This is a genomic window from Lysinibacillus sp. HST-98, assembly GCF_016757845.1.
GTDB lineage: Bacteria > Bacillota > Bacilli > Bacillales_A > Planococcaceae > Lysinibacillus > Lysinibacillus capsici.
Genome location: NZ_JAENHX010000002.1, coordinates 173,015 through 230,685 on the forward strand (window position 1 = coordinate 173,015; position 57,671 = coordinate 230,685).

At 36.2% G+C, this 57,671-nt stretch carries 62 protein-coding genes and 2 pseudogenes (2 of these 64 running past the window's edge); 20 read left to right on the forward strand and 44 right to left on the reverse strand.

The window, feature by feature from the left end; translation table 11 throughout:
* The 3 genes in view from JIN86_RS06360 to JIN86_RS06370 are tightly spaced (at most 57 nt apart) and all read right to left on the reverse strand, a layout consistent with a single transcriptional unit that may run on beyond the window.
* Nucleotides 1–454, reverse strand: the start of a protein-coding gene (locus tag JIN86_RS06360) for an ABC transporter permease (RefSeq protein ID WP_202341488.1). The gene continues 1,208 nt to the left of window position 1, outside the view; the window shows 454 of its 1,662 coding nt (coding positions 1–454); its start codon is at nt 452–454; the stop codon falls past the left edge of the window.
* A gap of 57 nt (nt 455–511) precedes the next feature.
* Entirely contained in the window at nt 512–1,537 is a 1,026-nt protein-coding gene (locus JIN86_RS06365; RefSeq protein ID WP_004232499.1) for an ABC transporter substrate-binding protein, read from the reverse strand.
* The gene (locus JIN86_RS06370; protein WP_009370782.1) at nt 1,534–2,499 is read right to left on the reverse strand and encodes an ABC transporter ATP-binding protein; all 966 of its coding nucleotides are present in this window, start codon (nt 2,497–2,499) and stop codon (nt 1,534–1,536) included. Before JIN86_RS06370 ends, JIN86_RS06365 begins: the two co-directional genes overlap by 4 nt.
* Nucleotides 2,500–2,637: 138 nt before the next feature.
* Between JIN86_RS06370 and JIN86_RS06375 the strand changes: the two genes are divergently transcribed.
* The 8 genes from JIN86_RS06375 to JIN86_RS06410 all read left to right on the forward strand — a co-directional run bounded on the left by JIN86_RS06375 (nt 2,638) and on the right by JIN86_RS06410 (nt 10,960).
* Nucleotides 2,638–3,549 (forward strand): LysR family transcriptional regulator, encoded by a 912-nt coding sequence (locus JIN86_RS06375; RefSeq protein WP_202341489.1) that lies wholly within the window; start codon nt 2,638–2,640, stop codon nt 3,547–3,549.
* 61 nt (nt 3,550–3,610) lie between these two features.
* The gene (locus tag JIN86_RS06380) at nt 3,611–4,069 is read left to right on the forward strand and encodes a PTS sugar transporter subunit IIA (RefSeq protein WP_009370780.1); all 459 of its coding nucleotides are present in this window, start codon (nt 3,611–3,613) and stop codon (nt 4,067–4,069) included.
* Nucleotides 4,066–4,329, forward strand: coding sequence for a PTS sugar transporter subunit IIB (locus JIN86_RS06385; protein ID WP_004232490.1), 264 nt, complete (start codon nt 4,066–4,068; stop codon nt 4,327–4,329). Before JIN86_RS06380 ends, JIN86_RS06385 begins: the two co-directional genes overlap by 4 nt.
* 33 nt (nt 4,330–4,362) lie before the next feature.
* Nucleotides 4,363–5,631: a PTS ascorbate transporter subunit IIC gene (locus JIN86_RS06390; RefSeq protein WP_004232488.1), complete on the forward strand. Its 1,269-nt coding sequence runs from the start codon at nt 4,363–4,365 to the stop codon at nt 5,629–5,631.
* A gap of 242 nt (nt 5,632–5,873) precedes the next feature.
* The gene (locus tag JIN86_RS06395; RefSeq protein ID WP_202341490.1) at nt 5,874–6,860 is read left to right on the forward strand and encodes a BMP family lipoprotein; all 987 of its coding nucleotides are present in this window, start codon (nt 5,874–5,876) and stop codon (nt 6,858–6,860) included.
* The gene (locus JIN86_RS06400; RefSeq protein WP_202341491.1) at nt 6,857–8,518 is read left to right on the forward strand and encodes a methyl-accepting chemotaxis protein; all 1,662 of its coding nucleotides are present in this window, start codon (nt 6,857–6,859) and stop codon (nt 8,516–8,518) included. Before JIN86_RS06395 ends, JIN86_RS06400 begins: the two co-directional genes overlap by 4 nt.
* Before the next feature lie 505 nt (nt 8,519–9,023).
* Nucleotides 9,024–10,022, forward strand: a complete 999-nt coding sequence (locus JIN86_RS06405) for a permease (RefSeq protein ID WP_004232480.1) — start codon at nt 9,024–9,026, stop codon at nt 10,020–10,022.
* Between the two features lie 11 nt (nt 10,023–10,033).
* The gene (locus tag JIN86_RS06410) at nt 10,034–10,960 is read left to right on the forward strand and encodes a TIGR03943 family putative permease subunit (RefSeq protein WP_202341492.1); all 927 of its coding nucleotides are present in this window, start codon (nt 10,034–10,036) and stop codon (nt 10,958–10,960) included.
* 34 nt (nt 10,961–10,994) lie between these two features.
* Here the strand turns inward: JIN86_RS06410 and JIN86_RS06415 are convergent, their stop codons facing one another.
* Nucleotides 10,995–12,257, reverse strand: coding sequence for an NtaA/DmoA family FMN-dependent monooxygenase (locus tag JIN86_RS06415; protein ID WP_237497178.1), 1,263 nt, complete (start codon nt 12,255–12,257; stop codon nt 10,995–10,997).
* Between the two features lie 218 nt (nt 12,258–12,475).
* Between JIN86_RS06415 and JIN86_RS06420 the strand changes: the two genes are divergently transcribed.
* A complete protein-coding gene (locus JIN86_RS06420) occupies nt 12,476–12,946 on the forward strand; it encodes a hypothetical protein (RefSeq protein ID WP_004232468.1) in 471 nt (156 codons plus the stop codon).
* A 5-nt stretch (nt 12,947–12,951) separates the two neighbouring features.
* Here JIN86_RS06420 and JIN86_RS06425 read toward each other — a convergent pair whose 3' ends face one another.
* The 10 genes and pseudogenes from JIN86_RS06425 to JIN86_RS06465 form a co-directional block, all read right to left on the reverse strand.
* On the reverse strand, nt 12,952–14,082 hold the full coding sequence (locus JIN86_RS06425; protein ID WP_202341494.1) for a CamS family sex pheromone protein: 1,131 nt from the start codon (nt 14,080–14,082) through the stop codon (nt 12,952–12,954).
* Nucleotides 14,083–14,354: 272 nt separating this feature from the next.
* Complete coding sequence (locus JIN86_RS06430; protein WP_004232464.1) at nt 14,355–14,750, reverse strand: VOC family protein; 396 nt, start codon at nt 14,748–14,750, stop codon at nt 14,355–14,357.
* 130 nt (nt 14,751–14,880) lie between these two features.
* Nucleotides 14,881–15,582, reverse strand: coding sequence for a histidine kinase dimerization/phospho-acceptor domain-containing protein (locus JIN86_RS06435; RefSeq protein ID WP_237497154.1), 702 nt, complete (start codon nt 15,580–15,582; stop codon nt 14,881–14,883).
* Entirely contained in the window at nt 15,572–16,264 is a 693-nt protein-coding gene (gene vanR / locus JIN86_RS06440; RefSeq protein WP_202341679.1) for a VanR-ABDEGLN family response regulator transcription factor, read from the reverse strand. The genes JIN86_RS06435 and vanR overlap by 11 nt, the downstream gene beginning before the upstream one ends.
* Nucleotides 16,265–16,478: 214 nt before the next feature.
* Nucleotides 16,479–17,053: pseudogene (locus JIN86_RS06445) on the reverse strand (pyridoxamine 5'-phosphate oxidase family protein).
* A 159-nt stretch (nt 17,054–17,212) separates the two neighbouring features.
* The gene (locus JIN86_RS06450; protein WP_202341495.1) at nt 17,213–18,013 is read right to left on the reverse strand and encodes a DUF817 domain-containing protein; all 801 of its coding nucleotides are present in this window, start codon (nt 18,011–18,013) and stop codon (nt 17,213–17,215) included.
* A gap of 203 nt (nt 18,014–18,216) precedes the next feature.
* Nucleotides 18,217–19,644 (reverse strand): amino acid permease, encoded by a 1,428-nt coding sequence (locus tag JIN86_RS06455; protein ID WP_004232450.1) that lies wholly within the window; start codon nt 19,642–19,644, stop codon nt 18,217–18,219.
* A 268-nt stretch (nt 19,645–19,912) separates the two neighbouring features.
* On the reverse strand, nt 19,913–20,818 hold the full coding sequence (gene rocF, locus JIN86_RS06460) for an arginase (protein WP_202341496.1): 906 nt from the start codon (nt 20,816–20,818) through the stop codon (nt 19,913–19,915).
* Between the two features lie 453 nt (nt 20,819–21,271).
* On the reverse strand, nt 21,272–21,403 hold the full coding sequence (locus tag JIN86_RS23750) for a hypothetical protein (protein ID WP_255538207.1): 132 nt from the start codon (nt 21,401–21,403) through the stop codon (nt 21,272–21,274).
* 305 nt (nt 21,404–21,708) lie between these two features.
* The gene (locus JIN86_RS06465) at nt 21,709–22,296 is read right to left on the reverse strand and encodes a TetR/AcrR family transcriptional regulator (RefSeq protein WP_004232442.1); all 588 of its coding nucleotides are present in this window, start codon (nt 22,294–22,296) and stop codon (nt 21,709–21,711) included.
* 126 nt (nt 22,297–22,422) lie between these two features.
* Here JIN86_RS06465 and JIN86_RS06470 point away from each other — a divergent pair, with 126 nt between their 5' ends.
* On the forward strand, nt 22,423–23,424 hold the full coding sequence (locus JIN86_RS06470) for an NADPH:quinone oxidoreductase family protein (protein ID WP_202341497.1): 1,002 nt from the start codon (nt 22,423–22,425) through the stop codon (nt 23,422–23,424).
* Nucleotides 23,425–23,443: 19 nt separating this feature from the next.
* Here JIN86_RS06470 and JIN86_RS23755 read toward each other — a convergent pair whose 3' ends face one another.
* The gene (locus JIN86_RS23755; RefSeq protein WP_255538208.1) at nt 23,444–23,566 is read right to left on the reverse strand and encodes a hypothetical protein; all 123 of its coding nucleotides are present in this window, start codon (nt 23,564–23,566) and stop codon (nt 23,444–23,446) included.
* Between the two features lie 137 nt (nt 23,567–23,703).
* Here JIN86_RS23755 and JIN86_RS06475 point away from each other — a divergent pair, with 137 nt between their 5' ends.
* Complete coding sequence (locus JIN86_RS06475; protein WP_202341498.1) at nt 23,704–24,831, forward strand: acyltransferase; 1,128 nt, start codon at nt 23,704–23,706, stop codon at nt 24,829–24,831.
* 749 nt (nt 24,832–25,580) lie between these two features.
* On the opposite strand, the gene JIN86_RS06480 is transcribed toward JIN86_RS06475, so the two are convergent.
* The 4 genes from JIN86_RS06480 to JIN86_RS06495 all read right to left on the reverse strand — a co-directional run bounded on the left by JIN86_RS06480 (nt 25,581) and on the right by JIN86_RS06495 (nt 30,972).
* Nucleotides 25,581–28,052 (reverse strand): S-layer homology domain-containing protein, encoded by a 2,472-nt coding sequence (locus tag JIN86_RS06480; protein WP_202341499.1) that lies wholly within the window; start codon nt 28,050–28,052, stop codon nt 25,581–25,583.
* 661 nt (nt 28,053–28,713) lie between these two features.
* Nucleotides 28,714–29,034, reverse strand: coding sequence for a cupin domain-containing protein (locus tag JIN86_RS06485; RefSeq protein ID WP_004232432.1), 321 nt, complete (start codon nt 29,032–29,034; stop codon nt 28,714–28,716).
* Nucleotides 29,035–29,075: 41 nt separating this feature from the next.
* A complete protein-coding gene (locus JIN86_RS06490) occupies nt 29,076–30,062 on the reverse strand; it encodes an ABC transporter substrate-binding protein (protein ID WP_202341500.1) in 987 nt (328 codons plus the stop codon).
* 82 nt (nt 30,063–30,144) lie between these two features.
* Nucleotides 30,145–30,972: a helix-turn-helix transcriptional regulator gene (locus tag JIN86_RS06495; RefSeq protein ID WP_004232428.1), complete on the reverse strand. Its 828-nt coding sequence runs from the start codon at nt 30,970–30,972 to the stop codon at nt 30,145–30,147.
* A 595-nt stretch (nt 30,973–31,567) separates the two neighbouring features.
* Here JIN86_RS06495 and JIN86_RS06500 point away from each other — a divergent pair.
* Nucleotides 31,568–32,188 carry a flavin reductase family protein gene (locus tag JIN86_RS06500; protein WP_202341501.1) on the forward strand — a complete coding sequence of 207 codons (621 nt, stop codon included), beginning with the start codon at nt 31,568–31,570 and terminating at the stop codon, nt 32,186–32,188.
* A gap of 177 nt (nt 32,189–32,365) precedes the next feature.
* Here JIN86_RS06500 and JIN86_RS06505 read toward each other — a convergent pair whose 3' ends face one another.
* The 5 genes from JIN86_RS06505 to JIN86_RS06525 all read right to left on the reverse strand — a co-directional run bounded on the left by JIN86_RS06505 (nt 32,366) and on the right by JIN86_RS06525 (nt 36,949).
* A complete protein-coding gene (locus JIN86_RS06505) occupies nt 32,366–33,307 on the reverse strand; it encodes an alpha/beta fold hydrolase (RefSeq protein WP_237497179.1) in 942 nt (313 codons plus the stop codon).
* Nucleotides 33,308–33,580: 273 nt separating this feature from the next.
* On the reverse strand, nt 33,581–34,513 hold the full coding sequence (locus tag JIN86_RS06510) for an EamA family transporter (protein WP_004232420.1): 933 nt from the start codon (nt 34,511–34,513) through the stop codon (nt 33,581–33,583).
* A gap of 382 nt (nt 34,514–34,895) precedes the next feature.
* A complete protein-coding gene (locus tag JIN86_RS06515; protein WP_004232419.1) occupies nt 34,896–35,105 on the reverse strand; it encodes a hypothetical protein in 210 nt (69 codons plus the stop codon).
* A 237-nt stretch (nt 35,106–35,342) separates the two neighbouring features.
* The gene (locus JIN86_RS06520; protein WP_202341503.1) at nt 35,343–35,996 is read right to left on the reverse strand and encodes an MBL fold metallo-hydrolase; all 654 of its coding nucleotides are present in this window, start codon (nt 35,994–35,996) and stop codon (nt 35,343–35,345) included.
* A gap of 29 nt (nt 35,997–36,025) precedes the next feature.
* Nucleotides 36,026–36,949 carry a DMT family transporter gene (locus JIN86_RS06525; protein WP_202341504.1) on the reverse strand — a complete coding sequence of 308 codons (924 nt, stop codon included), beginning with the start codon at nt 36,947–36,949 and terminating at the stop codon, nt 36,026–36,028.
* Nucleotides 36,950–37,062: 113 nt separating this feature from the next.
* Here JIN86_RS06525 and JIN86_RS06530 point away from each other — a divergent pair, with 113 nt between their 5' ends.
* Together JIN86_RS06530 and yiaA are read left to right on the forward strand one after the other, a co-directional pair.
* Nucleotides 37,063–38,481, forward strand: coding sequence for an aminotransferase-like domain-containing protein (locus tag JIN86_RS06530; protein WP_202341505.1), 1,419 nt, complete (start codon nt 37,063–37,065; stop codon nt 38,479–38,481).
* A 436-nt stretch (nt 38,482–38,917) separates the two neighbouring features.
* Nucleotides 38,918–39,388, forward strand: coding sequence for an inner membrane protein YiaA (gene yiaA / locus JIN86_RS06535; protein ID WP_004232413.1), 471 nt, complete (start codon nt 38,918–38,920; stop codon nt 39,386–39,388).
* 122 nt (nt 39,389–39,510) lie between these two features.
* Here yiaA and JIN86_RS06540 read toward each other — a convergent pair whose 3' ends face one another.
* Both JIN86_RS06540 and JIN86_RS06545 read right to left on the reverse strand, forming a co-directional pair.
* The gene (locus JIN86_RS06540; RefSeq protein WP_004232411.1) at nt 39,511–40,560 is read right to left on the reverse strand and encodes a 2,3-butanediol dehydrogenase; all 1,050 of its coding nucleotides are present in this window, start codon (nt 40,558–40,560) and stop codon (nt 39,511–39,513) included.
* A 19-nt stretch (nt 40,561–40,579) separates the two neighbouring features.
* Nucleotides 40,580–41,218: a GntR family transcriptional regulator gene (locus JIN86_RS06545; protein WP_004232409.1), complete on the reverse strand. Its 639-nt coding sequence runs from the start codon at nt 41,216–41,218 to the stop codon at nt 40,580–40,582.
* A gap of 278 nt (nt 41,219–41,496) precedes the next feature.
* On the opposite strand from JIN86_RS06545, the pseudogene JIN86_RS06550 reads away from it, so the two are divergent.
* Nucleotides 41,497–42,765, forward strand: a pseudogene (locus tag JIN86_RS06550) (hypothetical protein); the annotation flags it as partial.
* A 162-nt stretch (nt 42,766–42,927) separates the two neighbouring features.
* Nucleotides 42,928–44,136, forward strand: coding sequence for a flagellin N-terminal helical domain-containing protein (locus JIN86_RS23945; protein WP_202341506.1), 1,209 nt, complete (start codon nt 42,928–42,930; stop codon nt 44,134–44,136).
* Between the two features lie 102 nt (nt 44,137–44,238).
* On the opposite strand, the gene JIN86_RS06560 is transcribed toward JIN86_RS23945, so the two are convergent.
* Nucleotides 44,239–44,760 carry a hypothetical protein gene (locus tag JIN86_RS06560; RefSeq protein ID WP_202341507.1) on the reverse strand — a complete coding sequence of 174 codons (522 nt, stop codon included), beginning with the start codon at nt 44,758–44,760 and terminating at the stop codon, nt 44,239–44,241.
* Nucleotides 44,761–45,082: 322 nt separating this feature from the next.
* A complete protein-coding gene (locus JIN86_RS06565) occupies nt 45,083–45,979 on the reverse strand; it encodes a helix-turn-helix domain-containing protein (protein WP_202341508.1) in 897 nt (298 codons plus the stop codon).
* A 172-nt stretch (nt 45,980–46,151) separates the two neighbouring features.
* Between JIN86_RS06565 and JIN86_RS06570 the strand changes: the two genes are divergently transcribed.
* The 4 genes from JIN86_RS06570 (at nt 46,152) to JIN86_RS06585 (ending at nt 47,765) form a co-directional block, all read left to right on the forward strand.
* Nucleotides 46,152–46,349 carry a helix-turn-helix domain-containing protein gene (locus JIN86_RS06570; RefSeq protein WP_112117285.1) on the forward strand — a complete coding sequence of 66 codons (198 nt, stop codon included), beginning with the start codon at nt 46,152–46,154 and terminating at the stop codon, nt 46,347–46,349.
* Nucleotides 46,350–46,435: 86 nt separating this feature from the next.
* Nucleotides 46,436–47,014 (forward strand): hypothetical protein, encoded by a 579-nt coding sequence (locus JIN86_RS06575; RefSeq protein ID WP_202341509.1) that lies wholly within the window; start codon nt 46,436–46,438, stop codon nt 47,012–47,014.
* A 133-nt stretch (nt 47,015–47,147) separates the two neighbouring features.
* The gene (locus JIN86_RS06580) at nt 47,148–47,294 is read left to right on the forward strand and encodes a hypothetical protein (RefSeq protein ID WP_202341510.1); all 147 of its coding nucleotides are present in this window, start codon (nt 47,148–47,150) and stop codon (nt 47,292–47,294) included.
* Between the two features lie 237 nt (nt 47,295–47,531).
* Nucleotides 47,532–47,765 (forward strand): helix-turn-helix domain-containing protein, encoded by a 234-nt coding sequence (locus tag JIN86_RS06585; RefSeq protein WP_202341511.1) that lies wholly within the window; start codon nt 47,532–47,534, stop codon nt 47,763–47,765.
* A gap of 49 nt (nt 47,766–47,814) precedes the next feature.
* Here JIN86_RS06585 and JIN86_RS06590 read toward each other — a convergent pair whose 3' ends face one another.
* The 16 genes from JIN86_RS06590 to JIN86_RS06665 form a co-directional block, all read right to left on the reverse strand.
* Nucleotides 47,815–48,162, reverse strand: coding sequence for a hypothetical protein (locus tag JIN86_RS06590; RefSeq protein WP_202341512.1), 348 nt, complete (start codon nt 48,160–48,162; stop codon nt 47,815–47,817).
* 417 nt (nt 48,163–48,579) lie between these two features.
* Complete coding sequence (locus JIN86_RS06595) at nt 48,580–49,248, reverse strand: M15 family metallopeptidase (RefSeq protein WP_202341513.1); 669 nt, start codon at nt 49,246–49,248, stop codon at nt 48,580–48,582.
* Complete coding sequence (locus tag JIN86_RS06600) at nt 49,245–49,661, reverse strand: phage holin family protein (RefSeq protein ID WP_202341514.1); 417 nt, start codon at nt 49,659–49,661, stop codon at nt 49,245–49,247. Before JIN86_RS06600 ends, JIN86_RS06595 begins: the two co-directional genes overlap by 4 nt.
* Before the next feature lie 129 nt (nt 49,662–49,790).
* Nucleotides 49,791–50,315, reverse strand: coding sequence for a DUF2441 domain-containing protein (locus JIN86_RS06605; protein WP_202341515.1), 525 nt, complete (start codon nt 50,313–50,315; stop codon nt 49,791–49,793).
* 87 nt (nt 50,316–50,402) lie between these two features.
* A complete protein-coding gene (locus JIN86_RS06610) occupies nt 50,403–50,564 on the reverse strand; it encodes a hypothetical protein (RefSeq protein WP_202341516.1) in 162 nt (53 codons plus the stop codon).
* A complete protein-coding gene (locus JIN86_RS06615; RefSeq protein WP_202341517.1) occupies nt 50,564–50,851 on the reverse strand; it encodes a hypothetical protein in 288 nt (95 codons plus the stop codon). Before JIN86_RS06615 ends, JIN86_RS06610 begins: the two co-directional genes overlap by 1 nt.
* 4 nt (nt 50,852–50,855) lie before the next feature.
* Complete coding sequence (locus JIN86_RS06620; RefSeq protein WP_202341518.1) at nt 50,856–51,584, reverse strand: hypothetical protein; 729 nt, start codon at nt 51,582–51,584, stop codon at nt 50,856–50,858.
* Nucleotides 51,581–51,871, reverse strand: a complete 291-nt coding sequence (locus tag JIN86_RS06625) for a hypothetical protein (protein ID WP_202341519.1) — start codon at nt 51,869–51,871, stop codon at nt 51,581–51,583. The genes JIN86_RS06620 and JIN86_RS06625 overlap by 4 nt, the downstream gene beginning before the upstream one ends.
* The gene (locus JIN86_RS06630) at nt 51,853–52,668 is read right to left on the reverse strand and encodes a putative phage tail protein (protein ID WP_202341520.1); all 816 of its coding nucleotides are present in this window, start codon (nt 52,666–52,668) and stop codon (nt 51,853–51,855) included. The genes JIN86_RS06625 and JIN86_RS06630 overlap by 19 nt, the downstream gene beginning before the upstream one ends.
* A gap of 10 nt (nt 52,669–52,678) precedes the next feature.
* Nucleotides 52,679–53,026: a phage tail fiber protein gene (locus JIN86_RS06635; protein ID WP_202341521.1), complete on the reverse strand. Its 348-nt coding sequence runs from the start codon at nt 53,024–53,026 to the stop codon at nt 52,679–52,681.
* Nucleotides 53,023–54,063 carry a baseplate J/gp47 family protein gene (locus tag JIN86_RS06640; RefSeq protein ID WP_202341522.1) on the reverse strand — a complete coding sequence of 347 codons (1,041 nt, stop codon included), beginning with the start codon at nt 54,061–54,063 and terminating at the stop codon, nt 53,023–53,025. Before JIN86_RS06640 ends, JIN86_RS06635 begins: the two co-directional genes overlap by 4 nt.
* Complete coding sequence (locus tag JIN86_RS06645; protein WP_202341523.1) at nt 54,064–54,510, reverse strand: DUF2634 domain-containing protein; 447 nt, start codon at nt 54,508–54,510, stop codon at nt 54,064–54,066. It abuts the gene before it with no gap.
* Nucleotides 54,500–54,790, reverse strand: coding sequence for a DUF2577 family protein (locus tag JIN86_RS06650; RefSeq protein WP_202341524.1), 291 nt, complete (start codon nt 54,788–54,790; stop codon nt 54,500–54,502). The genes JIN86_RS06645 and JIN86_RS06650 overlap by 11 nt, the downstream gene beginning before the upstream one ends.
* Entirely contained in the window at nt 54,790–55,767 is a 978-nt protein-coding gene (locus JIN86_RS06655) for an XkdQ/YqbQ family protein (RefSeq protein WP_202341525.1), read from the reverse strand. Before JIN86_RS06655 ends, JIN86_RS06650 begins: the two co-directional genes overlap by 1 nt.
* A complete protein-coding gene (locus JIN86_RS06660; protein WP_202341526.1) occupies nt 55,767–56,183 on the reverse strand; it encodes a hypothetical protein in 417 nt (138 codons plus the stop codon). Before JIN86_RS06660 ends, JIN86_RS06655 begins: the two co-directional genes overlap by 1 nt.
* Before the next feature lie 13 nt (nt 56,184–56,196).
* Nucleotides 56,197–57,671, reverse strand: partial view of a phage tail tape measure protein gene (locus tag JIN86_RS06665; protein WP_202341527.1) — the 3' portion only. The gene runs 553 nt beyond the window's last position; the window shows 1,475 of its 2,028 coding nt (coding positions 554–2,028); its start codon lies beyond the right edge, outside the window — the gene reads right to left on this strand; it ends in the stop codon at nt 56,197–56,199.

A 57,671-nucleotide genomic window follows, 5' to 3' on the forward strand; every position in this document is an offset into this window, starting at 1 on the left:
ATGGAAACAGGTGTAGACTCATGATCACTACCATGCCAAATAAGGAAAAGAAGGAATCTGTCATCCAAGCAGCACTTGGAATAAGCTGCTGTAAAAAACCATTGTGCTGCATAAACAAAATCCAGCCCATTGAACCAATATAGGGAGGTGTCATAAATGGAATCGTTAACACTATATCGAGCCATTCATATTGATATAAACTTGTTTTCGTGCGAATGAAAGCCATAGGTAATGCGATAATTGTTGTCCCAATAATCACGAAAATCCCTAAAACCATCGAATTTCCAAGCGTTTTCCATATCCTATCGTGTGCAAACAATCGACTAAACTGTGATATATCAACATGTCCCTCTTTTATAAAGGTATAAAATAAAATGGCCATCAACGGAGCGATAGCAAATATGATGACAATTGTCAGTAAAAATCCAAAAGCTCGTCTTCCTTCCATTATCATGACGATGTCAACCCTTCTCTCTGAAAACTAGAAGGAGGTATATCAACCTCCCTTTATTTAACGAAATAAATCCGTAAACTTTGTTAGTACTTCCAGCTGTTTCGCTTCCGCACCCATCCAATCAACTGTTAACTGTGGAATCTCATCTAAAGCTGCACGATTTTTCACAGCAATATCTTTATTCCCTGGTAATAAGTAAGCATCTGCTACTAGCTTTTGCCCTTCATCTGACAATAAAAAATCAATATAGGCTTGTGCAGATTCTACATGTTGTGCATCCTTTAAAATACCTACTGCTCTTGGACTAACCACTGTCCCACTCGTCGGATAGATAATTTCCACTGGCTCACCGTCTGCTTTTGCTTTATAAGCCATATAATCTACACCTGCAATCGTGGCATTTTTCTCGCCTGTAATAACCGCATCCAAGGCTTCTTTATTCGCACCATTGACTTGTAAGCCATTTTTCTTCCAACTATCAATTGTGCTCCAAGCTGTTTTTTCTGCTGCTGTGTAGCCATATAAGAAATCAACAGCAGAGCCTGACAAACTTGGATCGGGAATATTAATTTTATTTTGCCAATCAGCTGTTGCTAAATCAGACCAATCCGTAGGCGCCTGTGTCGTATTCTTCGTATTATAGGCAATCCCTAAAGCAGAGGCACTGTAGCCATAAAAATATCCATCTTGATCCGACCAATCACTGTTGATTCTTTCCTTATTTTTAGCAGCTTCGTAGCTTTGCAATTGATCTGTTGCTTTTAACCCATCCATTGAGGCAACAGAGGCAAGTACAACAATGTCAGCTACAGGATTATTTTTTTCCGCTTCTAAACGAGAGAGAATTTTACCCGTAGTTCCTTGAAACATTTCCACTTTAATCCCTGTTTTTTCTTCAAATGCTTGTTGAATATTTGCAGCTAAACCATCTGGCCCAGCAGAATACACTGTCAGAACTTTCTCCTCCTGTGTCTTTGCACTTGCTTCATTCGTCTCTTTTGCCTCTTTATTACCACAGCCAGCTAATGCTAAGGCCAATAAAATGCCAGCAGTTGCCCATAATTTAAAATGTCGTTTCTTCAATGTAAACCCTCCAATTGATAGATTTGTTTTTCATCAATAAAAACTTGCAATCTTTTTCCATGCTCTAATGGCTGCTTCTCATAAAAGCTCCAATACTGTCCTTCTACCTGTGCTTGTACTAAATAACGATCGCCAACAAATGTACTTTTCACAATCTGCGCTTGTTTGGCAATCGTCCCAGGACGCGATATTCTCGAAACACCCTCAGGTCGCACAATTGATTGTCGATTGTGAAGCCAATTCACTTTGCCAATAAAATCTGCCACATAGGGCGTTGCTGGTGCACGATAAATTTCCTCAGGCGAGCCAATTTGAGCAATTCTTCCTGCCTCCATAACGATAATTTGATCAGACATTGTCATGGCCTCTGTTTGATCATGTGTTACGAAAATGGCTTGGCAATTAAGCTCATGAATGAGGTGCATGATTTCATCTTGCATTTGCTCTCTTAGAACAGCATCAAGAGCAGATAAAGGCTCATCAAATAAAATTAATTGCGGTTTGGTCGCTAAAGCTCTAGCTAATGCCACTCGCTGCTGTTGTCCACCCGATAATTCACCTGGCTTTCGTTGCTCATAGCCTTGCATTTTTACCAATCGCATCACATGCTCGACTCGTTCAGGAATAGCTGATTTAGGAATAATGCCCTTTAAGCCAAAGGCAATATTTTGGAAGATGGTCATATGTGGCCATAGAGCAAAATCTTGAAAAACCATGGCAATATTACGCTTATTTGGTTTGACATTTTTACGAGACACCGAAGAATAAATGACGGTGTCATCAAATCGTATTTCTCCTTTTGATGGCTGTTCAAGGCCAGCTATCAACTTTAATAAGGTTGTTTTGCCACAGCCTGATTGTCCGAGAATCGTAATAAATTGCTGATCTAACTCCACATCAATCGGCCACAATGCTTGAGACTGCCCATATTTTTTCTCGATATTTTTTAATGAGATTTTCATAAGTATCCTCCTCGTTACTTACAACTATAAATTCCAGATATTTAGAAAATATTAATCTACTATTAATAACACGTTAAAAAAAATCTAATAAACTAAAGCAAATACAAGATTTTTTCTAATTTCCTTTAGGAGGATAAAATGAACAATAGTAAATTACAGGCATTTTGCTTACTTGTAGAATTAAAAAAATTAGCTCCTGTCGCCAAAGCACTTGGCATTACAGCCCCCACAGTATCATTTCATATTCGCTCTATAGAGGAGGAATACGGTATTCGTTTATTCCGAACAAATGCTGGAGGATACCGTTTAACAGAAGCGGGCGAAGGTGTGTATCATTACGCTCGTCAAATGGTTCAACTTCAAAAGGATATGGATCGTTTTATTGAAAATCTTTTAGCAGGCCATATCGGTTCATTACGACTAGGGGCGAGTGGCTTACCTGCCCATATTTTTATGCCAGATTTAATTCATCAAGTTTCAACGACCTATCCTGAGATTCGCATTTCATTAGAAGTAAAAACAGCACCTGAAATTGAAAAAAAGGTAGCACTACAGGAATTAGATTTTGGGCTCATCATGGAGACTAAGCAGGAAAATCCTTTACTTCAGTACGAAACAATCGGTGAAGATGCACTTGTATTGGCATTCAGCCCATCTCACGAGCTAGCAGCACAAAAAGACATCACCAAAGAAGATATTCTTAAATACAAGCTATTGTTGCATACATCCTCTAGCTCCACGAATCACTTCATTGAAAAGTGGATGGAGCCATTTCAGCCTTCTATTTACACAATTGAGCTGGATTCTGTGAGCACGATTAAAAAGATGCTGACCTTTGGCAAAAACTTGGCGTTTCTATCTGTTTCCTTAATAGAAGAAGAATTAAAATCAGGTGTACTGCTGAAGAAAGATCTACATGATGTAACACTAAATAGAAAAATTCAATTGATTTATCCGAAAACGCGCTTAGATCATAAAATGGATGAATTTGTCAAAACGTCGGTTTATGAAATAGCAAAGCAATTAAAAATATCTTCTACGATGACATAATTCCACATACAGTCGTAATAACATGGAATGGGAAGATATTTTTATGAAAGGAGGGTTGTCCTTGCTAACCAAGCTGTTGACAAAAGATTGTATACAGCTTGCAAACTTTGTCCGATCATGGCAAGAAGCAATTCATTTAGCGGCTAGCCCATTAGTACAGCAACACAAAATTGAACAGCGCTATGTCAAAGCCATGATTCGATCTATTGAACACTATGGTCCTTACGTTGTCATCACACCCAAAGTAGCCATTCCTCATGCACGGCCATCTGATGGGGTTCTTGAACTAGCCATAAGCTTGCTACGATTACAAAAGCCTGTTTTTTTTAGCCCTAATCAGCCTGTCTACCTACTGATTGTGCTAGCTGCCATTGACAATGCTTCACATCTACAGGTGTTGGCTGATTTGGCATTAGTCTTACAAGAAACCGATCAGATTGATGACCTAATCGCCTGTCAACATGCGGACATGATATGGGAGAAAATCAAACAATATACGACAAAGGAGTCAACAGAATGAAAATTTTAGTCGTGTGTGGAAGCGGTTTAGGAAGTAGCTTTATTTTAGAATTGAATGTTAAAAAAGCATTAGAAGTTTTGGGGAAAGATGCAGAGGTAACGCATACAGATTTAGCGTCTGCCAAGGCGGAGAAAGCAGATATTTATTTAGGGGCAGCAGATATCGTGAATGAATTAGCGAAAGACAAAGGAATCATTGTGAGCATCGTAAATATGATGAGTATTTCAGAAATAAAAGAAAAGCTTGAACCGTTGCTTTAAGCATTAAAAATTTGGATAGGATGAGGTGTTGGTATGTTAGATGTTATCATGCATGACATTTTAGGAACACCAGCTATATTAGTCGGCCTATTCGCTTTTATTGGTTTACTTATTCAAAAAAAATCAAGTTCCACTGTTCTGTCAGGTACATTAAAAACGATAATGGGCTTTGTCATCCTCGGAGCTGGTGCCACTGTCTTGATTAGCTCTTTAGATCATTTTAGTAAAATGTTCGATCATGCCTTTCAAGTACAGGGAGTCATTCCCAACAATGAGGCCATCGTGGCAGCTGCTCAGACTAATTTTGGTACAGCTACTGCACTAATCATGGTATTTGGTATGATTATGAATCTACTATTTGCGCGATTTACGCCATTAAAATATATCTTTTTAACTGGACATCATACATTATTTATGGCTTGTTTAATCGCCGCTTCATTATCAGTTGGAGGGATGAGTGGTACACCTCTTATTCTTGTTGGGTCTATCATTCTTGGACTTTGTATGGTCGTGTTCCCTGCCATTTTACAGCCGACAGTTCGACAAATAACAGGGAGTGATGACTTTGCTGTTGGTCACTTTGGCAGTGTTGGCTATTATGTTTCTGCAAAGATTGGTAAGCTCTTTGGTAATAAAATGAAATCCACAGAGGATATACAGGTTCCGAAATCATTAGGCTTTTTACGAGATACCTCCGTTGCTATTTCTTTAACAATGAGTGTGTTCTTTGTGATTGTTGCTCTTTTTGCTGGCCCTTCCTATATTGAGACACAATTATCTGCGGGCTCTAATTTTATTATTTTCGCTATTATGCAAGCGATTACATTCGCAGCGGGTGTTTATATTATTTTAGCAGGTGTACGGATGTTAATTGCTGAAATTATTCCAGCCTTCAAAGGCATTGCAGATAAGCTTGTACCAAACACAAAACCAGCACTTGATTGTCCAACCATCTTCCCTTTTGCACCAAATGCCGTTATTATTGGTTTCATTTTTAGTTTTATAGCAGGACTGGTTTCCATGTTTATTCTCCCCTTCATCGGACTAAAAGTCATCGTGCCAGGTCTTGTTCCACATTTCTTCACAGGTGCTGCAGCGGGTGTCTTTGGAAATGCTACTGGTGGTAGAATTGGTGCGATGTCCGGAGCCTTTGCCAATGGTTTATTAATTAGCTTTATTCCAGCCTTACTCCTTATTTTTATGGGAGACATTGGTTATGAAGGGACTACCTTCGGTGATTCAGACTTTGGGGTAATTGGCATTATTATTATTAATTTATTAAAATTATTCGGCGCTGTTTAGAACATGTAGTAAAGCCTAACGCTATTTGCGTTAGGCTTTTATAGTGCTGTACATACAAGAAGTGCGACGGAAACCTTTTAATAGTAATCTTGCTTTATATTATTAACTTATTATGTATATAGAAATGAATCATTATTCTTAGACATGCTAAAAAAAATATTTTCGTGGATGTCTGACATCAGACTAAAAATATTAAGTTTTTGCCGATATATATTTTATACACAACAGGAGGTACACATAATTTGAAGAAATTAATCACTAGCTTTCTTTTGATCACTCTGTTGATAGCAGGCTGTTCCTCAGCACTGACAGAAACATCAACTGAAGGATATAGGATAGGTATTTTACTATCAGATGCAGGACTAGGCGATGAATCATTTAATGATTCTGCTTTTAAAGGCTTAGAAAAGGCGCGCGATGAGCTAGGCATTTTGTTTGATTACAAAGAGGCTCCTGATGGTAAATACGAGGAAAAGCTGAATGAGCTTGTAGCAGAAAAATATGATATCATCATTGGTCTCGGGTTCTCTGTACAAGAAGCACTAGAAAAGACTGCAAAACAAAATCCCTCTCAGCAATTTATACTGATTGACGGACAATCTGAAATTGACAACATCATATCAATTACCTTTAAAGAACAAGAAGGTAGTTTTTTAGTTGGGATGATTGCCGCTATGACAAGCAAAACAGGAAAAGTTGGCTTCATTGGTGGAGCAGATGCTCCTGTTATCCACCATTTTGAAAATGGTTTTATCGAAGGAGCTCGTTATGTAGAGCCATCGATTGAAATTATGAGAGATTATGCTGGTACCTTTGACGATACCCAGGCTGGTGCAGCGATAGCAGAAAGGTATATCAAAAATAACGTTGATTTTATCTACCATGCAGCAGGCTTTACTGGCTTTGGGGCGATAAAAAAGGCCGAGGAAATGGGGATCTATGCAGCGGGTGTTGATATCGATCAGTTTTTTGTTGCCGAAAAAACGGTTGTCACATCCATGCTTAAAAATGTTGACCTTGCCGTCTATCAACTTGCAAAGACATTAGTTGAAAATGGGAAAATTAAGGAAAAATCCTTTACATTAGGTTTAGCGGATCAAGGTGTGGGACTAGCAGATATTCGTGTAATCCAACTGACAGCTGAGCAACAGACAACCATCGAAAAAGCCAAAGAAGCCATTATTTCAGGTACGATAAAAGTTACTGCGGAAAAGGGGAATGACCAGTGACACTACGTAAGAAATTATTTATGAACACCTTGATTCCAATCGTACTGGCTATGGCTATGATTGGCTTTATTATCCTACAAACATTTACGATCCAAACAACAGCACAGGATGATACGAAACTTTTACTTGCAGTAAAAGAACTAGAGCAAAGCTTAGTTGTTGCCAGTCAATCTTTAAATAATTTTACCTACTTAGATAGTGAAGCCAATAAAAATGAAGCGCTCGCTATTTTACATGAAACAAAAAGTAATTTAGAGGCATTAGCCTCTCTAACGAGATTACCTGAACATCAGACAATCGTCGAAAAAATAGCTAGTAAATTTGAAAATCTAGAAAAGGCGACTGAAAGCGGGTTTCAAGAAAACAATCGCTCAGAAATTAAAAAGCAGTCCATCCGAATTAAAGGAATTTTAAACGATATGTATTTGCTCAAAAAAGAAACAAACGAATGGTATCAAGAAATGATCCAAGTAACGAAGCAAAAAATAGGTTTCATTACAACCTCTACCATCATAGGTAGTGTGCTATTAATTATTGCTACGATACTTTATTCCTATGTAGCTGCGAAAAGAATTACCAAACCCATTAATCAGATTGTAAATTGCGCACAGGCCGCAGCAACAGGAAACTTAACAATGGATACTTCTACCCTTTCCTATCAAGCAAACAGTCGATATGAGATTGATCAATTAACAAAAAGCTTTGCAGACATGATGAATAATTTAAAAAGTACTGTACAATCCATTGATACTATTGGAAAGGATGTTAATTTGTTTACACAAGAAGTGACGAGCCATATGAACAATATTCATGAAAGTAGTAATCAAGTCGCTACCTCAACCGACGAATTAGCAAAAGGCAGCTATACGATGTCAGAAGACATTCAATCAGTGGCACTCCAAATGAATACTATGGCAGATCAATTTAGGGATGTAATGCGTACAAGTGAGCAATCGGCTGACACTGGTAAACAAGCTCTGGAGGCTGTTCAAAATGGTCAATATTCATTAGAAAAACAATCTTCCATTGCAAAGGATATTTCAACCACATCACTTGATATTAAGGAAGCTGTAACTCAATTCTCTCAATTCACTTCGGAAATTGAAGGCGCAGCCAATGCTGTCCATACGATTGCCAGCCAAACAAATTTATTAGCACTAAATGCTGCTATCGAGGCTGCAAGAGCTGGAGAAGCAGGCAAAGGGTTTGCCATTGTTGCCGAGGAGGTTAAAAAGCTCTCTTCTGAAACGGAGAATGCTACGAATTTAATCACCTCAATGGTCGTGCATATTCAAGGTGGCATTACGCACATCCTTACTACGGCTGAACGAGGTTATCTGCTATCAAATGAGCAATCTCAATCCATGGTAGAAACAGAACAATCATTCTCAGCTATTACCATGCACATAACAAATATCTATCGCGATTTACAAAATCTCACAAAAGAAATGGCGCAAACGAATGAAATGAGCCAGCAAGTAAATAGTACTATTGAAAATATTTCTTCTATAACAGAAGAAACGGCTGCTGGCACAGAAGAAATATCAGCATCAACGCAAGAACAGCTACTTTCCTTCCAAAAAATTAGTGCTAAGATAGACGATCTTGAAGCTATGACTAATACTTTGATGAATGAGCTCAAAAAATTCACCCTATAGCATATTAATTCATTACCTAAATCCAGTGAAAATGTTTCACTGGACTTCTTCATGTTGTTAAAAAAGCTCATGTCTCTAACAGAAAAAACCTTTAGCAAGGTGAGAGGTTCCGCCAGCGTCCTTTCCAGGAGGCGTCCGTTGAACCGCCTCACTCCAATCAACAATTCTGCAAAAGTGTCTTTTCTTATCTTTCGCACTAGCTGTAGAAAACAAAATAGCCATGATTTGTATAATCAGAGTAAGAATAGGCTCTTATTCAATTTGGAGAAGTGATGAATTTCATAAAAAGAACAGGAAAAATCTTTGCTAAAAAGATACATTTTTATAGGATTACCCCTAAACAATATAGAACTAAGTATTCTCATAAATAATTCGATATAGAGGGAAAGTAAAAAGATGGTAGGTATCAATTTTTACTTTCTCTTTCCTTTTTTGAAGTGCTAACAATGTCATCTATGTCATATCTTAAATTAAAACGTAACCATTACACTTTAAGGAGGTCTATGTGGAACGTCTCCATTTTTCCAAATATGTATTGAATTTTTGGTTGCTCTTCATTCTATTCATAGGCATGCTACCACTAGTGTTATTCAACTTCTCAGCACTAAACGATCTTAGTTCCTCATTATTCAATTTAAATACGATATTTTTAAGTATTTTAATTGAAGCATTACCATTTGTCTTAATTGGAATAATGATTGCTGGCTTTATTCAGATTTTTATAACAGAGGAATATATCCAAAGGTGGATTCCTCGAAACCCTGTGATGGCCGTTATTATGAGTTGTCTTGTAGGTGCATTATTTCCAGCCTGTGAATGTGGGATTGTTCCGATTGTTAAAAGATTGATTGTCAAAGGCGTACCTATACATGCAGCTATAGGCTTTATGTTAACTGGTCCACTTATTAATCCCGTTGTTATTCTTTCTACTTATATGGCATTTGGAAATGATTTAAAAATAGCGAGCCTGCGAATGCTCGTAGGCTTTGTCATCGCTATTGTAGTAGCATTACTTACCAGCTTATTTTTTAAAGGATCCCAATTTAAGAGCTCTTTACAGCCCTACTCATTAACAACCTCTAATCAACAGGTATCCTTCTTCACCAAATTATTAAATATGGTCAAACATGCCATCGATGAATTTTTTGATATGGGTAAATACTTAATTATCGGGGCATTTTTAGCTGCCTTTGTACAAACCTATGTATCTACCAAAACACTTGTAGCCATTGGAGAAGGTGAACCCTCCTCCATTCTAGTTATGATGGGCTTAGCCTTCATTTTGTCACTTTGCTCTGAGGCAGATGCCTTTATTGGTGCATCCTTTAGTGCCATTTTCTCCACCCCATCTATTCTGGCCTTTCTTATTTTTGGCCCTATGATCGATTTGAAAAATACCATTATGTTGATGAGCGTATTTCGTTTAAAATTTGTTTTTTGGTTAATCGCCTTAGTGGCTACAGTTGTCTACATTAGTATATGGATTCTTTCAGCGTATCTCTAAGGGGGAAAACCATGAAATTTCACGTTCAACAAGCGTTAAGAGCCTTAATGTTACTCGCCTTTTCGGCTATGATTGCCAACTTGCATTGGACCGGAGAACTAACAAAATTTATCAACCCTAAATATGAAGGGCTAAGTAAAACAGCCGCCATTATATTTTTTATACTATTTCTTGTTCAAGTGACAAGAGTTATATCTTTTTCAAAGGCTCTCCATTCATGTGATCAAACGGGACAAGCATGCTGCTCCCATCACGATCATGGTCACACAACCTTTACCCGAAAAAAAATAATAGCCTACCTCATTATTATGACACCAATAATGACAGGCTTCTTCGTGCCAGCAAAAATTTTAGATGCATCCATCGCTGATAAAAAGGGTGGTGCATTTATTCTCACCCAGCAAAATCAATCATCTAAAATTGAGGATTACCTCACTTCAAATGAAACGATTGATGAAAACATCTATGATGAGCATGATGCTGATCCCAGACTGATGGAAGAAAAACAGGAAATGACAAAAAAGCAATATGACAAATTAAAGCAACAGTTATCCCAACAATCTATGCTGAAAATGACCGATGAGGACTATACGATCTATTACGAGGAAATTAATCAAAATTTGGCTAACTATTTAGGGAAGAAAATACAGTTGAAGGGCTTTGTTTTAAAAGAAGAAAGTTTTACAGAAAAGCAACTAGTGATTTCAAGGTTTCTTATTACGCATTGTGTCGCCGATGCCAGTATCGTCGGCTTTCTGGCAGAGTTTTCAGACGCTCCTTCACTCACAGAAGATACATGGATTGAAGCGGTCGGTACAATTAGTCAATCAACATATGAGGGTGCTAGCTTACCTGTTATCCATATTGATGATTGGGTAACAATCGAACAACCCGAATCACCTTATCTTTACCCTATTAATATTCGAATGAGTTTCTAGCAACAAAAGGGCAAAGCTTATGGCTTGCCCTTTCTCAGCTATTAATGGGAGAGCGCACATCTAAGCCTAAATGGGAACGTAATGTGCTACCTTCATATTCAGCTCTGAATAACCCCCGCTCCACTAACATGGGAATAACGTTGCTAAAGAACAAATCCAAAGATTTCGCAGGTCCACCTGGTATGGCAATAAAGCCATCCAATGCACCCTCTTCATAAAAAGTAACAATTTGATCGACAATATCCTGTGGTGTACCAATTGCTACAAGGTGGGCTGAACCAATTACCTCTGGACGTGCTAACAATACTGCGACAGTTGGTTCATTGTTTATAATATAACGACGTACCAATTCTGCATGTGTTTTACTACATACTTGTTGATCTTTTGATGGCAGCATATCAACCGTTACCTGATCTTCAAGTGCCAAATGACGAACATCCATACCAATCACAGATTCTAAAGCTCTGTAGCGTCGCTCAAGTGTTAAATGTGCATATGCTTGCCGGTGCATTTCGAGTGCTTCTTCATATGTATCCCCTATAAAGAAATAGAGTCCAGGTAATAAGCGAATATCGTCGGCTGAACGACCTACTTCTATAGCCTGCTGACGTAAATCATTACGCATCTCAATACCCACCTCCATGGCTGGTGCAGCCGCAAAAATCGCATTGGAAACCGTAGCCGCAAATCGCCGCCCAACATCCGACGCACCTGCTTGGAAGAGCGGAATCTCTCCTGCTGGATGCATAGGGAGATTGAGGGGACCCTTTATATGGAAAAATTCGCCCTCATGCTCAATTGGCTTAACAAGCTCTATTATTTTCTCTAATTTTCCATCCATTTCTAATGTTTCATAGGGATGACTATGCCATAGCTGCTTGACCACCGCTGTACATTCTGCAGCTTTAGCATAACGCTCCTCGGAAGAAGGCATGGGCTCATTGCTGAAATTATAGGCGCCATCTATAGAAGTGACGATATTCCATCCAACTCGTCCTTCGCTAATCCAATTTAAGGACTGCAATTGACGAGCAATCAGATAAGGTGGCGTAAAGGATGTGGAAATCGTTGTTACTAAGCCAATCTGTTTCGTTTCTCTTGCCACCATCGCCATTAAAAAGCTAGGATCTAAGCCAACTGTTCCTTTCATTTTAGCCATTAATTCTGGATGAGCTATTAAATAATCCGCTTTAAATACAAAATCTAATTTCGCTGCCTCAGCACGCTGCGCAAATGCAATATGTTCGTCTATCAAGGCGCCCTGTTTGCCATGATTCCCGTAAACAGCTAAATGCATTCCAATAATAAGGTGTCTTTTCATTGCTACTCTCCCCCCTTTAATTGAAAATGATTATCATTTTCATAATAATCATTCATGGCAGAAATTGCAATGAAATACTTTTTAGTTTTTGAAGGTCCTTTACAAATGAAAAATGCGCATACAAAATAATATTTACTACAAAGTTAAATAAAGGTATTATTGTTATAATTTAATAATATTTAAGCGGAGGAATCATGAGAAAATTTGCCTCTTTATTTATAGTTACTCTTTTAATATTTCCAATTGGTGGAGCATCTTTTATAGAAGATCCTATACACAAATCATCTATTCCGCCGAACCTTGGTGCTTCCGCTGAGGAATCTCATTCTACCCCCACAGCTGAAAAAAGTGATGATTCCCTTCTTACAACGTCTTCTACCTTTCCAACTGGTCAGGGTTCGATGAGCTTTAATTTTAAAGCACCTAGTAATGGCACTGCTACAATTCAAATTTATGTGAAAAATAACAGCTCACAATCTATTAGGTTTATATTAACTGCACCTAATGGAACGGTTTGGATAGACGGAGAGATCATTAAATCTGGACAATCATTGACTTCAACTTACGAGTTGGATGCAAGCCAAGCTGGTCAATGGTTCATGAAATTTGATAATAATGATGGTTCTTCAATTACAGTCGATATAAATACAAGTTACGAAATTTAAAATATTCAAATAGGTGATGCAAAAATTTGTTTTTCCGTTGGGTCCCAGAGAACAATTCCAACATCCTGCTTCTGATCGATTACCCGAATGGTAATGGGGATATAGTCAAATAAAATTGTATTTATTTTTGTACTAGTGAGCTGTAACAAGCCAATTAATTCAATATCGTTAACCAGTGGTACATGTATTTCCAGATCAATATCTGTTAATTTACCATCTTCATAACGAAGTTTTCCCATGATTTTAGGATTTAAATGTTTAAATCCACCTTGAATATCCTCTTTAAAAATTAATAATTTATTATACATATTTTGGTCCAAACTATATAAAGCTTCTGATGGGAATACATAATGCTTTTTATCTATATCAAACCATTTTGTTATGGTATCTGCATCTTTAGGAATAAAGGTTTCAGCTAAAAATATGCCTGGAATAATATCGTTTATATTAGATTCTTGATATAAAGTTAAATAAATAGGAACTCTAGGATATTTTTCATTTTTTCTAATATCCTCAAGAATCCTTTTAGCTACTTCCTTACCGTAATTTTTAACATCGTTGATATCATCATCATTTTGATCTACTTTCACTTGGCCTGTGTAAATTAAACCATTGGCATCGGAAACTCGTATATCATAAAATTCATTTAACGAGATGGCAACCGATAGTCCCTCTACTTTGTTATTTTCTTTATTAATAAAGTTTTGTTCTAACACATGTGAGAGAATCAAAGGATACTTTTTTTCATCCTCTAATACATTGTCACTTCTAGTTTCAATGGCTGGATTTAACCCAATACCTTCCTCTGTCTTTCTACTTAACCATTGGTTGATCGTTTTCTCTTCTAAATATTGGCCTTGCTGCATATAAAACTTGTCTGTTGAGAAATGATTCACCGATAAATTCATGAGTCCTCTTTCAATTTCATTAATATTTAAAGCATTATTCATATTTTTGATAATTGAACCTCTAGCAATATTGACTTTTGCAGGCTGTTGAATCTCATAGACTTCCTTTTTCTGAATCGATGAAATATACTTTTTCTCATTAGCAGTAACACTTTCGTCCTTAATACTACAAGATGCTAAAATCAATATTGGTGCGAATAAAAATAACATACGCCTTCTTTTTTTCATTGCTATTTCTCCTTGCATACTATGTATCATTTGATAACTTACCTCATTTAACGATACCAAATTTACCAAAATAAAACATTACATATTTACAAATCTCCACATTTACCTATCGGATGATCAAAAAAGACCTATGCTCGTTTTCTCGAAACATAGGTCTTTCTGCTTTATAGTTTTTCAACTGCTTATGAGTGGGTTTTTCACAATTTTGGAGCAGCTCTCACCTCTTTAGAAGCGGATTCCCTCCTTCTTAGAGTGATATCACCCCCTCATTACTATTTGGCATTTTTATCGGGCTGGTGAATACCAAATACATTGCCTTCCGTATCAATATAATAGCCTTGCCATGCCATTCCTGGTAATGCGTACTTTGGCATGGCTACTTTGCCCCCATTTTCAAGAATTTTTGCTTCCGTTACATCATAACTTTCAACACCCATTGTACAAGCAAAGCCATTCAACGCTTGGTTTGTTTCTGGTGAAGGACCTTGACGTTGCATTAAAGCACCGTTAATCCCAAGTTCATCATCTTCACCTGTCACAGCACCGAAGTAAGGCATTCCTGCATATTCACTCCAGTCCTGAAATGACCATCCAAAAACTTCCCCATAAAAATCCTTTGCCCGCTCCATATCACTTACATGAATTTCAAAATGAACTAATCTCCCCATAGTATCCTCCTTAAAGATGAATGTATTTGATCATATTTACTATATATCATTTTTCTGAAGATTAAAATTAATAAATTATCTATCAATTAATGTACCTTCCGATTCGAATGATTCCACAATAAATCAGATACTACTTCTTTAAACGACTGTCAGAGGCATCTTTATTTCTACAATACCAACAACAAGCTGGTTTATAGAGAATTATTATAACTACAAAAAAATGTGTGATTAGAAAATGAAATAATGTAATCGCCACATATTTTTCTTTCTGCTCTACAGGCATATCCCTCGCTTCATCTAAAAGACTTAAGTAGCCAATAATGGATGTTAAGGGTGTTTTAATATCATGCGCTAAATAGACAACTAAATCATTCTTTCGTTGCTCAGCTTCTTGCGCATCCCTTGCACGCTTTTCTAATTTATATTTCACGCTATTTAATTTTTTCTCCAAAAAATCGAGTTCAGCTGGGAGCTCAATTTCCTTCCCTGACTCATCTGCAAGCATGGTAATACTTGAACTAATTTGATGAAAATATCGGGTAAATCGAGACAAGGCGATATAAAAAATAATCAATAATAATAAAATAAATCCTGTCGCAAGCCAAAGCGATTTATTTTGTCGAAACAACACATGATAGGCATTGCTTGCAGCATAAAAATCAAGCTGCAGGACATTTTCACAAAAAGCAATAAAAGCATCTGCAAAAGGAGCTTGTAAGACCCCATCAATAAATGCAAAATTAATAAAAAAGCCTATGATGCTAGCGATGACAAGTATCGAAATAATTTGTAAAACCATTTTCCTTTTCAGTTTGCTAAACTCATTTTTCAATGGTATACCCCACTCCCCAAACCGTTTTAATATACTTTGGGTTCTCCGCAGCATCCTTCATTTTTTCCCGTAAATGTCGAATGTGAACCATTACCGTATTATTGCTGCTAAAGTACTTTTCCCCCCAAATTTCTTGGAATAATTGCTCTGAGCTAATAACTGTCCCTCTATTCGCACATAAATACCAAAGAATAGCGAATTCCGTAGGTGTAAGGGATATGGGTCTTTCATTTAAAAAGACTTGTCGAGTGTTTTTATTAATCACCAAGCCAGCAAAATCAATGATATCTTCCTGTTGCTTCGAACCTTGGTTGTACAGAGTAAATCTTCGTATTTGCGCCTTTACACGGGCAACCAACTCTAATGGACGAAATGGCTTTGTTATATAATCATCTGCTCCCAGAGAAAATCCATTTATTTTATCGATTTCTTCTTCCTTTGCCGTAAGCATTATCACCGGAAAATTCAGTGTTTCCCGGATTTTTCGTAAAATAGTAAACCCATCTATATCAGGAATCATAATATCCAGAACAGCTAAATCTACTTTTTCATGCTCAATACATGCTAAAGCCTCTTGAGCCGTATAAAACTTAAATACATGATAGTTTTCATTTTTTAAGTAAAGTTCTATTAAATCTGCAATTTCCTTTTCATCGTCAACAACTAATATATTCAACTGTATTGCCCTCTCCTTCTCCCCACTTGTTTTCCAATGATTTTTCACAGGCATTATAGCACTTACGCTTGACTATATCTATTATTAAGGTAGTTAGATAAAAACATCTTTCTAACTCTTCTTTTGATGTTAGCAAACTCATAGATAGTTTCATAATGAACTATAACTATATCAAAAATAGGCTTAGGTAAAATCCCAAGCCTTACATTTTTTCCGATAATTAATTTGTTGGATTGTTTACTGTAGCAGTAGATTTTTGACTCATATCCTGTGTTACCACTCTACCTGCGTAATATTGCATTTGTTTATTTATTTTATTCTCCTTTGCAGTTATACTGCTCGGTTTCACTTTCAGAACAAGGGTTGCACTCCCTAAAGAGGATTGATATTTTTCGATATGCGTACTTGGTAATAATCTGGTACATATTTATCAAGCATTGCCTGCATAGCAGCAGTAGCTTCATTTAAATCCGTAACAAATTCCACTAAACCATTTGCTACTACACTTATATAAGCCGTATCAGTCAAAGCAGGAATAGGGTCTACCATTGTTCCATAATTTTCACTTATTGTGATACATGCATTCTGATTAGTTGTTAGAATGTCTATTTTTCTTCCCTCGTTGGCTCCATGGAAATAAAAACTTCCGTCTTTGTAGACATAATTTAGCGGAATAACATATGGCATATGTTGATCTACCAAACCAAGAAATGCAGTTTGTGCACCTTCTAAAAATTGTTTTATTTGTTTTCCATCTGTACAAGCTCTATTTATCATTCGAATATCTGTCACCATTATCATTCCCCCTATCCTCTTCTAAAAAGGAGTCTACAGCAGTATTGCACGCTAAAAAAGGGACAGTTTAATGAAAGGACATGGGTACAAGGTAAAAATACTAGTTTATCAAAAGCCCATACTATTTTCTTAGAAGTTCTCTGGTTCTATAAATGAATGTCATATATTGAATGATTTCTTCTCCAAATTTTCACCTACATCACGATAGAACAATTTAAGTTGTGCAACAATCATAATGCTAATGACTACAAGTAAAAACCATGAACTGATTTTACCAAAATGAACAATCGACCAAGACGCCTCTTGATTTGGATAGGACCATGCTCCAAAGAACGTTGCAATATTTTCAGCAATCCAAATGAAAAAGCCAATCAAAAAGAACGATACAACGATGGGCATTTTAAAGACTTTGTTCCGTACTGTAAATTTTACAATAGTACGATAAAACACAATAAATAGTAGTGCCATTAACAGCCATCTAAAATCATAAATAAAATGGTGTGTGAAAAAATTCAAGTAGATAATGGCTCCAAGTGGAATAGCTACATAACTTTTTGGCCAACTTACAATTTTCAAATCAAACCTACGCCAGGCTTGGCAAATGTAACTTGCCACGCTCGCATACATAAATCCGCTATATAAAGGCACACCCCCTATTTTTGTCCACGCTTCTTCAGGATATGACCAAGAATTGAAATTCACTTTATATAGTTCGAGCACGAGCCCAATAATGTGAAACAAACAAATGACTTTTATTTCATCCTTTGTTTCTAAACCAAATTTATACATCAAGTACTGAGTCAATAGACAGATTACCAGAATAAAGTCATATCTTCCTACTCCAGGTACTTGAATGGCTTTAGAGAGTGCAAGTGTAGCAAATATCACAACAGGAAAAATACAAGATAATGATTGATGATATGTAAAGACCCCTAAGTCTTTAATAAAATTCTTCAACATGAATCCACCTCAAATGAACTTGTTCATAATTAAATTGCTTCTTGTATGAAGAATAAATGATAAATTATCTTATTTCAATATTTATTTATCGAAAAACAATAATTTTTTTCTCTTATTATTGGAACTATTCTTTGTTAAATACGTCTTTGTTGTTGCTTATCTATGAAGAAAAGAGTAGCCATGTAAGTAGCTACTCTTTGATATTAAAGATATATTTTTTGATTTAATTTTAATTGGACTTCTTGTTGGTTTATTTCTAAATTCGTCACTTTTTTCACTTTTAAATAATAAACGATATAACAACCAATGAAGAATGCTCCACCACAGTAGAGTGCTAAACGTTGAGCTGGATCAAAAGCTAAGCTTGCCATAACAATACAGTTCGCTAATAAACCTAAAATAGGGATCACTGGATACAATGGCGCTTTGAATTTTAAATCCTCTACTTTTCCTCCTTGACGTATATAGGAGCGTCTAAATGCAATTTGAGATGCTGTAATCGCAATCCAACCAATTTGCGCACCTAAACCTGCTAGAGATAATAGCCACACAAAAACTGTATTAGCAGCAAATACACTTGACAGTAATGATAGACCTGCTACAGCGAGTGTGATAAGTAACGCATTCATTGGGATACCTCTTTTATTAACTTTCCCTAAAACAGGACTTGCCATCTTTTCGACAGATAATGAGAACAGCATACGTGTTGCAGCATAAAGACCAGAATTTGCGACAGATAATAAAGCTGTTAGGATAACAAAATTCATAATATCTGCTGCATATGGAATACCTATGCTATCTAATACGACTACAAATGGACTTTCCACCACCCCTGCTTTATCCATTGGTATCATAGCTGCAAGTACAAATACGGATAACACGAAGAAGAACAACGTACGCCAAACAGTTTGCTTAATAGATTTAGGAATAGTCTTTTCAGGATTTTCACTCTCCCCAGCAGCAATACCAATCAATTCTGTACCTTGGAATGAAAAATTCACGGTAATCATTGTAATAAGCAGTGCTGTTACACCATTAGGAAATAATCCACCCTCATAAAAATGGGTAAGGAATGGGGCATTTGTTCCATCTTTCATATCAATTAGCCCAAACATAGCTGCTCCACCAACCGCTAGGAACATAATAATTGCCAATATCTTAATGCTAGAGAAAACAAATTCTGCTTCACCAAATGCTTTAGCTGATAAACCATTCAATACAAAGAGTAGTGCAGCAAATATTAAGCACCACATCCATACTGGTGAATCAGGAAACCATCTTTGCATAAGTTGTCCAGCCCCTAAAAACTCAAGAGCAACAGTTACTGCCCAACCTAGCCAGTATAACCATCCAACGGCAAAACCAGTAGCAGGACCGATAAATTTTGTTGTGTACGTTTGGAATGAGCCTGATACCGGCATAGCAACAGACAATTCACCCAAACATAGCATTGTTAAATACATAACTGCTCCGCCTACTAAGTAAGCTAGGATGGCACCAGTTGGTCCTGCTTGGTTAATCGTGTAGCCTGATCCAAGAAAGAAACCAGTTCCAATACATCCACCAAGTGAAATCATAAATAAGTGTCTTGCTTTCATACTTCTTTTTAATTCATATTGTTCTGCTGCCATAAAAAACTCCTTACATTCATTATCTGTGTAAGCACTTTCTTTTTTTCGTACAAAACAGATAACAATCTAAAATTTAAATGTTAATAGATAAACTGTTTTATATATTTTATGAACTGTCAATTTTCTGACAAAATAAAGGCTATTGAATAGCTAAATTGTATTGTAAACTTACTATAGGGAGAGCTACTTTCTTATAGTTGGTTGTCGCGACCTAATTTTTTAAGAAAAGTTCTTCCTTCTGGGATACAAAATGACTTCTATTCATGGCTTAAAGTAATGTATCGCCAAATAGTGAGCTGATTAAAGCTACCGCAGCAATAGCCGTTTTATTGTATTGATCTAAAACAGGGTTTGTCTCAACAAATTCTGCTGAAGTAATAATATTTGCTTCTGACAGCATTTCCATAGCCAAATGACTTTCACGATAGCTAATACCACCTGCTACTGGCGTGCCTACACCTGGTGCATCATTTGGATCCAGTCCATCTAAATCTAATGATAGGTGAACACCGTCTGTGCGCTCCTTTAAATAGGCAATCGTTTCTGACATTACTTTCGTCATTCCTAAACGATCAATTTCATGCATCGTGTATACTTTAATACCAATTTCCTTAATAAGCTTTTTTTCTCCAGGATCTAAATCACGCGCACCAATGATAACAACGTTTTCAGGCTTTACCTTTGGAGCATAGCCTCCGATATTTGTAAGTGCTGGATGTCCAAGGCCCAAGCTTACAGCTAAAGACATGCCATGGATATTTCCTGAAGGAGATGTTTCACCAGTATTTAAATCGCCATGGGCATCATACCAAATGACACCTAGATTCTCATAATGCTTGGAAACTCCTGCTAATGTTCCAATAGCAATACTATGGTCTCCACCTAAAACTAAAGGAAAACGGTTTAAAGAAATTTCATGGTCTACTTTTTGGCCTAGCTTCTCGTTACTTTCTGTGACAGTTTTTAAATTTTTTAAGTTTGTCTTTCCTTCTGCGTCTTTATCTTCGTGTACGAAGTCAATAGTTAAATCCCCTTCGTCGTAAATCGAATAACCAAGTCTCTCAAGTCGTTCAGTTACCCCTGCATATCTGATAGCACTTGGTCCCATGTCTACGCCTCTTCTTGTTTGACCTAAATCCATGGGCACCCCAATAATTGTCACTTCTTTATTCATGATGTTTTCTCCTCTCCAATAATTACTTTCACAGTATAAAGAAATTGCAACATTGACTCAACTCGACATTATTTTAAATTTTTATACAGTTTAAATTATTAAAAACATAGATTTTTTCTTGTATAAACGAATGCATAAACGCTATTTCACTGCATAGAAAAGCATTTTTTCCCTTTTTAATGCGTTTTTTTGTAAGAAATTACTAAACAAAATATTAAAACTGTTCTTTTTTTATAGTTTTTTCCGAAAATTTTGACGGTAATTTTATCTATAAATGCAATATGTTCATAAATATTTTCCAAAATCATTCAATTATTCTTCTTTTTAACGGCAAAAAAAAGCCTTACTACAATAGTAATAAGGCTTTTGTCATTTTTCTTCCTATTTCTTTTTTAGATTTGGTTATATACAACCAAATCTAGCATACTCTTCGAGCATAGTTGCTGTCTTAAGCTACTTGCCACGTCCAAGTAGCCAGTTTCCAATAGCCGCCTCTAGTTTTCGTACTAAATGATCTTGGGGAACTAATTGATCAATCGTTAGCATTTCTAATTGTTCACGTTCATTGATTTGATTTTTCGTCATCATGGTTGATCACCTCGAAAGTGTACTTTTTATCAATAGATGAATAAGGAATTCTTTATGTAGAAGTTGATTGGAACGAAGGGTGGCGACTCCTGCGGGAAAAGCGGGAAAGTCGAGATCCTGGACTGAGCGAAGCGAGGGAAGCAGCTCGACCCCGCCCGCGGAAAGCGTCCGCCCGTAGTGGAAATCAACGGCTTTACTTTATTTTATTGTAAAAGAAAAAAGACTGTAGGCAAACTCAAAATTCATTGAGTTTGTCTACAGTCTGAAGCCTTACTACAATAGTAATAAGGCTGTTCAATTACCTATTTTAATAATCGCACAATACTATTCAAACAGGTTTCTTTATAAAATTTATGTTGTTCTTCTAAATCGCATGTTAACCACTGAATTAATGAACCGTCTATCATTGCCCGCATCATTTTTGCATAGGTTAAGGAATCAATGTCTGAACTAAAGACCCCTTCTCTTTTTCCTAATTCAATAATTTCTTGTCCAATTCCCCAGCAATTCTCATAAAATTTTAAGTTAATTCTTTTGTACTCTTCATTACTATTTGCCTGAGCTAAAAAATCTAAATAAACGCTATAAAATTTTTTATTTTCTATAGGGGATACAAATACAGCATTTAAGTAGGCATGAAGCTTGTCTATAGCTGTTTGATGCTTGCCTATTTCTTGTATTTCATAGCTGTAGATTTTGTTCGTAGTGGATTCAAGTAATTCTAATAAAATGTTTTGTTTGCTTGTAAAGTAGTAGTGAACTACCCCTTTTGAGACACTGGCATGATTGGCTATGTCTTGTAGTGTAACCTTATCATAACCTAATTGTGAAACAGCGTTAAAGGCTGCTTTCATAATCTGTTTTTTGCGTTCTTCCTCTTTCTTTTTCATAGGAGCCTCCGATAACTTGATAGAAGTTATTATACATGAAGAGTAGCAACAATCCAATTTTATATTGACCGGTCAGAATAATTTTGATACTGTTTAATGGAATATAATTGTAGGGGGACTTTTACGATGAAGGCAGAAAATTTTAGTGCATTAGTAGTCAATAAAGATGATGCATTTACAGTGAAAGTGAGCACGTTAACTTTAGAAGATCTACCAAAGGGTGAGGTATTAATTAAAGTTAGTTATTCAGGTATTAATTATAAAGATAGTCTTGCCTCTATTCCTGATGGTAAAATCGTTACATCTTATCCTTTTGTTCCTGGCATTGATTTAGCTGGGACTGTTGTTTCTTCTGAGGATCCTCGCTTCAAAATGGGGGACGAGGTCATTGCGACTAGCTATGAAATAGGTGTTTCCCATTTTGGTGGCTTTAGTGAATATGCCCGCATCCCAGCACAATGGATTGTACCGCTTCCAAAAGGACTTTCCCTTAAAGAGGCTATGATAATTGGTACTGCAGGATTTACAGCTGCATTATCTGTTCAAAAGTTAGAGGAAAATGGTATTCATCCTGAAAAGGGAAAAATTCTTGTGACAGGGGCTACAGGTGGTGTAGGTAGCTTTGCCGTCTCTATTCTTTCAACACTAGGTTATCAAGTTGAAGCGAGCACAGGAAAAGAATCTGAACATGAATATTTACAATCACTCGGAGCTACTACAATCGTAAATCGTGAAGAGGTTTATGATGGAAAGATTAGAGCATTAGGAAAACAAAAATGGGCTGCTGCTGTTGATTCTGTTGGTGGAGAGCCACTTGCCTCTTTATTAAGCCAAATTCAATATGGTGGGGCTGTTGCAAGTAGCGGTTTAACAGCAGGTACACAGCTTCCTACAAGTGTATTTCCCTTTATTTTAAGAGGCGTAAATTTACTTGGAGTTGATTCTGTTTATTGCCCAATGGACATTCGATTGAACATTTGGCATCGTTTAGCGACTGATTTCAAACCAGCAAACCTTAATGATTTCATTCAGCAAGAGGTAACACTACAACAACTTCCTGATGTTTTACCTATTTTACTGAAGGGTCAAGCAAGAGGTAGAATCCTTGTTGCATTATCAGAAGTTTAATCAAGCTTCCTTCTTCATTCTATTTCCCAGAAAATAATTCTAGTTGTCCAAATAACAACATAAAGCTACTACGCATAGCGAGCGTAGTAGCTTTTTTATTGTTGACATCTCTCTGACATATAAGCGCTTTATAGTAATTCATGAACGACCCACCTGTTTCCTTTAGACAAATTTAGGCAACAAAGCTTGTCTAAATTAGTACTAACAAGCATACCAATAGAGTATGTAAACAGTATTCTGGGAATTCAATACTATAATTACTATTTTGGAGATGATCGTATGAAGCGAGCACATATTAATGAATTAGCTATTACACGGGCTTTAGCCATTCTAGCTGTCCTTCTTATTCATTCTACTAGTACACCTGTAACGGCTTTATCTAGTGACTCAAAATTATATCCACTTTATGTATTTTTCAATATCGCCCCTAAATTCGCTGTCCCTGCTTTTATTTTCTTAAGTGGATTTGTATTATTTTACAATTATATACAAAAGGATTTAACAAAGGAGCTTATCATTCATTTTTATAAAAAAAGAGTGACCCAAATACTCATTCCTTATCTCTTTTTTTCTATTTTTTATTATGCAGCTATGCAATTTTATGGAACACATGATTTAGCAGACACTTGGCGCTCCCTATTTAGTGTCCAATTTCTTGAAAAACTATTGCTAGGTAAAGCATATACCCATCTATACTATATATTTATAATCGTCCAATTCTATCTTATGTTTCCATTATTCCTATATATTTTAAAGAAAAAACCAGCCCTATCTCCTTATTTAATTTGGATTGGGTTTGTTCTTCAATGGGTCTTTATTCTATTAAACGCAGAGTTTTGGCAGTATCCCTATAGAGGGAGTATCGCTTTCTCGTATCTCTTATATTTTTTAGCAGGGGCATTTTTAGGAATTTATTTTGAAAAATACAAAGGATGGCTTCAGCTAAAAAGGGAAAATTCCCCTATCACGACACTTTTTCTGTGGTGTATATGGCTAATTTCTACTATATATAATGTGTATTTATATTACTTTGTTTATTCAGCCCAATCCTATTTAGTGAACAGCAACGTATTTGAATTAGTTTTTCAGCTACAATCTTTTACAGCCTGTATTGTCTTATTACAGCTTTCTTTCTGGATCTATGATAAATGGAACCAAGCTGTTGTAAATGGCTTAATCAATCTAGGAACAGTATCATTTGGCATCTATCTACTACATCCATTTTTCCTTTTCCTTTATAGACAATTAAGTACTAGTGGTAATAGTATTCTGTATCATCTTTGGAGCATTGGGGGCTTTATTTTTGCCCTCTTTGTTCCATGGATGGTCGTGCTATTGATGGGCAGATTCTTTAAGTACCATTGGATTGCCTTTGGTCCTATCCCGAGCAAATTCCCTTACAAATAGCCGTTCAATATGCACAGCCAGTCGTCGATTAGTTTCGGTCAACTGGCTGTGTATTTAGTTGAGAACCTGTTATTTTGTGCTTACCGTTACAGAAATACTAGTGTTTCTTCTGTAGTGCATTATTAAATAATAAGAAACTAATTAAAAAGGCCCTGTGGAAATCTCCCAAGGGGTTTCATATTTTGTAAAAAGTAAAAATGAATTTCCGTTGCAGGCTACTTACTTTCCTGTGGGCAAGCGCCGAATCGCTTCCTCCGCTACCACTCCGTTTAGCGTTTTGCCTGTCTTGTTATCCCACGGGAGTCAAGTAGCCCTCCACTCCACCCCACAAAAGTGTTATCTTTTTAGCAAAGGTTTTCAAATAAAGTGAAGGTTTATGAAGAGGTGTTGTCACGCATCACTTTTCTACATTAAAAATAAAAACCTTTCCTTTTTCTAATCATGCAAATCATGGGCTATTTTGATCGCTACCGCTAGTATGAAAAATAAGGAAAAAACACTTTTGCAGAATGGGTGATTGGAGTGGAGCCAGCGTCACTCCTAGGGGATTTAGCGTCACAGAGGAGACCCTAAAGCGAACAGAATTGGGTGAAGCGGCTCATCGGACGCCCCCTGGAAAGGACGCTGGCGGAACGGAAATCAACCTCTTGCCTTGCCTAAAGGTCTTTCTCTCCTATTAGCATGATCTTATTTAAACACTAAAAAAGCCCTGTGGAAATCTCCACAGGGCTTTTCAATGAGCGATTTAATTATTTTGTAATAGAACCGTCTTTTACTTTGTTGTTATTAGCATCAACTAGGTTTGTTGATTTGAATTCAACTACAATGCTGTCTGTTAATGCATAGTCAGCTTTAGTTGTGGCAGTAAGTTTACCACCAGCTACTGTAATAGACGCAAGTTCTACAGTTGATCCTGCAATTTTAACAGTAACACCAGTTGGTGCAGCTTGATCAGCAATATTTTCAGAGAAATCTACTGTAAATGTTTTGCTATCTACTGCAGTTACTTTAGTAGCAACAGGAACAATATTTTCTTTAAGTGCTACTTGAGCTGTCACTTTTCCACCTTTAAGCGTGTTACCTTTTGTATCTACTACATTGCTCGCTTCAAGTACATAATTACCATTAGCCGTGATAGAACCTTCTGGTAAAGTGAATCTTACTTTCTTAGTACCATCTACAAACTGAAGTTGCGTACCTGCAGGAAGTTCTTTTCCTCCAAGTGTGTAGTTAGCAGCATTTGTAGCTGTTGCAGTCACATCTTTAGCATACTCAACTGTGAATACGTTATTGTCAGTTACAACAACTGGAGTAGCGCCGAATACTAATGAATCTGTTGGTGTTTCAGGTGTAGCTTCAAATACGCCTGTTGTTACATTGAACGTAACAGTATCAGCAGTTACATTGCCAGCTAAATCTGTTACTGCTTTAGCAGATAACTCGAAAGTGTATGTTGAATTGCTATCTAGATCCATGTCAACTTTTACAGTGTTTTTCTCTGCACCCTCGATTTTACCGTTACCATCTACATCGAAACCAGCATCTGCTTTTACTGCTGTTTCTTTTCCAGTAGTGTAAGCAATACCATTTTGTGTTTTAACAGTTAATTTTCCTTCTACTTTTACTGGCTCACTAAAAGTAAGGTATAATGCATCAACGTCTGTAGTAGCATTTACATCATCAGCTACTAACATTTTAGTAGCAGTAGAAACAAGTGTAGCAGGTGTTAAATCTTTTGAAAGAATAGCATTGAACTCAAATGCATCACCTGCATTACCAGCTAAATCTTTTTGTCCTTCAACTTTAATGTTTGTATTAATGAATGTAGCTGTACCTAAAGCAGATTCAGCATCAATCGTGAATACAGTTTTATCCTCAGTATCTTTAATATCAGCATCTGTTAAATAGAATACAGTTGATCCTACTGTTACTTTTGCATATTCTTTAGTCTCTGCATCTGCATTAAGATTTTGTTTCATTAATTCTTCAGAGAAATCAAACGTAATTTCTGTACCATTCACTGCTGTAGAAACAGTTGGTTTTGAATTATCAACGTCTGCTTTCAAAACTGTGAAGTTAACTGCGATAGGATTTGCGATATTATTAGCAAAGTCAGTTGCACCAACAATGTCTACTTTGTAAGATTGTTCTGCTGTTAATCCATTAATTGTTAATTTCTTACCAGTTAAAGTATAGCGATCTTTTGAAAGTTCAGTACCATTTAAGCTGATTGTTCCTTCACTTTGTACAGGCTCGTCGAAAGTGATAACAGCTGTAGTGCCTTTCGCTTCTACAGAATTAACGCTTACAGGAGTCGTATCTGCAAATGTGATTAATTTGTTAAACTCTTCAGTTAGAACTTTAGCATCCGCTTTTGTTTTAATTGGTTTTACAGTTACTTTACCATTTGTTAATTTTACTTCTTTATCTGTTGTTAAAATAACAGTCATACCGTCTTCAGATACTACTGCGTTCGTGATTGCTACACCTTCAACAGCATATTTTGTTGTGATTGCTGCATCTTTTGCATCAACAGCTGTGTTGAATTTCACTTCAAGTTCTTTTGCATTAAGCCCTTTTACAGCTTCTACAGCTGGTGTTACTTCTTGAACTGCATCAATCGTACGTTTTACCATTGTAGCGAATTCTTCGCGACTAATTTTATCTTGTGGTGCTAATAAAGAGCCTTTCCCATTGATTACACCATTTTCTACAGCTGTTTCTAAGTAAGATACAGCCCATTTAGAAGCTTTAGAAGCATCTGCAAATTGGCTAAGATCTGCTTTACCTGTTAATTGGTAGCCTTGAACGATAACTTTAGCAGCTTGTTCTCTTGTTAATTGAGCTTTAGGCTCAAATTTGCCATTGCCCATACCATCAAATAATTCTGGTGAAGTTGCAAGTACTGCATTATAGAACCAATCATTTTCACTAACATCAGAAAAATCTTCAGTGCCAGTAGCTTTTAAATCTAATGCTTTTGATAAAATTTCAGCCGCTTCTGCACGTGTAAGTGTACCAGCTGGGTTGAAGTTTCCTTTTTCATCGCCTTGAATGTAGCCTTTATCAGTTAAAAACTGTACAGCTTCTTTTGCCCAAGATGAAATACTAGCTGCATCTTGAAATTCAGCAGCTGATGCTACTGGTACGATTGCTGATGCTACAAGTGCTGCTGTAGCTGTAGTTGCGAAAAATTTACGACCTTTGTTTTGTTTTGTCATAGTATATTCCTCCAGAATTTTAATAAATTATATTATTCTGTGAGAACAATATTATCGCGCTATTTAATTATAAGATTATAAAAATATGTATAAATCGTTCCCACAAATAATAATCCAACCAATTATATGTAAAGCAATCTTCTAAATTTTTCATGATTAAATATCCCAATCAAACTGTAATTTGCTTTACAAGACAATAATATAACTTCATTACCAATAAATAAACGCTAAAAATAAGGTAATTTTAATACTGCATTGGTTATATAGGGAATCTTTTCATAAAAAAATTCTAAAATAAGGAAATAATATTTCAAAGTCCGACAAAACTACCACTTTGGATGAATTTTACAAACAACTACATTTTTATTCAATTTTGTTCTATTGTTTTTCTGATATAATAAGATTTCTTTCAAACACTCATTTTTATACCTCTAAAATTTCACTCTAATAAAGCAATTACTTGATAGTCGAACTACATCTTATAGTGAAATTAGATTAAATAAAATGACATAGAAGAAAATACTAATGCATGAATAGCTGAGGTACCAGTTTAGGAACAACAAAAGCAGATCGTTTACATAACCTAAACGATCTCCTTTGTTTTATTGGTGGGAAAAACAAAATATCAGTAGCTTCTGCTGTTGGTTATTCAGGCTCAATATCAGTTACCTTTTGCAACATTAGGCTCCACAAGCATAATATGGCATTCCTTTTCAGCAAAGGGCATGTGTTCCGCTCCTCCAGGAACAATAAACATCTCACCTTTGGATATTTTCACCTGGCCATCTCGAAAAGCAATGAACATCTCCCCTTCGAGCACAATAAATACCTTATCAGCCCCTTGATGTTCATGCCATATAAAATCCCCAGCAATCTTCACCACTTTGAATTGAAAATCGTGTATTTCGCCAATAATTTTCGGTGACCAAAGCTCTTTTAATTCGGATAATTTCTCATTTATATGGATAACTTGATCTTGCATATTTATCTCTCCTTATTTTCTTTTGGAAAAGATTTTTCCTATTATTCGTCCTTTTGCAAGGCTTCTGTTATATTTTGTAAAGCGTACTCGATAGCTAATGGACCTCCTGTAATAGCGGAAGTATCCATTAAATGAATATTACCTTTTTTTACGGCATTCATATTATTCCAGACATTGCTTTGATTTAACTCACTCATTAATGCTTCCTTTTTTGTAATATCACCAATAAGGAAAATATGGTCTGCTTGAATAGTTGAAATGCCTTCAAATGCAGCGAATTGATTATGATTCCCCTTAAATGTATGATCTGGTGTTAGACCCAAGCCCTTTTCTTTATCAAAAGCAAGTGTATAAACAGGGTTATCTTCACCAATAACATTAAACGTTTTTCCATCCCAAGACAAAATAAGTGCTACAGACTCTCCTTGAACTGACTTTAATGCTTCACGTCCTGTTGAGATAGCTTTCATCATTTTATCAATTACTTTTTCCGCCTCATCGTCTTTTCCGATAATCTCGGCTACTGTACGAAGTCCGTATTGCCAGTCTTCGTAGATGTCCTGTGATTGCAACGTAATGACTGGGGCGATTTTTTCTAGGGATTCATACAATTTTTCATGATGTTCTGTTGCTAAAATATAATCAGGCCCAATCGATAGCGTTTTTTCAATACTAGGAGACAATTTATCACCTAATTCCTCTGTTGAATCTAGCTTACCGTTTAAATAAGACAAAGTGGATAGATATTCTTTATCAGTAGAAGCTGCAGGTGGCTCACCTAATGCAACTAAAATTTCAGGGTAAAAATACCATAATGAAACAATTTTTTCTGGTTCTTTCTCGATGACAAATTCCTTACCTAGGGCATCTTTAATTGTTCTAGGCCAAGCAGTTTCTTCTACATTAACTGCTGATGAAGATATGTCTTCTGTAGTTAACGCCTTATCTTCAGCAGGCGATTTATGACAACCTCCCAATATACCTGCTAGTAGTAGCATTAAAAATAACAGTCCTTTAATCTTTTGCATTAAAATTCCTCCAACATAAAATCTCTGATATACAACTAGTATAGTAAAGTCATGTTTGGTGGAGAATGGATGCTTGGTGAACTTAGCATGGATTATTGATGAACTTATCTCGATATTCAGTAGGAGAGATGCCAAATTGCTTCTTGAATACTCTACTAAAATAAAAGGGGTCAGTAATTCCCACCGTTTCTGCAATTTGTTGTACAGGCACATCACTTGTAAATAACATTTTTTGAGCCATGTTTATACGATAGTTTAATAAATATTCTGCTGGACCCATCCCTGCATGCTTTCTAAATATATAAGATAGTCGATTTCGATTAACATTATATTGTTCGGCAAGGGAGGTAATGGAAAGGCTTTGATAATAGTTTGCATGAATATAAGTAGTTATTCGTTCGAATAGAGTGTGTGATTCACAGCTATTTTGTCGATTAGCTACACATAATATGGCTTCATTCAATACATCACGAAATAGCATTTCGGTCTGAAACATTGATATACCTCCACGCTGATTATATACATGCCATAGACGCATAATTAACTCGATAAGACGGGGAGAATGTCCTATCGGTAATTCAAAATGCTGATGTGAATAGCTTGTCTCTGCTAATTTCTCCGTACATATCCTGTACAAAACCAGAATATATTCCCAATTTGTATCATCAAAATTTTTTTGATTTAGTTTCATCTTCGCTCCCCCGTGCACAACTTTTCCTGGTGAAAAGATATAAGGGGTACCATTAAATTGAAATTCTATTTTTCCAGAAAGGGGAAAAACAAATCCTGGAAAAGAATCTGTATAATCAGCGTAAGGTACACCTGTATAGCTAGAATATCGATAGATTCCTTTTACTTGGAAAGGCGTGTTTGCTAAATGCTCTGCAAGCTGATTTACGTCGATTTTCATACTTATATACCTCATTTCAATAATAGTTTGCTTGGAAAACCAAGATTTGTCATACGGCAAACAGCAAATAACATAATAAGTTACTTTTTTTCAAGGTGTAGTCCTCGGTAGTTGGGTTCAATTATAGTTTTCATCATATTCATTACTAAAAATATGAAAAGGTAGGGATGAAAGCTCTTGCCTATCCCTACCTTATCGATAACGATTATCATTGTCAATTAAGTTAGAGCCTCCCTCTTATACCTGAACGATCCATCAACCTCACTCATTTCATTTCTCTATCTTTTGTCCTCTTCATAAAAGCCATTCCTTGCAAATCTTCTCTATTTCTTGTGAAAAAGATTTTATGTGGAAGGCTTCTGTAAACCTTTGATTCCCAGATAAAGCTACTATTTATAACAATTTTGCTTCATAAATTTCTACAAAATGATCAAGCGTCGAACTCAGGACTTTTGCAATATGGAGACTTTAAATTTCTTTGCACAATATTATTAGTTTGAAGTACTAATTCTGTAATCAACACTTCGATGAACGTCGAAATATTTATATTTTACAATGAGTCTGACAGTGAAAACATTGATGGGAGGAACTAAAAATGAAAATAATGAAACAAATGCCAAATACAAAAATAATAAATCCTAAAATTTTATATTATGGATTTCCTGTCATTTTACTAAGTACGTTAAATGAGGATGGAACAGTAAATATTAGCCCTTTATCTTCTTCTTGGGTATTAGGAGACTGTATTGTATTAGGGATTGGTCTTGGAGGAAAGGCGATTGAAAACTTAGAACATCATCCTGAATGTGTCATAAATATCCCAGACCCCTCTCTATGGGAAAACGTGGAACAGTTAGCTCCTTACACAGGTAAAAATCCAGTTCCAGATTTTAAGAAACAGATCGGTTTTACATTTAGAAAAGAGAAATGTGATATTAGTTGCTTAACACCTATTGGGTCTACAACGGTTATTCCTACTCGAATTATGGAGTGTCCTATTCAAATCGAAGCAAAGGTAAAACATATACGTATTCCAGATTATTCTCCTAATTTTGCTATCGTCGAGACCCAAACGACACAAGTACATGCCCACGAAGAAATAATTATGGACCAAAATCATATTGATCCAAATAAATGGAGTCCACTCATTTATAATTTTCGTCATTACTTTGGTTTGGGTAGCAACCTTGGTAATAACTTCCGTTCTGAGAGCTAAAGATGAGGCTTAAAGCATATTGGTTCACAAACAGTAAAAAAGACCAGGCGCTCATTTGAGCGCCTGGTTATTTGTTAAAACTTCCTATAATTAAGTGCAGAATAATATGCTTGCTGCACATACAATAGTTAAATCTGTTTTTTTCCATTTAGAAATGAAAAATCTTTCTTAGAACATTCACTTTATCTCTTTCATAAATTCTCTAAAGTTTTCAACGATGTCTTTTGCTTTTGTACGATATAAGAAATGATCCCCTTCAAATGTCATCACTTTCCCATGGACAGAATTAGCTATTTGTTTTTTATGCTCTGGTATCCATCTGTCCGTTACTGGATGCTTCTCTTGTATAAAGAAAATAACTGGAAGATTTTTAGGGAATATTAAACTTTCAGCCGCTTTAAAGTTAGCATACATCATTTCAGCTTCATTTAACTGGCTGAGATTATACATATTTTTGTGCTTAAGAATTTTCAGTTGTTCTTTTGTTTTCTCATCATAGGGTAGTTCGACATATGGGTCATCACTAAGCTTCACCTGCAATCTAGCTAAACCTGATTTTTTTAGTAGTTTTAAAGTAGTTATTACTGAAGGTTCAATCTTTCTTTCACTTATTGTCGGAACACTACTATCCAGCCCGACAAATGCACTTACTTCGTTTGGATATTTGTTCACATAATCCAATCCGTAAAGGCCTGAAATGGAGTGACCCATTAGAATATAACGCTCAATTTGAAGGCGCTGTAATGCTTCATGGATTTCACTAACAATATTCTCAGTGCTTCTTTCTTTTTCGGTAAGAGCACTTAATCCATAACCAAAAGGCTCAATGACCGCAACCTTGTAAAATGGAGATAATTCATCTACTAGTAGTTGAAAATCAAGTGCTGGTGCTGCTGTTCCATAACCAGGTAAGAGTACGACGGTTTCTTCTCCTTCTCCCTGGATAAAGACATTCATTTTTTTCCCATCTACGGTGACAGACTGACCATAAGTTTCTAGTTTTCCTTGCTCCATTTTGCTACAAACAATATGAACAAGGCAAACAACCGCTAATAAAAGTAATATGGCTATAATTAAACCTACTACTATTTTACTTATAAAGGTTATCGTTTTTTTCATTATTTTGGCACGAGGGTATAGAACAGCAAGCGATAACTGTGTTTTCCTTTCTTCTCGTGCCACACCTCCCTTTCATACTCTCTTCTCCCTATCAATTTATCTCGGCTACTTTCATAAACCGCTAAGGATAGCTTATACAATGAAGGTGTACTGCCTATGACAACAATATGAACAGCTTATGAACAAAAAAATAGTACGTCATTCAATAAATACAGAAAGTACCTAATGATTCTTTTGCTATGACATTGCTTAATTGACATGAAAAAAGGATCTTCAAATCGAAGATCCTTTTGCGACTTTGTCGGATTTTTTATATTTAGTTTTGACGTTTCTTAACAATCCATCTTTATCAAGCAAAGTTGGTAAACTGATACCGATAACAATTGTTACAATACCTACTATTTGCAAAGTTGTAACCGTTTCGCTTAAGAGGATAACTGATACCATCACCGCTATTGGCAATTCAACAGCACTCAATATGGATGACATACCTAATCCAACTTTAGGCACTGCAATTGTGAATAAGAAAACCGGTATAATCATGCCAAATAACCCTAATGCTAAACCATAAATCCACAGTCCTTCGTTAAACAAAGTGCCATTCCAAATAATTTCTGGAGACTGAAAAGCCGCAGTCGTCATGAAAGCAAAGAAAGAAACCAATACTAAGCGATTAGAGGTTGTCATACTTGCTGTTGTCTTTCCGTTTACATATAAAAATAAGGAGTAACAAAGAGCAGCTGCTAAACCCCATAACCACCCTTGAAAAGGTATTTGAGACAAATCAACATCAATTATGCCTGCAGCTGGTATCGTTCCAGCTACTAATATAATTAAAGAGATGAATTCAATTCTACTTGGAACTTGCCGTTTTATAATACAAGAAATCAGCATACCAATCCATGTAAATTGGAACAGTAATACTACTGCCAAGGAAGCAGACAAAAAGTTTAAAGAATGACCATATAAAATATTTGTTAACCCTGTTAGCATACCTGCAAATAGAAGAATTTTAACGCCTTTAAAGCTAAAATTTGATCGATTTGTAACTAAGGAAATACATACTGCTATACAAAAGCCGATAAAAAACTGACTTGTAACTGCCTCAGATACAGAAAAGCCACTACGCATTGCCAGTTTTATAATAGTTGAAACGATACCAAAACTACTAGCTGCAATCACTACTAATAGGGGATAAAGATACATCTTGATTATTCACTTCCCTCTCAAAACTGTCTTGATGAAATTTTGTTTATGATTTTGAGATGTCGAAAAAAATCATAATCTCCAATATATATCACTGATTGTTATTTTACAATCTTTTTTTCGCTAATAATGAATCCTCCCGTAGAGGAAAGTCTAATTTTAGAAATGATAAAAAAGCCAAAACCCGCATGTATCAAGGGCTTGGCTTTTATCTTTGTATTTCATTAATAAAGAATGTTAAATTGAATATTTTTTCTCAATTTTCTTCAGCATGATCAATCTTATTCTGATAATCCAATCAAAAAAACATTCCCCTCTATAAAGAATATAGAAGTGAGATGTTTTTAATGTTCACTACTATTATTAGAACGGTCGCAAACGTTTAGCGTGACTCTTTTGGCGGTTGGCATACATCACATTTTCGTTGGTTTTTATTTTTAAATTTCGTAAATGTTTTTTCAAAGTTACTACCACATGCACATTTAAATAGTAGCTTTTGAGAAAAACCATGGTATTCAGTCGTTAGCAACTTACTTTCTGAATTGTTCGCAACAAATTTCTGAATTTCATCAATCGTCCAACGTTTATTCATTTCCTTACACCTCCATATTTGATCGTTCTGCGGAGGCTTTTCTTGGCATCCGTTATAAAAAAGTGCTTAAGTATCTTAAGTGCCTCATTATAACATGACCTGACTCACATTAAAATAGATGTTTGACAAGCCCTTGACTAGTGCTAGGGGTGGTACTCTTGCATGTTACGATTCGAACTAGCCTCCCAGCACTTGGCATTCTATGGAACCTTCATCTTTAATCAATATTTTTAAGATTCAAAGCTTTTGAATCTGCTCTTTAATATCCACCTTGCATAATCCTCCGTGGTAACAAATCACCGATTCAATGTCTAGGTCTGCATATTTCTTTAAAGATTGTTGAGTAACCTCTATATCCAAAGTGGTTGGAACATGAATCCCTCCCAATATACCATTTACACTATACATCGAATCGCCTGCAACAAGCGTTTTGCTTTGCTTCAAATATAAACTAATATGGCCAGGCGTATGCCCTGGTGTATGGATAATTCGTATTCCCCCACAATATGGTAATTCTTGACCGTCTTTCAAGGTCTCATCCACTTTCCCCTTGGGTGGATTCTCTATGTGACCGTCTTTCAAAAGTGGTAAATCCCCCTGAATATAAGGCTTATCTAGCTCGTGTGCATAAACTTCTATATGACTACCGCAATTTTGCAATATGTCAGTAAGACTGCCTATATGATCGATATCCTGATGTGTCAAAATCACAACTTTTAGTTGATTGAACGACACGCCTACCTTTTCCATTGCTATACGTAAATCTTCCATTTGACCTGAACATCCAGTATCAATTAAAACAGCCATCTCCTGATCCCATAAAAGCGTTGGAAAAATGAAGGCTCCATTAAATTCAAGCTCCAGAATCTCTACTCCTCTAGAAATTTTCATCATTTCTTCCCCTTTATCATTAGATTTTATTATTCTTTTACATCCTGAAGAACAGTCCTCTTCCGCCAAAGCAACTCTTTCAATGTGTCAAAATTGACTAGAATCGTTCCCACAATAATCGTCAGAGTCCCTATTCCTGTTAGCCACGAAATATATTCATGATAGAAGGTAACACCTAATATAACGGCAATTACTGGTGAAATATACAGCCATGTGGACGGAAAAACAGGATTTGTTCGTGACACAAGCCAATAATAAATGCTGTGACCGATCATTGAGCCAAAAATAATCAAATAAAAAAGAGAACCAATTGAAGCTGGACTTAAAAGATGCTGAAGCTGAATGTTCTCAGTTAAAAGTGACAAAAAGATTAATAAAATCCCTCCATACATCATTTGTGCCGCATTTAAAGCAATTGGAGATGTTGTTCCAAATTTTTGGATGACATACTTCGTATAAATTGTTCCAGATGCGTAAAAAACTTCACCTAAAATAATAGCGAAACAACCAACCATCCAGAAGGGACTAATCTCAAATGCAAAACTTGGTAAGATTAAGAACATAATACCAATGACTCCGACAACACATCCAATAAATGATTTTCGGTCTCCTTTTTGCTTCAATATAAATGTCTGAATAACAATTATCATCATTGGACCTGTAGCAGATAAGACAGCTGCGATTCCAGATGTTACATACTGTTCTGCCCAGTATAATGTGGCAAATGTTCCAAAGGTTAAGCCCATTCCTGTAAAAAACATTTCTTTCCGAAATAATAACCGAATTGTCGTTTTTTTGCGCCAAACCATAAAACTAAATAGGAGTAAACCAGCAATGAGAAAACGAAGACCAGCTGATAAAAACGGAGGAACTCCTGCATCAACACCAACTTTAATTGCTAAAAATGTTGTCCCAAAAATCAAACACATAAAGAAATAATTAATCATTACCATATGAAACTCCTCCTCTTTTTCTATCATAAAAGAAGTAGGATAGAACAGATTAAAAAGGATAGAACAGATCAGTTTGGTTCGTGGTACAATCGGTGTGAATAGGAGGAATCGTTGTGGGCAAAGCAATTCAAAATGAAGATTATCTTTTTAAGAAAGTCTATGATGATGTACTGCACCGAATAGAGCGAAAAGAATGGAAAGAACATGAAAAGCTTCCCTCCGTCCGGCAATTAGCATCTGAAATGAATGTTCATCGGCTAACGGTATTAAAAGCTTATCAATTATTAAAACAGCATGACAAAGTTTATGTAAAAGATAAATCAGGCTATTTTGTCCAATCAACAGTAACAAAATATATTGAATATCTAGATCAGGACAATCCCATTGTTTCAGCATATGTAAAAAAAAATCATTTATCTGAAATCCATCAACCATCTGTTTCCTATCATTTTTCTCAGGCATTGATTGATCCCAATCTTTTGCCTAATCACTATTTTACAAATTACGTGAAGGAAGTGTTTGACCTATATCCGAAAGTACTGGCAACTTACTCAACGGTGCAAGGTGATTTAGAGCTACGAGAGACACTGACCCAATATTTTATCAACCACTATAAAACACATTTGAGTCCAGATGAACTGTTAATAACATCTGGCTCACAGCAAGCCATTCACTTAATTGCTCAAGCTTTTATTAAGCCAAGAGACGTCGTTTTATTTGAACGCCCAAGTTATAGTGCTGCGATTGATATCTTTAAAGCACAAGGCGCACAGATTGTTACGGTTGATATCCATCCTGAGGGCTACGATTTAGAACAGGTCGAATACTATATTAAAAAATACAAGCCTCGCCTATTTTATCTTAACCCCACTTTCCATAATCCAACTGGTTATACGGTTTCTGTCGAGCAGCGTAAAAGATTAGTGGAATTAGCTGAGCACTATCGCTTTCTATTAATAGAAGATGATGCCTATCACGACATTTATTTTGACCAAGCCCCACCACCTCCAATTTACACATTTGATAGCGCTGGGACGGTCATTTATATCCGAAGCTTTTGCAAATACATCTCTCCTGGTTTGAGAATTGCAACTGTTATTTGTCCATCATCATTAATGAAATCACTATTAACAGAAAAATCGCTAGCTGATAATGGCTCACCACTTCTCAATCAAAAAATTTTTCTCCATTACTTCTCCTCACTAAGATTGCAACAACATTTGGAGAAAATTCGGATCGCCCTACAGATTCGAAAGGAAATTATGGAAGAGGAGCTAGCTGTAACAGGCTGGCGATGGAACAGTCCAAAAGGCGGTCTAAATTTATGGGTCCAGCTCCCAGATGATCTTCCAACTGAATTATTATTATCTAAAAGTATCGAACAATCGATATCCTTTGTGCCTGGTCAAGTATGTGATCCATTAAAAAAACTATCCTCCTGGATACGTTTAAGCTATTCCTATGCAAATGAAAAACAACTAAGAGAAGGAGTAAATAAGTTGGTTTCAGTGGCGCAATCGCTTTCTAAGTGATCGGATTAGCGATTTAATTTCATCTAAAAACGGTGGTATTCACAGCTTTATCAACCATTTCACTTTTTTTTCATCGTTGGCACAAATCGTAATAAGCGGTGGACACAGCAACAACAGGCAGACATATACACCTAACATATTTAGCTGTCTATTTGAATAATATGAAAAAAAGTTAGACACGTAGCTCTTATTTGTACAAAATAATTGCAGCAAAAAGGTTCTCGGTGTAGGACACAATTTTATCAAGGAATGATAAGGGAGCCTTCACATTTGATGAAGCCATATTGACTCTTATCCAGCAAAATAAAAGCCAAATTAAAGCAGCCTCCTTTAAGGAGAATATTGAAGAACGAGAATTAGAGAAATTTCTATTCTCATAACCTCCCTGTAGAATGATAGAATGTTTTTATACAGTGATAGAAGGAGGAGAAAGATATTGTCTAATCAAAATGATTCTTCATTAGATAAGGAAAAACAGCCTGATCCGAAAATTAAAGTAGAAAGAAAAGAGGGAGAACCAACTGCTGCTTTCAAGGGGGCTTCCTGGGCAGCATTGTTAGTAGGTGTTACGGCATATTTTATAGGCTTGTTTAATGCAACGATGCAACTAAACGAAAAAGGATATTACATAGCTGTTTTAGTATTTGGACTCTATTCAGCAATATCCTTACAAAAAGCAGTAAGAGATAAAGAAGAGGGAATACCAGTTACTAGTATTTATTATGGTATTAGCTGGGTTGCACTTATTGTATCTATTTCATTAATGGGCATTGGGTTATATAATGCTGGAAGTATTGTTTTAAGCGAAAAAGGGTTCTATGGTATGTCATTTGTTCTAAGTTTATTTGCATCCATCACGGTTCAAAAGAATATTAGAGACACACAGAGAGCTAGAGAAAGAGATTAAGTTACTGAAAGAGTCGAGAAGTTCATTCTCGATTCCTTTTGTCATTTTTTCTTAAGCTCCAGACTCTTCGAGGCTATAAAAAAAGAGCATGGCTGTCATCAACCATACTCCTCTCAATTTTATTAATTTTCCCCGCTTATTTCGACTAAAATTTTAGATTGTGTTTTGTCATTTGTTAACGTTTTGAATCCTTTTTCAACAATCTCATCTAGTTCAATTTGACTAGTGATGATCCCTTGCGGATTTAGTTGACCAGCGCTCATTGCATCAATTGTTCTTTGGAAAATTGACGGTGTATAAACAATGGATGATAATACATTAACACCTGTGTTTGTAAGTTGCATTGGATTCCATTCAATTGGTCTTGCAAAAATCGAAACAATCATCATGTTACCACGGGGTTTTGTTACATCAATTGCTTGTTTAAAGGTAGGAGCAACTCCTGCCACCTCAAAGGATACATCAACCCCATCTGCAACAATCGCCCGAACTGCTTGTACAGGATTTTCTTTACCTGAATTAATAGCATGGGTTGCACCTAATTCTTTTGCCTTTTCTAATCGATCATCGGATAAATCTAATACGATAACTTTACTAGCACCTGATGCTTTTGCAGCGATTACTGTTAATAATCCAATTGGTCCAGCTCCAAATACAGCAACAGAATCACCTAATGTAACCCCAGCATCTTTAACAGCTTGTACAGCAACAGCCATTGGTTCTACCAGTGCACCATCTTGTAATGTTAAGTTATCTGCTAAACGATGTATATTCGTTACAGGGACATTAACATATTCCGCAAATCCACCGTTTCCATGTAAACCAATAAAGTTAAATCCATCATAACGATCGACTTCTTCATGTTTATTTCTATATGTTAATGTAGGATTGATGACCACTCGGTCCCCAGCCTTAAAGTCAGTAACCTTAGAGCCAACTTCTTCGATGATACCAGCAAATTCATGTCCCATTGTAAGTGGGGCCACTTCACCTGTTAAATCAGCTTTTTCATTAACTGGTACGAAAACCGGACCTTCTTCGTATTCATGCAAATCACTTCCACAAATACCAGCCCACGCTACTTTTACTTTCACTTCTTCTTCTCTTAAAGCACGTAATTCAACCTCTTCAACTCTAATATCTTTCACACCATGCCAAACTGCAGCTTTCATTTATGTTACCCCCATAAAATTATTTAAATTGGTACCATAAAATAACATCCTTAATAGCTACTCGTGCATGATCAAAATCCGACACTTCTATACACTTGATAAAAGTATTGATGGACATATGATAGGATTCAACTAGATTCATCTTCCATTTTGTTTGTGCAGCTACATTTGTAACAAATATTGTTTCTTTAAAGAATCGTAGCATAGCAATATTTCCTGTAACATCAAAAAACAATTGTAACAAGTGGGCAAACGAAACAACATATTCATAAATATTTTCAGCGGACTTTTTTTGTTTCATAGCTTCAAATCGAAATAATAGTTCATTTTGCAAATCGGCAGTCCATTTAGATTCACACTTGGTTAGTGCAATATCCAATAGATGATAAAGCGCTTCCAAATAATCCTTTAACTCCTGATCCGTTATAATCTTCACTCTTACACCTTTATGTTGTACTTTTTCAACTACACCATCTTTTTGTAAAAGATATAGAGCCTCACGGACAGGTGCATGACTTACTTGTAACTCCTTTGCAATTTCTGCCTCTATTAAGCGCTGACCTTGTTCATAGTAACCAGAAAATATGCGGAATAATAATCGTTCAGCTATTTGCTCAGAAATTGTTTTTTTTGAAATTGAATTTTCATCAAACCCCATTAAACCACTCCAATAAATTTAGATCTTTTTATTTTAACATAGTTCAGTGTATAGGGTGATTAGCTAAAAGCGTTATATATTATGGATTATAGATTATCGATAATCTATAAAAGTATTTTAATCTATAAACTCATTTCTTTCAAATATCTTGTTTTGGGTATAACTTTAAATACCTTTTTGGTGTTGTTTAGCTTTCGCCTAAGTTAAATTTTTTAAAATCAGCACCATCTTTTTTTCTCTTCATATTCTATAGAATCAGAATATTGAGGGGGAAACGTATGGGGATTGAATTCACAGCTCTCCATTGGATTTACGTGGTTTTTATTGTGCTCATCATCGGATTTATGGTTAAACGTCGCGATACCACCCTCATTTGTGTAGTAGGCATCTTTATGCTAGCGATTGTTGCAACTGGTGATTTTACTTCTTCCATAAGTGGTGTGTTTAACAGCTTTATTTATGCCATAACTGAGCTGCTATCAACGATTCTTATTATTTCGATTATCGTGGCGATGAGTCGGGTCATGATGTCTTCAGGTATTAATGAGATTATGGTGGCCCCTTTCACAAAGATCATTAAAACACCCGCACTCGCTTATTGGACGATTGGACTATTAATGATGTTTATTTCTTGGTTTTTCTGGCCATCACCTGCAGTAGCGCTATTAGGAGCCGTGCTCTTGCCTGTTGCGATTCGGGCGGGCCTCCCAGCACTGGGGGTTGCCATGGCGATGAACTTATTTGGGCATGGTATTGCATTATCGAGTGATTTTGTCATTCAAGGGGCTCCAAAATTAACGGCCGATGCTGCTGGTATCCCTGTTGGAGATGTTGTTTCAGCCAGTATTCCGCTTGTGATCACAATGGGCGTTGTAACGACAATTGTTGCTTATATTTTTTTAAGACGTGATATGAAACGAGGAACGCTACTTTTAAATACTGGCAACAATGAGGAGGAGGATGGTGAACAAGAAACTGCGGAAAACTTACTGTCAATTGGGCAAAAACGATTCTTCGCCGTCCTTATTCCTATTGCCTTTATCTTAGACGTTATCGCTATGTCAGTATTCAATTTAACGGGCGGCGATGCAACGGCTTTAATCGGGGGAACCTCTGTTTTTATTTTATTGTTGCTTAGTATGGTTGCTCATAAATCAGCGGGATTAGAAAAGACAACAAGTTATTTGATTCAAGGATTTCAATTCGGCTTTAAAGTCTTCGGACCTGTAATTCCAATTGCTGCTTTCTTCTATCTTGGAGATGCTGGCTTTACACAAATTCTTGGAGATCACCTCCCCGCTACTTCACACGGTATTGTCAATGATCTGGGTGTCGGTCTTGCAGCAATAGTTCCGTTAACAAAGGAAATTGCTGTTGTCACACTAGCAGTTGTTGGCGCTATTACAGGATTAGATGGTTCTGGCTTTTCAGGTATTTCTTTAGCAGGTTCGGTTGGTAGTCTATTCGGGAATGCCATTGGTGGGGGAACAGCCACTTTAACTGCTTTAGGACAAATCACAGCTATATGGGTTGGTGGTGGCACACTTACTACGACATTAGACACATAAAATTAGACCACCCTATCAAGGTGGTTTTTTTTATAAATAGATTTCATTCTCAAATACTTACAATAATAACATCAAAATGGTAATATTAACTTAAAAAATCCAATCATTATTGTAGATTAATTTGAAAGGAGTAAAATATTTGTGATAATACAGCATAACATTCCCTCTTTAAATATAAATAATAGACTAACCCAAAATAAGAAAAAAGCTGATAATGTATTAGAAAAGTTATCTTCTGGATATAAAATAAATCGTGCTGGTGATGATGCAGCTGGACTAGCAATTTCAGAAAAAATGCGTGGGCAAATTCGAGGTTTGAATATGGCAGGTAAAAATATTCAGGATGGTATTTCATTAATACAAACAGCTGAAGGAGCTTTAAATGAGGTACATTCCCTTCTTCAACGTGGTAGAGAATTGAGTGTTCAATCAGCAAATGATACAAATACAAGAACAGATAGAGTAGCAATTCAAATGGAGATAGAGGAGATAAAAAAAGAGATAACTTCTATTGGAAATAACACAGAATTTAATACTAAAAAATTACTGAATGGTTCACTAAATATATCATCACCTTCACCATCCTCAACATTATCTGTTGGTGGAAAAACGTATACAGCAAAAGATGGTTGGATTTCATTTCAAGGTTATACTGTTGATGACGATCAGACAAATAAAATTAAGCTAAATGAAGGTGAGAAGGTTATTGATGACCCTGCGAATGGGTTTTATACAGGATTCTTTGTAATAGGTGAATATGATGTTAATGGAGTTGCAAAAAGTATAAGTCTTTACAACCTAGATCATGGTGTGATTACAGTAAGAAATCCTAGTTTACTATTTTCATATAACGGTACGACAATTGATTTACGCCATAGAAAATCTACCGAGGGTGATCATTGGGAAGGGGTTATTAATTTAACACCAGGAGAAAATCAACCTACAGATCCAACAGATAACGGTTTAAAGCTTCAAATAGGAGCTAATTCCGGTCAGACAACAGAATTAACAATACCTGATATTCGTTCACAGGCTATAGGGATTAACAATGTCTCAGTATTAGATAGCTCATTGGCTCAAAGTAGTATTAGTAGTTTTGACAGGGCTATCAATCTTGTTTCCAGTGTACGTTCAAGTCTTGGGGCGCATCAAAACAGACTTGAATACGCTTTTAATTCAGTTACAAATACATCTGAAAATCTTCAATCTGCTGAATCACGTATTCGTGATACTGATATGGCAAAAGAGATGATGACATTCACTAAAAATAATATTTTATTACAAGCTACCCAATCAATGCTTGCTCAATCAAATAAACAACCAGAAGGAATTTTACAACTTCTACAATGATTTATTTTAAAACAGGTAATATACATAGTCTTTGATTATTAAGTAACTTTAAGACCACCCATCACGGAGTGGTCTTATATGCTATTCAACTAAATTAAGAATTTATTTTTTTACATAATAATTTAATTCTTTAATTTTAACCTGTTTGGCTCCAATCAATTTCATTAAAAGCGTTCTATGATTCCCGTCCCCAGAAATTATATAACCTAAGTTTTCATAGTAATTAGCATATACTTGATTCCAAGCTAATGTATAAACATTTTTTTTTATAAACGCGTCTACAAAGTTTTGAGAATCAGTATTAGAATGATCTATTAATTCATTCAAATAATAATCAAATTTTTCTTTCTGGAAATACTGCGGGTGACCATGTGGAGGATTCATTCGAGCTAGATTCTTATGTGTAAGCTCTCCTAACTCTAACCAAGAAACCCCTTTTAATTCTCTATCAAACCTACCCAAAGAAATAATTTCATCTATATTAATAGTTATCTCTTCTCGCACAGTTTTTTTCAACTCGTATTTATCTTGAAAATCAGCTTTTAATAACACATTTTCGGTGTTCATTTTATCCAATTGTATATTTGGAATTCCAATTTGTATTAATATTTTAGCCAGCGTCATTTTAATTCCTCCATCTCTAAAATAATTATAATGTAGAAACATTTCTATCTATAGTAAAAATACACATTGAATATAAAAGTTGGTCTTAATTAAACTCAATATAATCTTAATACTTCTATGTATTCAAAATGAGTCATTTCTCCATCTCCTTTTTGGTGTCCTAAAAATTCAGGGTGGTTAAATTTAAGTGAAGGACAATTTGTCCCTAGTTGAAACTTTATAACTTTGTTATATATGTGCTGTTAAATATAAGGTACCTGCAATTTGCAAGTCCCTACATGATGTGTTCAGGTGCCCCCCCTTTCCATGGGTACCTAGCAAATTACCATTCAAGCCAGTTCTCTAAATTAGGTCTTCTACTACCATTTGTTTGTGGAAGGCTGTCACGTTGCTCCAACCAATTGTAAAAAGGCACAGGACGCTCTCTGTTCGCTTTGTCCTCCACAGATGATGATTTAGTAGGCTTATTATTCAAACGCTCTACAGCCTTATTAAACGCTCCTACAAATACGGCTCTTAATGTACTAGCAATAGTTAATGTACCGTTCGCAATATCACGGATAATGTTAGCAAAAACATCCTTAGCGTTTACAAAATCACGCACATCGTTCATTTTTGTTGCTAAGATACATTTGTGTAGTTGTTCTTTAAGATCGTCTCGTAAAGGTAATGAGTGCATGAAATCGTAAAGCATCACTTGGTACTCGTTCATGTATTCTTTTTTCTTTTCTTCTTGCAAAGCGATTTCATCCGCTAGGTTATTAATATTATTTGCTTGTTTAGAACTTAAAAGATTAAAAGAACTAGATGGTAGGTCTTGTGATTGTGGAGGGCAAACGTTACTCTCACAAGGCTTTTCAGCATTTTCACGGTCGGACATTGACGGTGAGACATTGTAAGGCAAGATGATATAAATGCTTGCTCCTTGCCCTCCTTTGCTTTTTACAGTCGTTTCTTTCTTGATGATTCCTAACGATTCCAATTTTGAAATTGCTCGATAAACTGTCTTTGTACTGATTTCCAATGAAGCAGCAATGGTACTCGCTTTAAGATGGCACACCCCTGGATACTCCAATGAATGACTTGCAAGTTTAAATAGGATTTCTCGTTCTGATTCCGTTAAGTCATAGTAATGAACCGCCATATGGTCCTCCACACTCTTATCCATATCTGCTACTGAATTGAATGTTGTGTATTGTGCTAGGTATTCGAATGCCATTTGTGTTTCACCTCTTTTTATACCAATATTCGTATATACGCTTATTTAGATACATCATATTATACGCTTATTCGTATAGTCAATACCTTTAGGGAAATTTTATTCGATATTGCGTATAAACGTATATTCTGATATATTTTGAATAAGAGATTATAACGAAGGGTGGTTTACTATGCGGATAAAACTAAAAGAAGTAATGGAAGAACGAGGACTTACACAATCTAAACTGGCTGAAATGACAGGGATACGACAAGCTGCTATCAGTGAAATTGTTAACAATCGTAGAGATACAATCAACAAAGCGCATTTAGAAACCATTTGTAAGACGCTAGAAATAAAAAGCTTTGATGAAATATTGGAATGGGATTAGCAGATAACTAATAAAGGTTGTCTGTTTTTTTGTATACTTTCTTTGCTTTATTTCCTAAAATGGTAATATCAAGGGAGGTTTTATGTATGAAGAAATTATTTTACATTGGAGCATTGTCAGCTTTTTTACTCGCTGCTTGTGGTGAGGAAGAGGTAAAGCCTAAAGAAGATGCTCCAACTGAAGAAAAGGAAGTTAAAGAGGAACCAGCTAAAGAAAAACCTGTTACCGCGCAAACAGAAGCAACTGAAGCTAGTCCATCAGAAGCTCAAAATGCTACAATTGAAGCTTTTAAATCTAATGATTTCATGAAATTCGCAGATGCATTTTATGGCTTAAGTGCTTCTGAACGTTCAGATGTTTATCGTTCAACAGTTGAAGGTGCAATCGTAACATGGACTGGGATAATTACAGATTTAGAAACAGTAAAGGATAGCATTATTGTTATGGGTAAAACTGATGCATATAATGGTGCTGATTGGATTACTTTAGAAAATGATAATGCTGATTTAGTACCTTATGTAATTATCGTAGAGATGAATGATCCATCAGTTAAAACAGGTCTAAAAAAGGGCGATTCAATCACATTAAAAGGTGAAGTTGGCGCTCGTGGAGATATGGACATGAAATTTAACTGGAAATTATATAAAGGCGAGATTGTAAAATAATTAATTAAGGTCACTCACACGAGTGGCTTTTTTTATGAAATTTTTTATCATAACAGGAAAATAAATGAACAATACCTGTTGACATTTATAAATAGATATACTATAATTAAAATATAGAAAGGAGGTAAGGAAAATGGATTATGATAAGGTTCTAGCTTACCTAGTAACTATCGCATCAATCGCAAACTTACTTACAAGTACAGCGAAAAACATCAGCGATATGAAAAGTAAGAAAAAACAAAAGCGACGCCCCTCTCGCAAAGGAAAACGTCGCAAATAGTCAAGACGAAGGAGGTTAGCCCCTCCTTCCCTTTAATCTTATCATATCCTCATCATTATGAAAAATATAGGCTTTGTTGTTGCTTTAGCATTAGCGTTGTATATCTTAACTGATATGGTTGATTGGCATGAACCAAAATTTTTTGATTACTTCATGATTGTGGCATACTCAATTTGTTTCATATTAGTAATAATTAATATCGTGCTGTACTTTAAGAAAAGGAGGTAGCGCAAATTGATGGATTACAAAGTAACTAACAAAGATGAATTTATTAAATTAATTCAATCCGAATTATTAACATCTGCTGAGGTAGCTGAGGAATTACAGATAACACGACAAGCGTTAAGTTCTCTAGTCAAACGTGGAAAATTACTTCCTGTAAAAGAAATGCTGTTTTTACGTGAAGATGTGGCAGCAAGAAAAGAAGCAGCAAAAGAGTTGCATTCAAAGTATAGACCGTATGATGAATAAACAAAAAAAGCCCAGGCTCAAATTTTGAGTACCTGGGCATTTTTAATGGTTATTGCAAATACAGTGTCCCTTCGTAGACGAAGTTATTCAAAGAACTTCTATTAGCATCATACATTAATGTGCCCTTGTAAACATATGGAGCGTAAGGTGCTGGTCGCTCTCTTAATTCTGTTACAACAACATAGGGACCTTGATGAGTTGAATATGTTCTAGTAACAGACCAGTCTTTTGCAACACGTAAACTTGTAATTGATTGTACTTCTTGTTGTTCTGCTGAATAATTAATCGAATCTACAGATTCCAAGTATTTAATTTCTTTCGCAGAAGAACTTAATGCTCCTGGAAAAATTAGAGCCCCACAAACAACTAAACCTGTAAATATTTTAGATATTTTCATATACTATGTACTCCTTTTGTTTTAATTTGTTTCTACCTAGTTGTATATGCTATAGCATAATCACTTACCCTCGAGTTAACTCAAGTCTATCAATACAAATACCGAATTCTCAATGGTGGGTTTCCGAAATTCCTTTTTCGGTTACCTCTATTTATCGTGATGTATTATTCGCTTTATTGCCGCATGCCGCCAAATCACGCCAAGTATACCGCCGTTTTTTTGGCGTTCAATTGTTATTTTATATAACTTAAGCAACATTTTTAGTTGAATTCACACTAAAACACTTGATATTTTCATTTAGTTTCATTCTTATATTCAAATAATAATTTTCACTGAATTGTCACTTTTATATTAAGTATTAAAACCAGTTCAGCTAAAATAGCTTTGTTCGCTTTAGCAATTTTACTGAAATTAACATTAATTACTACGTTGTGCAATGATAATTTCTAATCCTTTTAAATCTCCATTTGTCAGTGTGCCAGCGTCAAATTTTTCAAGATGTGACTTATCAATCAGCTTTTTGTCTACCGCTTGCTTTAGATAGTCACGTACAGCTGCTTTAAGTGTTTCATTTGTAAATTGCATTTTATCATCATCCTTTATGATTGGTTTAGTTGTATTGCCTTCCACAATTAATTGCAATTGGTATTTGCTATTGGTTGGAACAATTACCTGTCCTTCAATTTTGTATCCCTTTGGCATAATCCAAGTAGGTTTAACTTCAAAATGAGGACGATCAATATTATTTGTCCAATCGCCACCCCATGTAATACCAAGCTTTCGTGCAATATCTCCTACTCGATTTAATGTGGCTACATCATATAAAGCCTGTGGAGGACCAACAGCGATATCCCATGCCAAACGTGTCTTATGATTACTATCTAATGTCCAAGTAACGATATTACCAGGACGCGTTCTGCCTTGTGCATATAAGTAATTCTGTCGTTCCTGCGAACGATATGTTTCAGTAATAAAGACGTTCTTGATACCAGCTTTAAAACATTCTTGGAATAACAAACGACAGGCTGTTTGTGCAACTGGTAATAGCTCGGATATATCACGACATGTAGTTGTTACACTAGTCATTGTTTATCACCTTTCTTCTCGTCGTTATCTATTTGTAATTGAGAAAAAGCGTTTGCTAAAAACTTCGGAACCGGAATGCCAAGCTTGCCTAAATTTTCGATCATGCTTATACCTTCCATCCCAATTAAGAACAGAATCATTGCATTTCGCATAAAGTTTCCACTCTCAGTTGCCAAATCAAGTTGTACAGCTGCAAATACCATTAGTATCATTGCTGTCTTTTTGATTAAACCTTTAAACATCTTTTTACTTTCGGTTTTCTTAAAGACTAAACTCACCATAAACCCTAATAAATAATCGATAGTCATAAAGATAACTAACGCTTTTACTAAGTGATCAATACCTCCAACAAGGTAGCCTATCCAAGCCATTGTACCGCCGATTAATGATGTATACAGTGTGTCTGTTTTCATTTGACACCTTCCTTTTTGCATAATAAAAGCCCTCCACAGAAGATTGTAGAAGGCATAAAAACTTATCGACTTTTAATTTTAGACTATTTATTTCGATTGCTTATTTAAAAAAATAGCACATTTTTCAATCTACTGTAATATAGAGCTAACCTCTATATTTCCTTCAAAAAGATATTCTATCTTATATTCACACTTTATTACACCATTCCAATATTGTTGTGCGTTTTCCCTAACTAGTTCTAATGGTGACGGTTGTAACTCAACCCAATGAGCATCACACTTGAGTATCTTCCCTGTAACATCAAGTTCAACTGTTTGTAATTTTACATCCGCTTGAGATAGTTGTTTATACCAATAACTCAGACACTCTTTGTCAGTTAGCCATATACATTTCAATCTTGATGGTAATTCAGGGTTTATTTTAATTCTTTCCTCTTCGAAAATGGTCTCTAATGTAAAATGCCAATAGAGAGTTACAGCTTTAATTAACGAACCAACGTTATCCTCTAATGAAACATTCCCATACTCATAGCTTTTACGATAGGGATTGAAATCATCCCCGAATTTTATTTTTTCTCCAACATTTAACAACTTGTTGTTTTTTGAATCTATCTTATTCACATGGAGAAACTTACGATTTCTTACTCTAATCACATTAATCAACTCTCCCTTTCGTCTACATTTAATTCGACAAAAGGAAAGGATTTCCTGCTAATTTAGACACAAAAAATAACGCTAAGCCTATGCTTGCTTTTGCTGTGTATCCATATCTGTTAATAGCTGCGTATATTCTTCATCTGCCAGCTGATTGTTGGCATAAAAGACATTCACTTTCTTTAGCATGTCATCATAGCTGTATCGGTTGCGATCAATTAAAAATTTACATAAGTCATATACCTTCATTACATTTTTCCTCCCTCGATGCCCATTTCATTCATGGTAATTAAGTATTCTGTATTGATAAGGGTTTGTGCCTGCATTTCTTCTACTGTTGGCGGTGGCTCAATTGGTGATGGATTCTGTAAAACTGGCGCTGTAAATTCGCCTGTTTTATTGTTATAATCCCACCCCTCTTGTATATGATTTTTGCCAGTAATATCAACCAAAATAATGTTTGGTGCAAAATCAGGTTTTTTGTCTGCTTCAAAAATCCAATGCGCTTTGTTGTAAAGTATCTGTGCAAATCTCATTTAATCACTCCCACCATTTTACTGTTAGTATACCGTCTCCACCAGCACCACCTAGCCCTTGATACGACCCACCACCAGCACCACCTATACCGATAGTAACTGTAATAGATTCCGAGGGTGTTACTTTTACCAGATGGTCAATGACAAAATCGCCGCCACCACCTCCATGATAAATAGGATTGGCACCGCCACCACCACTGCAATAGGCACCTCTGCCACCACCTCCGCCACCTCCGCTATAGTAACCGCCACTACCACCAGCACCACCTGGATTATTTGAATTACTCGCAGCTGCACTCATAGCTGCATGACCATTTGAGCCACCCTTACCTCCAGCTGCGCCACCTGTGGAAGCACTAACAATATAAGAACCACCAGCGCCGCCAGATAGTGTTAGTTTGTTACCAAAACTTGTTGCCCCTCCCGTACTACCTGTCAAATATAATACTGGATTCCCATTTGTATAACCACCACCTCCGCCACCTGCGCCGCCTCCTGTCACATAAACTTCGGTAACACCTGCTGGTACAACAAATGTACCGTTTGAGGTAAAAACTTTAGTTTTCATAACTTTCCCTGTATCTTTATTTTCAATTTTTGTACCCATATTACTTACACCTTGTTTAATTAAATCCACATCTATTTTTGTGGCATCTGTGGTAGTTTTAATGTTATCCACCACAGCCTTAATTGCTGTCTGCATGGCTTTAGTAGCTACATCAAGTACGTTCATTCTATTACCTCCTCATAGATAAATTGAGGCTCACCGTTTTCTGTACGGAAACCCCATCGATACCATTTACCATTATCAAAAAAACGGTGAGGCATCTGTGCAAGTAAATGTTCGTTAAAATTCTTTTCTAAATCCCCGATGGATTCAGTTGTTTTCTGTAATTCTCCAACAGCTTGATCTAATACATCCATATTTTCGTTCAAATCAGATATAAGAACATTATCAGTAAGATCAGGCTTCTTTAAATTCAAATTAGGTGTATGTTGCATTAAATCACCTCTCCCCATACTCTTAATTCATCCCATGTGAGATGTCGTACACCGCCCCAAGTTTGATCTTTCAGGAAGTCCCACGGATTATATGTGTAGGTATATTCAAAGGCCAAATGAGCAGGCAGCACAATGTCCAATGCTTGCATTAAGCCAGCCATATTATTAGGAATGCCCTTTATACTCACAAATTTAATTTCATAAACACCTGGCACGTCCGTTTTGTTTATTGCTACTTCACCATTGCTATAAGCAGCTGCAACCGATTTAATGGTTTCCTCTGTTGTTTGGTCAAAGCTGGCACGATAACGTGAGGAAATTTGTTCCCTACGTTGATCGTATCGCAAAGAATTATTTGTTCTGATCCCAAGATCACGTTCGTAAATGTACAGTGTTTCAATGGCTGTATCTAAAAATATATTTCGATTGACTATTTCTAACTGTTGTTCCGTATTTCTAAACTCTCTATCATAGGCGGTTAATACCACAATAAACACTGGTGATTTTCGCTCATAAACAGGTAAATACCGCAACATGTCAGTTATATAATCGCGAGTCGAAACAACCATATTTGTAATCATTTCGGATGTTGTTTGAGCAATAATAGGCGATAAAACGACTTTAACTTCATGTGTTTGAAGCTCAGTAATAACCTCATGGGTTGCTCCTGAAAAAGCTACTGTGACACCTTGCGTCTTTAATTCGGTTTCGGATTGCAACAAAGCTAACCTAAAACATTCCCATTGGTGCGGTGTTAATTCACCCCAGGTAAAGACTGTAGCTTGCCCCCATTCAGATTCATAGATTGCATGCATTCTGATTCACCTACTTAATCCGAACAATTAAGTAATTTTTCGGGATCTTATACTGGCTAGACACTTCTATGCTTTTCGAAAACTCTGTCTGTGATCTGAATAGTGGATTACCACCTGTTAAAGCATCATAAATGCCCACATGTGTGATTGTCCCCCAGGATTCAGAAGCGATAGGGAAAAGGACATCACTTGCATTAGATGTTTGGCCATCTGCTGGATCAGCAAATGTTACAGCTTGTCTTGCATAACTCGCTTGGGATACTTCAACATCATTGTTAAATAAGGCAATATAGACAGGCGTTGTTTTTAAATGATCCTTTAACACTTTGTTTTTTAAATAATTACTCATGTGATTCATTCGTTCACACCTCCCATTACTGCTACGGAATCCTCAGGAATAACCACATTTGTAGTTAAGCCATTTATAAGTAAGTCCTGGTAATCCAAGATCCCTTCACTGTCAATAATTAATGCGCCTATCTTTGCATAACTAACAAACGATGTTTTAAAAGCAATCTCTTTCAGGAATGTTGTAATGTTTGCTTTGATATTGCTAATTGCTACTTCTTCGGTATACCCTGGCATTATTGATAATGTAACAGTCAGATTCAATACAAAAGCTTCTGCAGCAATAACTAGTAAATCCTCCACACCAAACGGCATTTCTTCTTCGATATGCGCCCTTACATCATCGACTAATTCGGTGGATGCTGGTAATTTATTCGCATCGATTACCACTACTTTCATAGTTAGTGGGCCGTTGTAGCGTGGGAAAACCTTTGCGTCACCTGTTCCAGCTACTTCTAATGCCCATTCACGATAATGATATTTATTACCTGCTTTACCTGGACGCTGCAGCTTATCATAATAACGTTGTCGCAAATCCTTATCTGTTTCTTCATCATAGCCATTCACGACAGGATCAGGATTATAGACATTGACTAATCCATTAATAGAAACAGGAAAGTTTTTTATGGCATTGGCAGGGACATTTCCAACCTGGCCAAACTCATTACACTGTACGCGAATATGGGCAAAACCACTTTCATTAAGAATGGCGTCTTCAATTACTGTGAATAAAATTGTGTCAGTACCAACTAGCTCACCCACTTTTACAAGTGTTCCAGCTGTACCCGAAACAATGACCGTAGTTGTTGCTTGTGTGGCCAACTTTCTTTTAATACCTGTTCGTTGATAAACGGTTCTTGTTAGTTCGTCACCTGTCTGCTTCTCTATATCTAATTTCTCTTGTACTGCAGCTATTTTCTTTTGTTGCAAAGCAAATTCAATAGCTGGCGCTTTTGTTATATCGAATATATAGTTACCTGGTGATTTATCGTATTCATTATCAATGTTTGAAAGCATGCGATCATGTACGACTTTTTCACTTTCCATTTATACCTTCACCTCCATGTCAAAAGAAGGTTCATCAAAGGCACCCTCTACAGGAATCACAGTAAAATTAATTCGCATCCATTTTCCATCACGGACAAAACGCCAATCCTGTACTGCTTGAATGTGCGTATGTTCTAATAGACTAGATGTAATTTCTCGTTTAATTTCTGCCTCAATAAAGGCCCTCGGCAAACTTGACCCTATTAATTCCTCTAAAATCATTCCGTACGGCACCTCTTTATAAACACGGAAGCGATGCCGTTCTGTTTTAAAGATTTTTAAGATCCATTCTTTTAGTGTGTCGATGCCATACACAGGTACTAACTTTCCATTTCGTCTATAAAAATCTTTATTATCAAAGTCATATAAAAAAGACTTACCAAGTGGTGGCAAGTCTGTCTTTACTTCCTTTTTATCAAATTCTAATTCTGCTATTTTAGGTAACATGGGACTCACCCACTCTGTCCAGCATTATATACATCTGTTCATCAACTGTAGGCATTAAAATAACTTCATCCCCCGATTGTAACCATGTTGGTCCTGGATACTGATAGTGCAAATAAATGTGTTCAGCCACAATCAATTTTGATTGATCTAGTGTTACTATATCGTTTAATTTAATAACTATGTTTGGTAAAGGTGAAATGACCGTGCCAGTTGTCATAGAAACAATTGTAGGATTATCACGCTCTCTAATCATTTTTGCGAACTCTGTAATCGGATCCATTACATCACCTCTAAAGTTGGTTTCATTGTATGAATACTTTTGGAAATGGTATGTTCAACTGCAGTAATTAAAAATTTACCCTTTATGCCTGTTGTAGGTTCTTCTAATTCAAAAAGTCGGCCAGCTCGAAAATTATCATCACCTAGCAACTCAACGCTATTTTCCTCCACGACTTTTGAAAACAATTTTAATTCGTTTTCTGCAACTTGTTTAGCGCTCTTTTTCTCATTCTGATCTAATTTAACAACTTTAGTAATACGGCCATATTTCTCGACCATTTTATTATCAGACTTTGTCAAAACAACTTTGTCATTGTTCCCAACTACTTGAATTGTATTGGCCATGTCTGTAATACTGCGTCTTTTAGATGGGTTCATGATGGCTGTTCTTATATCGTATTCAGGACCGCCCTCAAACAAATTGAATTTACCTGTTACAAGTGAATTACCTTGTTTTTCGATATAAAACTTTCCAGCTCTCATTTCCATTAAATATTTCACGCCTGATTTCTGCTCTGCCATTTCGATAATTTCTTTGATAATCTCACTAACCTTTTTATCATTAAAAATCTTATCAACTTTAACTGGCAAGCTCGTAATATTTCCAATAGTTATACCAAAATCATTAAGGATTTTTTTTATACATGCATCACCAGGTAACTTGTTAAATTGATACACTGCAGTCGATTTATTTAGGTAAAACGCATAATCGAATCCAATGTACCCTATAGGTGCTATTCCGTTTCTTAATTCATCAACAATAATAGCGCGAGTAATTTCTTGGCCATTATTATAGAGTGCTACTAAATCACCAATGTCACAAGGATTAACAGGAAAGTAGTTGGTATCATTAAAGGCAATACTAAAGTTTATTTCATCCCCTAATTCATCCTTATTACTTCGCCACATCAAAGTACCTAACATGGGTGTGATATTGGTCATTGTATCGCCTTTGATTAACCATAATTCATGCGCCATTACTTCACCTTCTTTGTCTCTAAAATGATCTCCTTAAATTCAGATAATGCCAGTGAATAATAAACATCCCCTGACCCATCTTGAATACCATATTCAAAGTTATCGATCACGACTAACATATTAATAGGTGTGTTTGTTGCTATTAAACGAACAGGAACCCTTTTCCACGATTCTATGATTTCAACATATTCCCATCCTTTGTAAGTCCGATCTCGAGAAAAAGGATACTCTCTTACAGGAAAAAAGGATTCAATTGTAAGTGACTTTAAACCACTCCGCCCTATTAACTTAATGTCTCCCTGGTTAATGGTTGTAAATGTTTCATGACTCATTGGACTAGGTATTTTAAATTCAGCTGGCACAATAGGAAGTTGAATAATTTGCTTTCGATCTTGTGTACTTAAAAATATATCCATCTGTCCAACCTCCTTATAAATTGGCCAATCTTAATTTAAGCATTGGGACAAACTCGTCCATTATTTCTTTCGCTGTCACACCTTTAGCATTTAAGTTTTGAATAATAACTTGCACACCGCCAGTATTTGAAGCTTTTGGTTGTGGCGTAGCTCCTGCAGGTGTAGGCGTCGTTACTGTTCCTGGTGATGGTTGCACCATCTGATCCACATTATCGATTGATCCACCTGCAGCACGAATCCTTTCAGATTGTCGAGCAGGTATAACCATTTCGTCTTTGTGTAATTCTGCAATATAACCGTCATAAGGAACACGATTTAAGCCAGTAGCATGTGATCCTGAAACGAATTTACCAACGGCTCCTGCAGCCTTTCCGATTGTACTTCCGACGGAGGAAACCCATTTAGGAACTTTAAAACTAGAAATAGAATTTTTAAAGCTATTCCATTTTTGTCCTATTGATTCAAACCAACCAATGGCAGGTTGCACAAAGCTAGATACAGCTGATTTAATACCAGCAAATTTTTCTTTAGTCGTGGCCCACAATTCGCCAGCTTTTGCCTTAACTGTATCCCAATTTCGATACAATAAGACACCTGCAGCAACTACAGCGGCAATTCCAACAACTACCCAAGTCAAAGGACTGGCAAGCATGGCCGTATTCATAGCCCATTGTCCAGCTGTTGCTAGTCCCATTGCTGTTTTAAAACCTTGTACCATTGTTGTAACTGTAGTGATAACCTTTAATGTTCCCATACCTGCAGCTACAACCCCTACAGCTGTTCCAACACCAATAAGCGTTTCTTTAATTGGCTCCCAATTATCACGGACTGTATTACCAAACTCGAAAGCTTTTTGTACAATTCCTTGAATTTTAGGCACCAATTCATCAGCTTTTTGAGCAACACTTTGTAAAAACTCCTGCGCTCCTGCTCCGTTTACTACATCAGCTATACCGACCTGTAGATCTCGCCATGATTGTGTTAATTTTGATTTAAAGCTACTTTGTAGCGCATCGGCTGCTCGTCCTGTTGCTCCTTCAAAGCCTTGCACAGATTTAGCGCTATCTGCCATCGATAAAACTACATCTTCGCGCAAATCCTCCCACATGGTCCCAAAAAGCGCAACGCCTGCAGCATTTTGTTCAACAGGATTCTTCATAGCTGCTAAACCTGCAATAGTAGCAGCAAAAGCATTGTTTGCTGTTTCTCCACCTGCAGTAAATTTCTCGGCCATTTCATCGGCATTTAATCCAATAGCTGCAAAACCTTCTTTTGTTCCTTTTGAGCCATCGATTGCGCGTATACCAAACTCTTTCACAGCATCCCCGACTTTATCCATGTTCCAGGCTCCATTTTCAGCACCAGATATTAAAATGCCTGTAAATTCTTCTGCAGACAATCCAAGCTTGCTAAAATGGACGCTATACTCATTAAACGTATCCAGTAAATCATCTGAGTAGTCGCCTGTTTTCTGAAAGGCATGTGTCA

Coding starts and splice junctions, on each gene's coding strand:
- JIN86_RS06500 (WP_202341501.1), top strand. CDS start 31,568: ATGAAAATAATGAAACAAATGCCAAATACAAAAATAATAAATCCTAAA.
- JIN86_RS06425 (WP_202341494.1), bottom strand. CDS start 14,082: ATGAAAAAAAGAAGGCGTATGTTATTTTTATTCGCACCAATATTGATT.
- JIN86_RS23750 (WP_255538207.1), bottom strand. CDS start 21,403: ATGACGAAAAATCAAATCAATGAACGTGAACAATTAGAAATGCTAACG.
- JIN86_RS06625 (WP_202341519.1), bottom strand. CDS start 51,871: ATGGGGAGAGGTGATTTAATGCAACATACACCTAATTTGAATTTAAAG.
- JIN86_RS06375 (WP_202341489.1), top strand. CDS start 2,638: ATGAACAATAGTAAATTACAGGCATTTTGCTTACTTGTAGAATTAAAA.
- JIN86_RS06450 (WP_202341495.1), bottom strand. CDS start 18,013: ATGTTGAAGAATTTTATTAAAGACTTAGGGGTCTTTACATATCATCAA.
- JIN86_RS06420 (WP_004232468.1), top strand. CDS start 12,476: ATGAGAAAATTTGCCTCTTTATTTATAGTTACTCTTTTAATATTTCCA.
- JIN86_RS06585 (WP_202341511.1), top strand. CDS start 47,532: ATGGATTACAAAGTAACTAACAAAGATGAATTTATTAAATTAATTCAA.
- JIN86_RS06485 (WP_004232432.1), bottom strand. CDS start 29,034: ATGCAAGATCAAGTTATCCATATAAATGAGAAATTATCCGAATTAAAA.
- JIN86_RS06575 (WP_202341509.1), top strand. CDS start 46,436: ATGAAGAAATTATTTTACATTGGAGCATTGTCAGCTTTTTTACTCGCT.
- JIN86_RS06580 (WP_202341510.1), top strand. CDS start 47,148: ATGGATTATGATAAGGTTCTAGCTTACCTAGTAACTATCGCATCAATC.
- JIN86_RS06570 (WP_112117285.1), top strand. CDS start 46,152: ATGCGGATAAAACTAAAAGAAGTAATGGAAGAACGAGGACTTACACAA.
- JIN86_RS06415 (WP_237497178.1), bottom strand. CDS start 12,257: ATGCATTTAGCTGTTTACGGGAATCATGGCAAACAGGGCGCCTTGATA.
- JIN86_RS06655 (WP_202341525.1), bottom strand. CDS start 55,767: ATGGCGCATGAATTATGGTTAATCAAAGGCGATACAATGACCAATATC.
- JIN86_RS06430 (WP_004232464.1), bottom strand. CDS start 14,750: ATGGGGAGATTAGTTCATTTTGAAATTCATGTAAGTGATATGGAGCGG.
- JIN86_RS06515 (WP_004232419.1), bottom strand. CDS start 35,105: ATGAATAAACGTTGGACGATTGATGAAATTCAGAAATTTGTTGCGAAC.
- JIN86_RS06510 (WP_004232420.1), bottom strand. CDS start 34,513: ATGTATCTTTATCCCCTATTAGTAGTGATTGCAGCTAGTAGTTTTGGT.
- JIN86_RS06390 (WP_004232488.1), top strand. CDS start 4,363: ATGTTAGATGTTATCATGCATGACATTTTAGGAACACCAGCTATATTA.
- JIN86_RS06610 (WP_202341516.1), bottom strand. CDS start 50,564: ATGAAGGTATATGACTTATGTAAATTTTTAATTGATCGCAACCGATAC.
- JIN86_RS06595 (WP_202341513.1), bottom strand. CDS start 49,248: ATGACTAGTGTAACAACTACATGTCGTGATATATCCGAGCTATTACCA.
- JIN86_RS06620 (WP_202341518.1), bottom strand. CDS start 51,584: ATGAACGTACTTGATGTAGCTACTAAAGCCATGCAGACAGCAATTAAG.
- JIN86_RS06650 (WP_202341524.1), bottom strand. CDS start 54,790: ATGGATCCGATTACAGAGTTCGCAAAAATGATTAGAGAGCGTGATAAT.
- JIN86_RS06560 (WP_202341507.1), bottom strand. CDS start 44,760: ATGACGCTGGCTAAAATATTAATACAAATTGGAATTCCAAATATACAA.
- JIN86_RS06615 (WP_202341517.1), bottom strand. CDS start 50,851: ATGAGATTTGCACAGATACTTTACAACAAAGCGCATTGGATTTTTGAA.
- JIN86_RS06635 (WP_202341521.1), bottom strand. CDS start 53,026: ATGAATCACATGAGTAATTATTTAAAAAACAAAGTGTTAAAGGATCAT.
- JIN86_RS06660 (WP_202341526.1), bottom strand. CDS start 56,183: ATGGATATATTTTTAAGTACACAAGATCGAAAGCAAATTATTCAACTT.
- JIN86_RS06645 (WP_202341523.1), bottom strand. CDS start 54,510: ATGTTACCTAAAATAGCAGAATTAGAATTTGATAAAAAGGAAGTAAAG.
- JIN86_RS06475 (WP_202341498.1), top strand. CDS start 23,704: ATGAAGCGAGCACATATTAATGAATTAGCTATTACACGGGCTTTAGCC.
- JIN86_RS06455 (WP_004232450.1), bottom strand. CDS start 19,644: ATGGCAGCAGAACAATATGAATTAAAAAGAAGTATGAAAGCAAGACAC.
- JIN86_RS06520 (WP_202341503.1), bottom strand. CDS start 35,996: ATGAAAATTTCTAGAGGAGTAGAGATTCTGGAGCTTGAATTTAATGGA.
- JIN86_RS06470 (WP_202341497.1), top strand. CDS start 22,423: ATGAAGGCAGAAAATTTTAGTGCATTAGTAGTCAATAAAGATGATGCA.
- JIN86_RS06590 (WP_202341512.1), bottom strand. CDS start 48,162: ATGAAAATATCTAAAATATTTACAGGTTTAGTTGTTTGTGGGGCTCTA.
- JIN86_RS06370 (WP_009370782.1), bottom strand. CDS start 2,499: ATGAAAATCTCATTAAAAAATATCGAGAAAAAATATGGGCAGTCTCAA.
- JIN86_RS06410 (WP_202341492.1), top strand. CDS start 10,034: ATGAAATTTCACGTTCAACAAGCGTTAAGAGCCTTAATGTTACTCGCC.
- JIN86_RS06385 (WP_004232490.1), top strand. CDS start 4,066: ATGAAAATTTTAGTCGTGTGTGGAAGCGGTTTAGGAAGTAGCTTTATT.
- JIN86_RS06540 (WP_004232411.1), bottom strand. CDS start 40,560: ATGAAAGCTGCAGTTTGGCATGGTGTGAAAGATATTAGAGTTGAAGAG.
- JIN86_RS06545 (WP_004232409.1), bottom strand. CDS start 41,218: ATGGGGTTTGATGAAAATTCAATTTCAAAAAAAACAATTTCTGAGCAA.
- JIN86_RS06600 (WP_202341514.1), bottom strand. CDS start 49,661: ATGAAAACAGACACACTGTATACATCATTAATCGGCGGTACAATGGCT.
- JIN86_RS23755 (WP_255538208.1), bottom strand. CDS start 23,566: ATGAATTACTATAAAGCGCTTATATGTCAGAGAGATGTCAACAATAAA.
- JIN86_RS06565 (WP_202341508.1), bottom strand. CDS start 45,979: ATGGCATTCGAATACCTAGCACAATACACAACATTCAATTCAGTAGCA.
- JIN86_RS06490 (WP_202341500.1), bottom strand. CDS start 30,062: ATGCAAAAGATTAAAGGACTGTTATTTTTAATGCTACTACTAGCAGGT.
- JIN86_RS06505 (WP_237497179.1), bottom strand. CDS start 33,307: ATGAAAAAAACGATAACCTTTATAAGTAAAATAGTAGTAGGTTTAATT.
- JIN86_RS06480 (WP_202341499.1), bottom strand. CDS start 28,052: ATGACAAAACAAAACAAAGGTCGTAAATTTTTCGCAACTACAGCTACA.
- JIN86_RS06495 (WP_004232428.1), bottom strand. CDS start 30,972: ATGAAAATCGACGTAAATCAGCTTGCAGAGCATTTAGCAAACACGCCT.
- rocF (WP_202341496.1), bottom strand. CDS start 20,818: ATGAATAAAGAAGTGACAATTATTGGGGTGCCCATGGATTTAGGTCAA.
- JIN86_RS06465 (WP_004232442.1), bottom strand. CDS start 22,296: ATGAAAAAGAAAGAGGAAGAACGCAAAAAACAGATTATGAAAGCAGCC.
- JIN86_RS06640 (WP_202341522.1), bottom strand. CDS start 54,063: ATGGAAAGTGAAAAAGTCGTACATGATCGCATGCTTTCAAACATTGAT.
- JIN86_RS06630 (WP_202341520.1), bottom strand. CDS start 52,668: ATGCATGCAATCTATGAATCTGAATGGGGGCAAGCTACAGTCTTTACC.
- JIN86_RS06525 (WP_202341504.1), bottom strand. CDS start 36,949: ATGGTAATGATTAATTATTTCTTTATGTGTTTGATTTTTGGGACAACA.